Source organism: Blautia sp. 1033sp1_1033st1_G9_1033SCRN_220408 (assembly GCF_040929965.1).
Taxonomy (GTDB): domain Bacteria; phylum Bacillota; class Clostridia; order Lachnospirales; family Lachnospiraceae; genus Blautia_A; species Blautia_A ammoniilytica.
On sequence record NZ_JBFKZO010000010.1, the window covers coordinates 56,754 to 114,383 of the forward strand.

The 57,630-nt window shown below is 41.8% G+C and carries 63 protein-coding genes and 7 pseudogenes (1 of these 70 cut by a window edge); 62 read left to right on the forward strand and 8 right to left on the reverse strand.

The features are described from left to right. The 29 genes from gltX to xerD all read left to right on the forward strand — a co-directional run. Positions 1-996, forward strand: the 3' portion of a protein-coding gene (gene gltX, locus AB5916_RS09250) for a glutamate--tRNA ligase (protein WP_368190480.1). 471 nt of this gene lie to the left of the window's left edge; only the last 996 of its 1,467 coding nucleotides appear in the window; the start codon falls outside the window, past its left edge; its stop codon occupies positions 994-996. A gap of 15 nt (positions 997-1,011) precedes the next feature. Then, entirely contained in the window at positions 1,012-2,859 is a 1,848-nt protein-coding gene (locus AB5916_RS09255; protein WP_173726407.1) for an ATP-dependent helicase, read from the forward strand. A gap of 47 nt (positions 2,860-2,906) precedes the next feature. Beyond that, a complete protein-coding gene (spoIIIAA, locus tag AB5916_RS09260; protein ID WP_368190533.1) occupies positions 2,907-3,827 on the forward strand; it encodes a stage III sporulation protein AA in 921 nt (306 codons plus the stop codon). Continuing rightward, complete coding sequence (locus tag AB5916_RS09265; RefSeq protein WP_368190481.1) at positions 3,821-4,339, forward strand: stage III sporulation protein AB; 519 nt, start codon at positions 3,821-3,823, stop codon at positions 4,337-4,339. Before spoIIIAA ends, AB5916_RS09265 begins: the two co-directional genes overlap by 7 nt. A gap of 21 nt (positions 4,340-4,360) precedes the next feature. Next, complete coding sequence (gene spoIIIAC, locus AB5916_RS09270; protein WP_158420583.1) at positions 4,361-4,555, forward strand: stage III sporulation protein AC; 195 nt, start codon at positions 4,361-4,363, stop codon at positions 4,553-4,555. Positions 4,556-4,630: 75 nt separating this feature from the next. Then, positions 4,631-5,017, forward strand: a complete 387-nt coding sequence (locus AB5916_RS09275) for a SpoIIIAC/SpoIIIAD family protein (protein ID WP_158420584.1) — start codon at positions 4,631-4,633, stop codon at positions 5,015-5,017. Next, entirely contained in the window at positions 5,014-6,168 is a 1,155-nt protein-coding gene (locus AB5916_RS09280) for a stage III sporulation protein AE (RefSeq protein ID WP_158420585.1), read from the forward strand. The genes AB5916_RS09275 and AB5916_RS09280 overlap by 4 nt, the downstream gene beginning before the upstream one ends. Further along, positions 6,165-6,725 carry a stage III sporulation protein AF gene (locus AB5916_RS09285; RefSeq protein WP_158420586.1) on the forward strand — a complete coding sequence of 187 codons (561 nt, stop codon included), beginning with the start codon at positions 6,165-6,167 and terminating at the stop codon, positions 6,723-6,725. The genes AB5916_RS09280 and AB5916_RS09285 overlap by 4 nt, the downstream gene beginning before the upstream one ends. A 25-nt stretch (positions 6,726-6,750) precedes the next feature. Further along, entirely contained in the window at positions 6,751-7,047 is a 297-nt protein-coding gene (locus tag AB5916_RS09290; protein WP_368190483.1) for a hypothetical protein, read from the forward strand. A gap of 11 nt (positions 7,048-7,058) precedes the next feature. Next, complete coding sequence (locus tag AB5916_RS09295) at positions 7,059-7,781, forward strand: SpoIIIAH-like family protein (protein ID WP_368190484.1); 723 nt, start codon at positions 7,059-7,061, stop codon at positions 7,779-7,781. A 141-nt stretch (positions 7,782-7,922) separates the two neighbouring features. Continuing rightward, positions 7,923-9,512: a peptide chain release factor 3 gene (locus tag AB5916_RS09300; RefSeq protein ID WP_158420589.1), complete on the forward strand. Its 1,590-nt coding sequence runs from the start codon at positions 7,923-7,925 to the stop codon at positions 9,510-9,512. Between the two features lie 71 nt (positions 9,513-9,583). Beyond that, positions 9,584-9,970: an Asp23/Gls24 family envelope stress response protein gene (locus tag AB5916_RS09305; RefSeq protein WP_158420590.1), complete on the forward strand. Its 387-nt coding sequence runs from the start codon at positions 9,584-9,586 to the stop codon at positions 9,968-9,970. A gap of 32 nt (positions 9,971-10,002) precedes the next feature. Then, positions 10,003-10,404 carry a transcription antitermination factor NusB gene (gene nusB, locus AB5916_RS09310; RefSeq protein ID WP_158420591.1) on the forward strand — a complete coding sequence of 134 codons (402 nt, stop codon included), beginning with the start codon at positions 10,003-10,005 and terminating at the stop codon, positions 10,402-10,404. Beyond that, the gene (gene xseA / locus AB5916_RS09315; protein ID WP_173726412.1) at positions 10,397-11,611 is read left to right on the forward strand and encodes an exodeoxyribonuclease VII large subunit; all 1,215 of its coding nucleotides are present in this window, start codon (positions 10,397-10,399) and stop codon (positions 11,609-11,611) included. Before nusB ends, xseA begins: the two co-directional genes overlap by 8 nt. Beyond that, positions 11,599-11,829: an exodeoxyribonuclease VII small subunit gene (gene xseB, locus AB5916_RS09320; RefSeq protein WP_158420593.1), complete on the forward strand. Its 231-nt coding sequence runs from the start codon at positions 11,599-11,601 to the stop codon at positions 11,827-11,829. The genes xseA and xseB overlap by 13 nt, the downstream gene beginning before the upstream one ends. Further along, on the forward strand, positions 11,813-12,700 hold the full coding sequence (locus tag AB5916_RS09325) for a polyprenyl synthetase family protein (protein WP_368190535.1): 888 nt from the start codon (positions 11,813-11,815) through the stop codon (positions 12,698-12,700). The genes xseB and AB5916_RS09325 overlap by 17 nt, the downstream gene beginning before the upstream one ends. 13 nt (positions 12,701-12,713) lie before the next feature. Beyond that, positions 12,714-14,573, forward strand: a complete 1,860-nt coding sequence (gene dxs / locus AB5916_RS09330; RefSeq protein WP_368190489.1) for a 1-deoxy-D-xylulose-5-phosphate synthase — start codon at positions 12,714-12,716, stop codon at positions 14,571-14,573. Between the two features lies 1 nt (position 14,574). Further along, the gene (locus AB5916_RS09335; RefSeq protein ID WP_173726415.1) at positions 14,575-15,390 is read left to right on the forward strand and encodes a TlyA family RNA methyltransferase; all 816 of its coding nucleotides are present in this window, start codon (positions 14,575-14,577) and stop codon (positions 15,388-15,390) included. Between the two features lie 9 nt (positions 15,391-15,399). Then, entirely contained in the window at positions 15,400-16,260 is an 861-nt protein-coding gene (locus AB5916_RS09340) for an NAD(+)/NADH kinase (protein WP_158420596.1), read from the forward strand. A gap of 97 nt (positions 16,261-16,357) precedes the next feature. Then, a complete protein-coding gene (gene argR / locus AB5916_RS09345; RefSeq protein WP_368190491.1) occupies positions 16,358-16,810 on the forward strand; it encodes an arginine repressor in 453 nt (150 codons plus the stop codon). A gap of 35 nt (positions 16,811-16,845) precedes the next feature. Next, entirely contained in the window at positions 16,846-18,534 is a 1,689-nt protein-coding gene (recN, locus tag AB5916_RS09350; protein ID WP_368190493.1) for a DNA repair protein RecN, read from the forward strand. Between the two features lie 71 nt (positions 18,535-18,605). Beyond that, entirely contained in the window at positions 18,606-19,847 is a 1,242-nt protein-coding gene (gene spoIVB / locus AB5916_RS09355) for a SpoIVB peptidase (RefSeq protein WP_368190495.1), read from the forward strand. A 155-nt stretch (positions 19,848-20,002) separates the two neighbouring features. Beyond that, complete coding sequence (gene spo0A, locus AB5916_RS09360) at positions 20,003-20,809, forward strand: sporulation transcription factor Spo0A (protein WP_368190497.1); 807 nt, start codon at positions 20,003-20,005, stop codon at positions 20,807-20,809. A 91-nt stretch (positions 20,810-20,900) separates the two neighbouring features. After that, positions 20,901-22,343, forward strand: coding sequence for a glycogen synthase GlgA (gene glgA, locus AB5916_RS09365; protein ID WP_158420600.1), 1,443 nt, complete (start codon positions 20,901-20,903; stop codon positions 22,341-22,343). 145 nt (positions 22,344-22,488) lie between these two features. Beyond that, entirely contained in the window at positions 22,489-23,559 is a 1,071-nt protein-coding gene (recA, locus tag AB5916_RS09370) for a recombinase RecA (protein WP_158420601.1), read from the forward strand. Between the two features lie 3 nt (positions 23,560-23,562). After that, a complete protein-coding gene (locus tag AB5916_RS09375; RefSeq protein ID WP_368190499.1) occupies positions 23,563-24,063 on the forward strand; it encodes a regulatory protein RecX in 501 nt (166 codons plus the stop codon). Positions 24,064-24,190: 127 nt separating this feature from the next. Continuing rightward, entirely contained in the window at positions 24,191-25,750 is a 1,560-nt protein-coding gene (gene rny / locus AB5916_RS09380) for a ribonuclease Y (protein ID WP_158420603.1), read from the forward strand. A 217-nt stretch (positions 25,751-25,967) separates the two neighbouring features. Further along, positions 25,968-26,570, forward strand: a complete 603-nt coding sequence (locus AB5916_RS09385) for a stage II sporulation protein M (protein ID WP_368190501.1) — start codon at positions 25,968-25,970, stop codon at positions 26,568-26,570. Between the two features lie 206 nt (positions 26,571-26,776). Then, on the forward strand, positions 26,777-27,661 hold the full coding sequence (gene xerD / locus AB5916_RS09390) for a site-specific tyrosine recombinase XerD (protein WP_368190503.1): 885 nt from the start codon (positions 26,777-26,779) through the stop codon (positions 27,659-27,661). Between the two features lie 25 nt (positions 27,662-27,686). Here xerD and AB5916_RS09395 read toward each other — a convergent pair whose 3' ends face one another. Continuing rightward, positions 27,687-28,721, reverse strand: coding sequence for a 3-deoxy-7-phosphoheptulonate synthase (locus AB5916_RS09395; RefSeq protein ID WP_368190504.1), 1,035 nt, complete (start codon positions 28,719-28,721; stop codon positions 27,687-27,689). 94 nt (positions 28,722-28,815) lie between these two features. Next, a complete protein-coding gene (locus AB5916_RS09400) occupies positions 28,816-30,162 on the reverse strand; it encodes an oligosaccharide flippase family protein (protein WP_368190506.1) in 1,347 nt (448 codons plus the stop codon). A gap of 127 nt (positions 30,163-30,289) precedes the next feature. Here AB5916_RS09400 and AB5916_RS09405 point away from each other — a divergent pair, with 127 nt between their 5' ends. From AB5916_RS09405 to AB5916_RS09420, 4 genes are all read left to right on the forward strand, one after another. Then, positions 30,290-30,781 carry an Rrf2 family transcriptional regulator gene (locus AB5916_RS09405; protein WP_368190508.1) on the forward strand — a complete coding sequence of 164 codons (492 nt, stop codon included), beginning with the start codon at positions 30,290-30,292 and terminating at the stop codon, positions 30,779-30,781. Positions 30,782-30,863: 82 nt separating this feature from the next. Beyond that, the gene (gene nifS / locus AB5916_RS09410; protein WP_173726423.1) at positions 30,864-32,051 is read left to right on the forward strand and encodes a cysteine desulfurase NifS; all 1,188 of its coding nucleotides are present in this window, start codon (positions 30,864-30,866) and stop codon (positions 32,049-32,051) included. Positions 32,052-32,102: 51 nt separating this feature from the next. Further along, a complete protein-coding gene (gene nifU / locus AB5916_RS09415) occupies positions 32,103-32,549 on the forward strand; it encodes a Fe-S cluster assembly scaffold protein NifU (protein ID WP_158420610.1) in 447 nt (148 codons plus the stop codon). A gap of 252 nt (positions 32,550-32,801) precedes the next feature. Next, on the forward strand, positions 32,802-35,351 hold the full coding sequence (locus AB5916_RS09420; RefSeq protein ID WP_368190510.1) for an HAD-IC family P-type ATPase: 2,550 nt from the start codon (positions 32,802-32,804) through the stop codon (positions 35,349-35,351). Positions 35,352-35,368: 17 nt separating this feature from the next. Here AB5916_RS09420 and AB5916_RS09425 read toward each other — a convergent pair whose 3' ends face one another. After that, positions 35,369-36,187: a histidinol-phosphatase HisJ family protein gene (locus AB5916_RS09425; RefSeq protein ID WP_368190511.1), complete on the reverse strand. Its 819-nt coding sequence runs from the start codon at positions 36,185-36,187 to the stop codon at positions 35,369-35,371. Positions 36,188-36,383: 196 nt separating this feature from the next. On the opposite strand from AB5916_RS09425, the gene gap reads away from it, so the two are divergent. The 10 genes and pseudogenes from gap (at position 36,384) to AB5916_RS09475 (ending at position 44,213) form a co-directional block, all read left to right on the forward strand. After that, positions 36,384-37,403, forward strand: a complete 1,020-nt coding sequence (gap, locus tag AB5916_RS09430; protein WP_173726426.1) for a type I glyceraldehyde-3-phosphate dehydrogenase — start codon at positions 36,384-36,386, stop codon at positions 37,401-37,403. A 117-nt stretch (positions 37,404-37,520) separates the two neighbouring features. Further along, positions 37,521-38,714, forward strand: a complete 1,194-nt coding sequence (pgk, locus tag AB5916_RS09435) for a phosphoglycerate kinase (RefSeq protein WP_158420613.1) — start codon at positions 37,521-37,523, stop codon at positions 38,712-38,714. Between the two features lie 164 nt (positions 38,715-38,878). After that, complete coding sequence (tpiA, locus tag AB5916_RS09440) at positions 38,879-39,631, forward strand: triose-phosphate isomerase (protein WP_368190514.1); 753 nt, start codon at positions 38,879-38,881, stop codon at positions 39,629-39,631. A 206-nt stretch (positions 39,632-39,837) separates the two neighbouring features. Next, positions 39,838-41,172, forward strand: a complete 1,335-nt coding sequence (locus AB5916_RS09445; RefSeq protein WP_368190515.1) for a tyrosine-type recombinase/integrase — start codon at positions 39,838-39,840, stop codon at positions 41,170-41,172. Between the two features lie 554 nt (positions 41,173-41,726). Beyond that, positions 41,727-41,951: a YdbC family protein gene (locus AB5916_RS09450; protein WP_215661095.1), complete on the forward strand. Its 225-nt coding sequence runs from the start codon at positions 41,727-41,729 to the stop codon at positions 41,949-41,951. A 206-nt stretch (positions 41,952-42,157) separates the two neighbouring features. After that, positions 42,158-42,280 (forward strand): annotated as a pseudogene (locus AB5916_RS09455) (type I restriction-modification system subunit M N-terminal domain-containing protein); the annotation flags it as partial. Between the two features lies 1 nt (position 42,281). Continuing rightward, positions 42,282-42,552, forward strand: a pseudogene (locus tag AB5916_RS09460) (response regulator); the annotation flags it as partial. A gap of 72 nt (positions 42,553-42,624) precedes the next feature. Then, the gene (locus AB5916_RS09465) at positions 42,625-43,683 is read left to right on the forward strand and encodes a GGDEF domain-containing protein (protein WP_342982300.1); all 1,059 of its coding nucleotides are present in this window, start codon (positions 42,625-42,627) and stop codon (positions 43,681-43,683) included. Positions 43,684-43,771: 88 nt separating this feature from the next. Beyond that, positions 43,772-43,957: pseudogene (locus AB5916_RS09470) on the forward strand (PleD family two-component system response regulator); the annotation flags it as partial. Further along, positions 43,956-44,213: a response regulator gene (locus AB5916_RS09475; RefSeq protein ID WP_368190516.1), complete on the forward strand. Its 258-nt coding sequence runs from the start codon at positions 43,956-43,958 to the stop codon at positions 44,211-44,213. The pseudogene AB5916_RS09470 and the gene AB5916_RS09475, both read left to right, overlap by 2 nt. A 71-nt stretch (positions 44,214-44,284) precedes the next feature. Here AB5916_RS09475 and AB5916_RS09480 read toward each other — a convergent pair whose 3' ends face one another. Together AB5916_RS09480 and AB5916_RS09485 are read right to left on the reverse strand one after the other, a co-directional pair. Further along, positions 44,285-45,646, reverse strand: coding sequence for a relaxase/mobilization nuclease domain-containing protein (locus AB5916_RS09480; protein ID WP_368190517.1), 1,362 nt, complete (start codon positions 45,644-45,646; stop codon positions 44,285-44,287). Next, positions 45,613-45,936 (reverse strand): MobC family plasmid mobilization relaxosome protein, encoded by a 324-nt coding sequence (locus AB5916_RS09485; protein ID WP_342982304.1) that lies wholly within the window; start codon positions 45,934-45,936, stop codon positions 45,613-45,615. The genes AB5916_RS09480 and AB5916_RS09485 overlap by 34 nt, the downstream gene beginning before the upstream one ends. 248 nt (positions 45,937-46,184) lie before the next feature. On the opposite strand from AB5916_RS09485, the gene AB5916_RS09490 reads away from it, so the two are divergent. Next, positions 46,185-46,559 carry an MmcQ/YjbR family DNA-binding protein gene (locus AB5916_RS09490; protein ID WP_195255570.1) on the forward strand — a complete coding sequence of 125 codons (375 nt, stop codon included), beginning with the start codon at positions 46,185-46,187 and terminating at the stop codon, positions 46,557-46,559. Then, positions 46,556-46,990: a flavodoxin family protein gene (locus tag AB5916_RS09495; RefSeq protein WP_342982305.1), complete on the forward strand. Its 435-nt coding sequence runs from the start codon at positions 46,556-46,558 to the stop codon at positions 46,988-46,990. The genes AB5916_RS09490 and AB5916_RS09495 overlap by 4 nt, the downstream gene beginning before the upstream one ends. Before the next feature lie 58 nt (positions 46,991-47,048). Here the strand turns inward: AB5916_RS09495 and AB5916_RS09500 are convergent, their stop codons facing one another. Together AB5916_RS09500 and AB5916_RS09505 are read right to left on the reverse strand one after the other, a co-directional pair. Then, the gene (locus tag AB5916_RS09500) at positions 47,049-47,249 is read right to left on the reverse strand and encodes a helix-turn-helix transcriptional regulator (protein WP_005344265.1); all 201 of its coding nucleotides are present in this window, start codon (positions 47,247-47,249) and stop codon (positions 47,049-47,051) included. Positions 47,250-47,305: 56 nt separating this feature from the next. Next, complete coding sequence (locus AB5916_RS09505; protein ID WP_342982306.1) at positions 47,306-48,037, reverse strand: XRE family transcriptional regulator; 732 nt, start codon at positions 48,035-48,037, stop codon at positions 47,306-47,308. A gap of 194 nt (positions 48,038-48,231) precedes the next feature. Here AB5916_RS09505 and dinB point away from each other — a divergent pair, with 194 nt between their 5' ends. The 12 genes and pseudogenes from dinB to AB5916_RS09565 all read left to right on the forward strand — a co-directional run. Beyond that, positions 48,232-49,479, forward strand: a complete 1,248-nt coding sequence (dinB, locus tag AB5916_RS09510; RefSeq protein WP_342982307.1) for a DNA polymerase IV — start codon at positions 48,232-48,234, stop codon at positions 49,477-49,479. Positions 49,480-49,493: 14 nt separating this feature from the next. Beyond that, complete coding sequence (locus AB5916_RS09515; protein WP_117594103.1) at positions 49,494-49,706, forward strand: DNA-binding protein; 213 nt, start codon at positions 49,494-49,496, stop codon at positions 49,704-49,706. 12 nt (positions 49,707-49,718) lie between these two features. Then, positions 49,719-49,958, forward strand: coding sequence for a hypothetical protein (locus AB5916_RS09520; protein ID WP_005344271.1), 240 nt, complete (start codon positions 49,719-49,721; stop codon positions 49,956-49,958). Between the two features lie 259 nt (positions 49,959-50,217). Next, entirely contained in the window at positions 50,218-50,589 is a 372-nt protein-coding gene (locus tag AB5916_RS09525) for a hypothetical protein (protein ID WP_368190521.1), read from the forward strand. Between the two features lie 278 nt (positions 50,590-50,867). Continuing rightward, the gene (gene rd / locus AB5916_RS09530; protein ID WP_020993356.1) at positions 50,868-51,032 is read left to right on the forward strand and encodes a rubredoxin; all 165 of its coding nucleotides are present in this window, start codon (positions 50,868-50,870) and stop codon (positions 51,030-51,032) included. 76 nt (positions 51,033-51,108) lie between these two features. Continuing rightward, positions 51,109-51,543: a bacteriohemerythrin gene (locus AB5916_RS09535; RefSeq protein ID WP_368190523.1), complete on the forward strand. Its 435-nt coding sequence runs from the start codon at positions 51,109-51,111 to the stop codon at positions 51,541-51,543. 287 nt (positions 51,544-51,830) lie between these two features. After that, entirely contained in the window at positions 51,831-52,043 is a 213-nt protein-coding gene (locus AB5916_RS09540; protein ID WP_026648209.1) for a sporulation initiation factor Spo0A C-terminal domain-containing protein, read from the forward strand. A gap of 4 nt (positions 52,044-52,047) precedes the next feature. Continuing rightward, positions 52,048-52,476, forward strand: a complete 429-nt coding sequence (locus AB5916_RS09545) for a hypothetical protein (protein WP_368190525.1) — start codon at positions 52,048-52,050, stop codon at positions 52,474-52,476. A 179-nt stretch (positions 52,477-52,655) separates the two neighbouring features. Continuing rightward, positions 52,656-52,865: a DUF6219 family protein gene (locus AB5916_RS09550; RefSeq protein ID WP_008708189.1), complete on the forward strand. Its 210-nt coding sequence runs from the start codon at positions 52,656-52,658 to the stop codon at positions 52,863-52,865. Between the two features lie 3 nt (positions 52,866-52,868). After that, on the forward strand, positions 52,869-53,324 hold the full coding sequence (gene bcp, locus AB5916_RS09555) for a thioredoxin-dependent thiol peroxidase (protein WP_368190527.1): 456 nt from the start codon (positions 52,869-52,871) through the stop codon (positions 53,322-53,324). Beyond that, complete coding sequence (yaaA, locus tag AB5916_RS09560; RefSeq protein WP_024854728.1) at positions 53,324-54,073, forward strand: peroxide stress protein YaaA; 750 nt, start codon at positions 53,324-53,326, stop codon at positions 54,071-54,073. Before bcp ends, yaaA begins: the two co-directional genes overlap by 1 nt. A gap of 90 nt (positions 54,074-54,163) precedes the next feature. Next, a pseudogene (locus tag AB5916_RS09565) lies at positions 54,164-54,388 on the forward strand (transcriptional repressor); the annotation flags it as partial. Between the two features lie 161 nt (positions 54,389-54,549). Here AB5916_RS09565 and AB5916_RS09570 read toward each other — a convergent pair. Beyond that, positions 54,550-54,840 (reverse strand): annotated as a pseudogene (locus tag AB5916_RS09570) (tyrosine-type recombinase/integrase); the annotation flags it as partial. A gap of 230 nt (positions 54,841-55,070) precedes the next feature. On the opposite strand from AB5916_RS09570, the gene AB5916_RS09575 reads away from it, so the two are divergent. The 5 genes and pseudogenes from AB5916_RS09575 to AB5916_RS09595 form a co-directional block, all read left to right on the forward strand. Next, positions 55,071-56,171 carry a glycerol dehydrogenase gene (locus AB5916_RS09575; protein ID WP_368190537.1) on the forward strand — a complete coding sequence of 367 codons (1,101 nt, stop codon included), beginning with the start codon at positions 55,071-55,073 and terminating at the stop codon, positions 56,169-56,171. 293 nt (positions 56,172-56,464) lie between these two features. Further along, positions 56,465-56,650, forward strand: a pseudogene (locus AB5916_RS09580) (transcriptional repressor); the annotation flags it as partial. Positions 56,651-56,719: 69 nt separating this feature from the next. Continuing rightward, positions 56,720-57,076 (forward strand): annotated as a pseudogene (locus AB5916_RS09585) (L-lactate dehydrogenase); the annotation flags it as partial. A 27-nt stretch (positions 57,077-57,103) separates the two neighbouring features. After that, positions 57,104-57,478 (forward strand): desulfoferrodoxin family protein, encoded by a 375-nt coding sequence (locus AB5916_RS09590; protein ID WP_368190529.1) that lies wholly within the window; start codon positions 57,104-57,106, stop codon positions 57,476-57,478. Between the two features lie 91 nt (positions 57,479-57,569). Further along, positions 57,570-57,630 (forward strand): rubredoxin (locus AB5916_RS09595; protein WP_243280095.1); only part of this gene is annotated, 61 nt, incomplete at its 3' end.

The following is a 57,630-nucleotide window of genomic DNA, read 5'->3' on the forward strand; positions in this document are numbered from 1 at the left end:
AATATGCCTACAGAAGGCACCACCACGTTTCACGATGTAATCTATGGAGATATTACTGTAAATAATGAAGAACTGGAGGATTTGATCCTGATCAAGTCTGACGGATATCCTACCTACAATTTTGCAAATGTAGTAGATGATCATCTAATGGGGATCACCCATGTGGTAAGAGGAAATGAATACCTTTCTTCAGCACCAAAGTATAACAGGATTTATGAAGCCTTTGGCTGGGAGATTCCGGTTTATGTACACTGTCCGCTGATCACAGACGAAACACATGCGAAGCTTTCCAAGCGTTCAGGGCATTCCTCTTATGAGGATCTTCTGGATGCAGGCTTTGTATCAGAGGCAATTGTGAATTATGTGGCACTTCTTGGATGGAGTCCTCAGGATAACGAAGAGATCTTCTCCTTACAGGAGCTGATCGAGAAGTTTGATTATCATCATATTAACAAATCTCCGGCAGTATTTGATATGGGCAAGCTTCGCTGGATGAACGGAGAGTATATCAAGAAAATGGATCCGGAAGTATTCTATGAGAAAGCACTTCCTTATATGGAACAGGTGCTGACCAAAGCTTTTGATTTCCACAGGATCGCAGGAATGGTACAGACAAGGATTGAAGTATTCCCGGATATTCCGGAACTGATCGATTTCTTTGAGAGTGTGCCGGAGTATGATGCTTCCATGTACCGTCACAAAAAAATGAAAACAACAGAAGAATCTTCACTTTTGGTATTACAGGAGGTTCTGCCAGTACTGGAGGCACAGGAGGAATATACCAATGATCCTCTGTATGAAGCTTTAAGTGCATTCGTAAAAGAAAAAGGCTATAAGAATGGTTATGTGATGTGGCCGCTGCGTACTGCTGTTTCTGGAAAGCAGATGACACCAGCCGGAGCTACCGAGATCATGGAGATCATCGGCAAGGAAGAAACCTTGAAAAGAGTAAAGGCTGCCATTGAAAAGCTTAGCAGCGTTACAGCACAGGTATGATCTTCTGAAAAAAGAATGAAAAGAAATCTATCTCAACAACGGGCGATCGCCCACCTGTCAGGACCTATGATGGTTCTGGCAGGCCCCGGTTCGGGGAAAACCTCAGTGATTGTAGAACGAACAGCGTATATGGTCAGGGAGAAGGGGATATCTCCATCTTCCATACTTGTTGTGACCTTTTCCAGGGCTGCTGCAAAAGAAATGCAGGAACGCTTTCTGGAATTTATGGGCATTACAAAAAGCCAGGTTACTTTTGGTACTTTTCACGGGGTGTTTTACGGCATTTTAAAGCAGGCATATGGGCTTGGCCCGGGAAATATACTTACAGAAGAAGAAAAATACGGAATCTTAAAAGAACTGGTTCTGGAATACGGAGAAGATATGTCTGGAGAGGGGGACTTTCTGGAGGATATTGCAAAGGAGATCAGTGTGATCAAGGGAAACCGGATTTCTCCGGAGCATTACTATTCTTCCAGCTGTCCAGATGAAGTATTCCGACAGATCTATCAGGGGTATAAGAAAAAACTTCAGGCAAAACGAAAACTGGATTTTGATGATATGCTTCTGTACTGCTATGAATTGTTTATACAAAGGCAGGATATCCTTAAGGCATGGCAGAAGAAATTTCGTTACATTATGGTTGATGAGTTTCAGGATATTAACCATCTTCAATACGATATTGTACGGATGCTGGCAAGGCCAGAAGACAATCTTTTTATTGTAGGAGATGATGACCAGTCAATTTATCACTTCCGTGGTGCTAGGCCTGAGATCATGCTAAATTTTAAGAAGGATTATCCAAAGGCTGACCAGGTGCTTCTTGATGTAAATTACCGGTGCAGCGGCAATATTCTTTCTGCTGCAATGCAGTTGATCGGAAATAACCGGAAACGGTTTGCAAAAAAGCTGACAACACCAAATGAATCCGGCAGACCAGTAGGAATCAGGGAATTTCAAAATCCAAGAGAAGCTTATCTTACTTTAGCTGCAGAACTTAAGAAACGGTTGGAAAAAGGAGAAAATCTGGAAGACACAGCAATACTTTTCAGGACAAATCAGGAAGCAGAGATGCTTGTAGGGATTCTGATGGAATATCAGATCCCATTTACCATGAAAGAACAGCTTCCTAACCTGTTCAGACACTGGATCTGCCGTGATTTTCTTACTTATCAGGAAATGGCAAAAGGAGATCTTAGCCGTAAAAACTTTCTGCAGGTTATGAACAGGCCTAACCGGTATATTGCAAGGGATGCGCTGGAAGCTCCTGATATAGATTTTCAAAAGCTGAAGGCATATTATAAAGATAAAGACTGGATGTGTGACAGGATCACAACTCTGGAAACCCATCTTCGCATACTGAAAACCTTGCCTCCTTATGCAGCTGTGAATTTTATCAGAAAAGGGATGAAGTATGATGAATATCTGCAGGATTTTGCGGCATTTCGAAAGCTCCGGCCGGAAGAATTCATGGAAGCGGCAGACCGGATCCAGGAAACTGCCATGCAGATGAAAAACCTGGACGAGTGGAAAGAGTATATGGAAGCATACACGGAAAAGCTGAGGGAGCAGGCAAGAAAACAGGATCGGAAAAAAGAAGGTGTTACATTATCCACCCTTCACAGGGTAAAGGGACTTGAGTATGACCGTGTATTAATTATGAACGTGAATGAGGACAGTATGCCTTATAAAAAAGCAGTGTTGGAAGAAGCTGTAGAAGAGGAAAGGCGGCTTTTTTATGTAGGGCTTACCAGAGCGAGAAAGGAACTGACTTTGTGTTATGTACGAAGGCAGTTTGAAAAAGAAAGACAGCCATCCAGATTCCTGGCCGAGGCAGGATTTTTGGAGGAGAAAAGCAGGTACTAAAAGCAAAAGACCTGCATATATTGTTATTGTTAAAGAGGTGATAGAAAATAGACGCAAATCAGATACAGAACCTGTTTCCTGGAAATATCCGAAGGCTGCTTGTAGATGCCAGACTGGATTATGAAAAATTGTATGAGATCCGGCTGCGCGTGGGAAGACCCTTATTTGTTTCCTATGACGGTGGAGAATGTTTCCTGCGAAAACAGGGAGAAGAACAGTACCTGGTTACCCGTGAGGATCTTAAAGAAACTATGGAGCACGTCAGCGGATATTCGCTGTATGCTTATGAGGATGAGATCCGGCAGGGATTTTTAAGTGTACAGGGTGGACACAGGGTAGGAGTAACAGGAAAAGTGATCCTGGACGGAAATCAGATCCGTGGGATGAAATATATTTCCTGTATTAATGTACGGCTGGCACACCAGGTACTTGGGTGTGCTGATCCGGTCATGCCTTATATCCAGAAGAATACCTGGGTGGCACATACATTGATCGTTTCGCCGCCAAGATGCGGAAAAACAACTTTGTTAAGAGATATTATACGACAGTTAAGTAATGGCAGAGAAGGTATACCTGGACTGACCGTTGGTGTGGTGGATGAACGAAGTGAACTGGCAGGATGTTATCAGGGGGTCCCTCAGAATGATCTGGGACCAAGAACTGATATCCTGGACGGATGTCCCAAAGTAGAGGGAATGCAGATGCTGATCCGCTCTATGTCACCTTCTGTTGTGGCAGTGGACGAGCTGGGAAAAGAAGACGACTATAAGGCAGTTGAGTCTGTGATCCATTGTGGCTGTAAACTGATCGCCACTGCTCACGGCGATTCCATGGAGGATGTGCTGGAGCAGCCTTTATTCCGGAAATTGTGGAAAGACCGGGTTTTTCAGAGATATATACTTCTTGGCACAGGGGAACATGCAGGCATGATCCAGGGAATATATGACAGGAATGGAAATTTATGCTGAAAGATGCAGGATTGATTCTGATGGTTCTGGCAGGTGTAGGATTGGGCTTTTCCGGTTCCTGCCGTCTTACTCAAAGACTGGAAGCACTGAATATGTGTATGCAGATGGCGGTTTATCTAAAGGGTGAGATACGCTACGGAAGATTGTCTCTAAAAGAAGCTTTTGCAGATGGAGCGAATAAGCTTTCCGGGGAATACAGGGGCTTTTTTCTGGCAGTAAGCAGGGAACTGGCGCAAAATACTGAAAAGACATTTGCACAGATTTTTGCAGAATGTGGGGAACAGTATCTGGGAAGACTGGAACTGACCCGGGAAGAGCAGGAAGAATTTCTGATTCTTGGCAGCAGGCTGGGATATCTGGATGTGGAAATGCAATGCAGGCAGCTTGAATTGTATGAAAGCAATCTGATACAGCACATTCAGGAAGTGCGGGCACAGATTCCTGCAAAAAAGAAAGTGTATCAGAGTCTTGGACTGCTTGGAGGGCTTCTGGCAGCAGTGCTGGTCTGGTAGAGGGAATGAAAGGAGGAGACCTTGGAGGTCAGTATTATTTTTAAAATTGCTGCAGTTGGGATCCTGGTCTCCGTGCTGTCCCAGGTGCTGAAGCACAGCGGCAGGGATGAACAGGCATTTCTGGTTAGCCTGGCAGGACTTCTGGTTGTTTTATTCTGGATCGTACCTTATATATATGAACTGTTTGACAGTATCCGGCAATTGTTTGAACTTTAGTAACTGTCCAGCAGTTTGTTTCTGGAAAAATACTGAACAGTTACAGACTATAAAGTCAGCAGGAGGCAGATATCCATGGATATTATCAAGATTTCTCTTCTTGGAGTATGTGGTGTAATACTGGGATTTCTTATGAAGGGCACAAGGCCGGAATATACCTGCTTTATCACCCTTGGTATTGGGCTTACGATCCTTGGCCTGGCTGTAGGAAAAATTGCCTATCTGTTTCAGGCACTGGATCAGATCAGTGAAAGTCTGCCTGTGGATGGAAGCTATTTTCTGACCCTGATAAAAATGATGGGGATCACCTACATTGGACAGTTTTCGTCCGGGATCTGTAAGGATGCAGGATATCAGGCAACCGGTGTGCAGATTGAATTATTTTGCAGACTGTCTGTGCTGGTTTTGTGTATTCCTGTACTTATGGCTTTGCTGGAAACAGTTGAGAGTTTTCTGATATGAAAAAAAAGATGATAAAATGGCTGGCTATATGCTTTGTCTTTTTGGCCTGGACAGACTGTGCCCAGGGAGAGACAATGGCTTCAGGTGATGATTTTGTACAGGAGCAGCTTATTGGTCAGATGGACTTTGAAGGGATTCAGAAGATGCTGGATCAGGCACTGGGCAAAGGGGAATTTTCTTTTGCAGATGCAGTAAAAAAAATACTAAGCGGGAACCAGGAAGTTTCAAAAGAGGTGTTGCAGGGATTTCTGCAGGGCCTTTTTTTTAACCTTGTAAAAGGAGAAAAAGACACTTTGCTCAGGATCCTGCTTCTGATCCTTGGAACAGCGTTTCTTACAAATCTGTCAGCAGTATTTGAAGACGGACAGGCTGTAGAAATCACATTTTATATGCTATATCTTCTGCTGTTTATTATGATCATGAATTCCTTTGCACAGTTGTCCTGTAATCTTTCCGGAAGCCTTGGGTGGATCTGTGATTTTATGAAGGTTCTTACACCAGCTTATTTTATGACAGTAGCGGCCTCCACCGGAGCTGCCACGGCAGCTGTTTTTTATCAGGGAATCCTTATGCTGACCTGGATGATCCAGTGGATCCTGACTGCGTTTTTACTGCCAGGTGTGAATCTGTACATTCTGTTATGTCTGGTAAATCATCTGACAAAAGAAAGCATGCTCAGCAAGCTGGCAGATCTTCTGGAAAGTCTGATCCGATGGGGAATGAAAAGCCTGCTTGGAATCGTAACTGGACTGCAGATTGTAAAAGGAATGGTGGCACCGGTGATGGATTCACTGAAACGGACCGCTCTTGGAAAAACTGCTAGTGCGATACCTGGTATAGGAAATGCGGTAAATACAGTTACAGAACTGGTGGTTACAACGGGTGTACTGGTAAGAAACTGTGTAGGTGTGGCAGCTCTTCTGGCTCTTTTAGTCACAGCTGCTGCACCTGTATTGCATTATGGCTTTTTAAGTCTTGCATATCGTTTCCTGGCAGCCCTTGCCCAGCCTGTAGCTGATAAAAGGATCGTAGGTGCGTTGACTACTATGGGAGAAGGCTGCGGATTGCTTCTTAGGATCCTCCTTACAGCTGAAGTGTTGTGTATGCTTATGTTTATTATCCTTACATTAAGCTTTGGAGGAGGCGGATGAAAGAAAATCTGTATGCCTGGATCAAAAACCTGGCTGTTTTTTATCTTCTTTTTACAATGGTGCTTCATCTGGTGCCAGCAGGAAAATATGAAAAATATGTACGTTTTTTTATGGGACTGCTGCTGATCCTGATACTTCTGATTCCTGTATTCACTTTGTTTGGAAAGGCAGAAGAATTAGGAGAAAGCTTTCAGATTTTGTATGACAAGAAAGAAGAGGAGCGAAAAGTACAGGAAGGGGAAAATCTGCAGAAAATGTTTATATGGAAAAGCCTTGAACAACAGCTGGAAGAAGAGATAGCAGAAGATTTAATGAAAAAGAACATGAAAGTTGAAAAGGTGGAAGTACTAATAGAGGGAGAAAACATAAAAGCCGTGTTGTATCTGCAATCAGAACCGGATCAGGAACTGGAGAGGAGGCTGAAGGATGAGCTTTTGGGACAATGGGGGATCCTTGCTGGAAACTGCCAGATCCAGGTTAAAAAAAATAAACCGGACACAGTGGATCACACTTTTTCTGGTGGGACTTCTTCTGGGGGTGATAGCAGTTCCTACTGAAAAAAAGACTGGATCGGATAATCGTGTGGGAAATGCTGCCAGGGAAGAGATACAGGAGCAGGGGAATGCCTCTGCTCTGGAACAAAGGCTTCAGCAGGTGCTTTCCGGCGTGGAAGGCGTGGGAAAGGTACAAGTCATGCTTATGACAGGAAATGAAAAAAGCACCTTTGGCTTTGGCAATGATAACAGCGAATTGATCACAGGAGTGCTGATCGCTGCCCAGGGAGCTGATGATCCGGTGACAGTACGAGAGATTCAGCAGGCTGTGATGGCATTATTTCAGGTGGAAGCCCATAGAATTAAAGTAATAAAAATGATATAAGGAGAGGCAAAGTGAAAAAAGGTTTAAAAAAGAATCAGGTGATCATCACCTCCCTGGCAATTCTGATCGCAGCAGCAGGCTATCTTAATTTTGCGGATGTGGATCTGGGCTTTAAGGATCAGGAGGCCAGCAGCAGTATCCTTGAAGATGTGGATTATGACCTGACAGATGAAACAGCCCTTCTGGATGAGAACGGGGCAGATGGCACCGGGGATACGGAGGATGTGACTGCTCCGGGAGAAGCCGTACTTACAGGGGCATCCGGTTTTGCTGCCCAGGCAAAGCTTTCCAGAGAGCAGATCCGTTCCCAGAATAAAGCAGATCTTCAGGATATTATCAACAACCAGGACATTGGAGAGGAGCAGAAGCAGGAAGCTATTAATACCATGGTATCTGTCACTGAACTGACGGAAAAAGAGGCGGCAGCAGAACTGCTTCTTTCAGCCAAAGGCTTTGAGAATGTGATTGTAAATCTTACAGGAGAAACTGCGGATATCGTAGTGCCGGATACAGATCTGGATGATGCCAGAAGAGCGCAGATCGAGGATATTGTAAAAAGAAAGACAGGGATCGCACCGGAAAATATTGTGATCACTCCTTTAAGCCAGAGCGCTGAGGAAAGCGGCAATAAGGATGCAGGGATCAGCCAGGTACCAGACCAGGAGGCAGAAGAAACTTCAGCAGGGACTGCAAAAAGTGATGATCTGGTTGAAACAGATGGAATCTATGACTGACACAGCCCATTACTGAGGAAACACAGCTGTTTACTGAGGAAATTCCCTTGACAGGAAAGCTTTCTGTATACTAGAATAGGAATGTTTATGAGTTATTATGGGAAACCTATTTATGACAGAACATTTTGCAGGAGGCATGCTGTGTCAAAATATACGAAAGAAATAGAAAAAAGAAGGACCTTTGCTATTATTTCACATCCGGATGCTGGTAAGACCACGCTGACGGAGAAGTTTTTGCTGTATGGCGGAGCCATTAATCTGGCCGGAAGTGTTAAAGGCAAGGCAACGGCCCGTCATGCAGTTTCAGACTGGATGGAGATCGAAAAGGAACGAGGTATTTCTGTTACATCTTCTGTACTTCAGTTTCATTATGATGGATATTGTATTAACATTCTGGATACGCCGGGACATCAGGATTTCTCTGAGGATACTTACAGAACATTAATGGCCGCAGATTCTGCAGTTATGGTCATTGATGGTTCCAAAGGTGTGGAGGCACAGACCAGAAAGCTGTTTAAGGTATGTGTTATGAGACACATTCCTATTTTTACTTTTATCAATAAGATGGACAGGGATGCCAATGATACATTTGATCTTCTGGATGAAATCGAGAAGGAACTGGGGATTGCAACCTGTCCCATCAACTGGCCCATTGGTTCCGGTAAAAAATTCCGTGGTGTTTATGACCGGAATACAGAGAAGATCCTTACGTTTTCTGATACTCAGAAAGGAACAAAGGAAGGCCATATTGAGGAGATACCGCTTCAGGATCCAAGAGCAGATCAGGTAATGGATCCGGAACAGAAAGAGCAGCTTCTTGAAGAAATTGAACTTCTTGATGGTGCAAGTGCTGATTTTGACCAGGAGCTTGTAAGCAAGGGAGAATTAACCCCTGTATTTTTCGGATCTGCACTTACCAACTTTGGTGTGGAAACATTTCTGGAGCATTTCCTGGCGATGACCACTTCTCCTCTTCCAAGAATGTCAGATGCAGGACTGGTGGATCCTATGTCAGATGATTTTTCTGCCTTTGTATTTAAGATCCAGGCAAATATGAATAAAGCGCACAGAGACAGAATCGCTTTTATGAGGATCTGTTCCGGTAAGTTTGATGCTTCCCAGGAGGTATATCATGTACAGGGAGAAAAGAAGATGCGTCTTCTTCAGCCACAGCAAATGATGGCAGAGTCAAGACATGTGGTGGATGAAGCTTATGCAGGAGATATTATCGGTGTGTTTGATCCTGGTATTTTTTCTATCGGAGATACTATTTGTGTGCCTGGCAAGAAATTTGCTTTTGAAGGGATTCCTACCTTTGCACCGGAGCATTTTGCAAGAGTGCGCCTTTTGGACACCATGAAGAGAAAGCAGTTTGTCAAGGGGATCACACAGATCGCCCATGAAGGAGCGATCCAGATTTTTCAGGAGTTGTTTGGAAACATGGAAGAGATTATTGTGGGAGTTGTTGGTGTGCTTCAGTTTGATGTGCTGAAATTCCGCCTGGAGAATGAGTATAATGTGGAGATTCGTCTGGAGAATCTTCCTTATGAGCATATCCGGTGGATCGCCAATAAAGACAAAGTAGATGTGGACAGTATTACCGGTACTTCAGATATGAAGAAAGTAACAGATCTTAAGGGAAATCCGCTTCTTCTCTTTGTAAATCCGTGGAGTGTGGGAATGACACAGGACAGAAATCCGGATTTAATATTGACGGAATTCAGCAAATAACCCTTTTCATTTATTGGGTGATTTGATATAATTACAGGTAACTGAATATAACACCTTAGGAGGGTTATCATATGGCTGAAAAGAGAACAACATATAAAATACAGGATCTTGGCGGCATTGGTGAAGTGAATATTGCAGACGAAGTAGTTGCGATCATTGCTGGTCTGGCAGCTACAGAGGTTGACGGAGTTGCTTCCATGGCTGGGAATATTACAAATGAGCTGGTAAGCAAGCTTGGGATGAAGAGTCTTTCCAAAGGCGTAAAGGTGGAAGTACTGGATGGGATTGTACGTGTAGATCTTACCCTGAATATCCAGTATGGCAAGAATATCCTGGAAACAAGCAAGACAGTCCAGGAAAAGGTTAAGTCTTCCATCGAGAATATGACCGGGCTTGAAGTGGCAGATGTGAATATCCACATTGCCAGCGTAGATATGGAGAATGAAAAAGGAAAGTAAGGCTTTCCTTTTTTAGATTGCGGGAGGATATTATGCGAAGAAGGGAACTAAGAGAACATATTTTTAAACTTCTGTTTATGACCCAGTTTAATTCCCAGGACGAGATGGGAGAGCAGGTGCAGCTTTATTTTGAAGGCCTTGCTGAAGGAGAAGAGAAGGATCTGGAGTATATCCGGGAGAAATATAATCATGTACTGGAGCATTTGGAGGATATTGACAGACAGCTGAATGAGACGAGCCATGGATGGAAGACAAAGCGAATGAACCGTGTGGATCTTACAGCTTTAAGACTGGCTGTTTATGAGATCAAGTATGACCCGGATGTTCCTACAGGGGTTGCCATTAATGAGGCAGTGGAGCTGGCCAAGCGCTTTGGCGGGGAAGCCTCAGGTTCTTTTGTGAACGGTATCCTTGGTAAGCTGGCAAATGAATAATATATATTCTGTAGGACAGGTAAACAGCTATGTGCGTAATATGTTTACCCAGGATTACTTCCTTCAGAAGCTTCAGGTTAAGGGAGAAGTATCCAACTGTAAGTACCATACCAGCGGACATATCTATTTTTCCCTGAAGGATGAGACAGGCACCCTTTCCTGTGTGATGTTTGCAGGTCAGAGAAAAGGCCTGGCATTCCGTATGAAGGATGGAGATCAGGTTGTGGTAGCCGGTACTATTGATGTTTATCAGCGTGATGGCAGGTATCAGATGTATGCCAGGGAGATCACTTTGGAAGGAGCAGGTGATCTGTATCGCAGATTTCTGCTTCTGAAGCAGGAACTGGAAGAGATGGGTATGTTTGCTCAGGAATACAAGCAGGAGATTCCCAGATTTGTAAAGCGCCTGGGAGTTGTGACTGCACCAACAGGGGCTGCAGTGCAGGATATCCGTAACATTTCCCTGCGGCGCAATCCATATCTGCAGATCGTTTTGTACCCGGCTCTTGTGCAGGGGGAAGGAGCTCCGGAAAGTATTATGAAAGGGATCCGGATCCTGGACGGGCTGGATCTGGATGTGATCATTGTAGGCAGGGGTGGCGGATCCATAGAGGATCTGTGGGCCTTTAATGATGAAAGGGTTGCCAGAGCTATTTTTGAGTGTCAAACTCCCGTGATCTCAGCGGTAGGTCATGAGACAGATTTTACCATTGCTGATTTTGTGGCAGACCTGCGGGCACCTACTCCGTCTGCTGCTGCAGAACTGGCAGTGTTTGATTATAAGAGTATTGTGGACGCAGTCGATTCCGGCAGGGAACGGCTGCATCGTGCCATGTGGGGCAAACTGCAGCTGCTTAAGAGCAGGCTTGATCAGTATCAGGTACGGATGCAGTATCTGAATCCACAGGGAAGGCTGCGGGACAGACAGCAGTATGCAGCGGATATGGAAGAGCGGCTTTATAAAGGAATGGAGGCAAAGCTCCGTGAGAAACGGAATCTTCTTGCGTTATATCTGGAGAAGTATGCAGGCCTGTCGCCCCTTCGGAAACTGAATCAGGGATATTCCTATGTAACGGATATCCAGGGACATGCAGTTACCAGCATTGAAGGTATCAGAGAAAAGGACAGGCTGTTTATCGCTGTCACAGATGGAAGGGTTGAGACAGAGGTAATAGGTACAAATAAGGAGGGGCCATGGCTGAAGTAACAGAACAACAGGATGAATTGTCTGTGGAGACTGCTTTTCAGGAACTCGACAGACTGGCAGACAGGCTGGAGGATCAGGAAACATCCCTGGAGGAATCCTTTGCCCTGTATAAAAAAGGAATGGAATTGTTAAAGTATTGCAGCGAGAAACTGGACACAGTAGAGAAAAAAATGCTGCAGATCAATGAGGATGGGACATTCAGTGAATTTTCAAAGTGAATTACAGGAAAAAACAAAAGAAGCAGAAGAGATAATCTGCAGATATCTGCCGAAGGAGGAAGGTTTTGCCGCTCATCTGGCAGAGGCTATGAATTACAGCGTATGCTCAGGGGGAAAAAGGCTTCGCCCCATACTTCTTGGTGAAACATTTCGACTGTTTAGCGGAAGCGGGCATGTGGCAGAGCCTTTTATGGCTGCGATTGAGATGATCCACACCCATTCCCTGGTACATGATGATCTTCCTGCGCTGGATAATGATGATTACCGCAGAGGTCGACTTACTACCCATAAAGTGTATGGGGAAGCTATGGGAGTTTTAAGCGGAGCCGCTCTTCTGAATTATGCATATGAGACTATGCTGAAGGCATTTGCCCTTACCGAAAGACCACAGGCTGTGATCCGCGCTATGGAGATCATGACCCATAATACCGGCTTGTACGGGATGCTTGGGGGACAGAGTGTAGACGTGGAGAATGATGGCAAGCCTGTTTCAAGGGAAATACTTGATTATATATATGAGAACAAAACTTCTGCGCTGATTCAGGCTTCTATGCTGACAGGAGCAGTTTTGGCAGGAGCAGATGAAAGAGAACTGGCAGTGATCGACCAGGCTGCAAAGAACATAGGCCTGGCTTTTCAGATCAGGGATGACATTCTGGATGTTACCAGTTCCCAGGAAGAACTGGGCAAACCGGTACATAGTGATGAGAAAAACAACAAGACTACATATGTAACACTTATGGGGATCAGCAAAGCCTCAGAGTGTGTAGCAGACTTATCCGGGGAGGCAGTAGCTCTTTTGGATAGCCTGGGTCGAAAAAATGAATTCCTGGATACACTGGTAAGGGAACTGGTGGGACGCAGGAAGTGAAAGAAGGATACGGATGTTTCTGGAAAAGATAAATAAGCCAAATGACATTCATAAGATTGCGCTTGCTGATTTTCCGCAGCTGGCGGATGAAATCCGTCAGTTTCTTATTGAATCTGTAAGCAGAACCGGTGGCCATCTGGCATCAAACCTGGGAGCAGTAGAACTTACCCTTGCAATTCATAATGTGTTGGATTTCCCAGAGGACAAGCTGATTTGGGATGTGGGACATCAGGCTTATACCCACAAGATCCTTACAGGAAGAAAGGATGCATTTGCCACTCTTCGTAAAGAAGGCGGTTTAAGCGGGTTTCCTAAGAGAGCGGAAAGTGACTGTGATGCTTTTGATGCAGGACACAGTTCCAATTCCATATCTGCAGGGCTTGGCTATGTTCGGGCCAGGGATCTTTTGGGCAGGAAGAACCATGTGGTGTCTGTGATCGGAGATGGGGCACTTACCGGCGGTATGGCTTACGAGGCATTGAATAATGCAGCGGAACTGGATACGAATTTTATTATTGTGATCAATGACAATAATATGTCCATTTCAAAGAATGTTGGTGGAATGTCTACGTATTTAAGTGCTTTGCGTACAGCAGAGGCTTATACAGGAATGAAGATAGGAGTTACAAAAGCGGTCAAAAAGATTCCTAAAGTGGGAACAGCTATGGTAGATGCTGTCCGCCGTACCAAAAGCAGTATCAAACAGCTTTTTATTCCTGGAATGTTGTTTGAAAATATGGGACTTACCTATTTGGGGCCTGTGGATGGCCACAATATGCGGCAGATGATGAAGCTGTTTAATGAAGCTAAAAGGGTGGAAGGGGCAGTTGTAGTACATGTGATCACGGAAAAGGGCAGAGGATACAAGCCTGCAAGTACCTATCCGGACAGGTTCCACGGTACGGGACCTTTTGATATACAGACAGGAAAAGCCCTGACTGTGAAAGAAGCACCTACCTATACAGATGTATTTGCCAAAGGAATGGTCCGGCTTGGAGAAGAAAATACAAAGCTTGCAGCTATTACGGCAGCTATGCCGGAGGGAACCGGACTGAAAGCATTTCAGCAGGCATTTCCTGACCGCTTTTTTGATGTGGGGATCGCAGAAGAGCATGCAGTCACTTTTGCAGCAGGATTGGCCCTAGGAGGGATCATTCCTGTGGTGGCGGTGTATTCTTCCTTCCTTCAAAGGGCAGTGGATCAGATCCTTCATGATGTGTGTATGCAGAAGCTTCATGTAATATTTGCCATTGACCGGGCAGGATTGGTCGGCGCAGATGGAGAGACCCATCAGGGGAATTTTGACCTTTCTTATCTGAGCATGATGCCAGGGATGACAGTAATGGCACCAAAAAATGACTGGGAGCTGGAAGCCATGCTGGAAGCAGCAGTAAATGGAGACGGACCGTATGCCATCCGTTATCCCAAAGGAACAGCATGTACAGAGTTTCAGCAGTTTCAGGCACCGATCCTCCGTGGAAAGGCAGAGATCCTTTCCAAAGGGAAAAAGGCAGCCATACTGGCAGTTGGCAGCATGGTGTCTGTTTGTCAGGATGCAGTAAAGCTTCTGAAAGAACAGGGAATAGATCCCACATTTGTAAATGCCAGGTTTATAAAGCCTTTGGATACAGCCTTATTGGATGAACTGGCAGAAGACCATCAGCTGTTTGTTACCGTAGAAGAAAATGTAAAAAGCGGAGGTTTTGGAGAGCATGTATGTGCCTATATGGAAGCATGCCATCCGGGATGCAGGGTGATACCCATTGCTATCTGGGACAGATTTGTGCCTCAGGGCAGTATTGACAGCCTTCGGTGCAAGGTCGGACTTTCTGCAGCAGAGATCGCGCAGACAGTAGAAACGGGGATTTCATAATATGAAAAAAAGACTGGATATTTTATTGGTAGAGCATGGACTTGCCTCTTCCAGAGAGAAAGCAAAAGCATATATTATGTCCGGAGATGTGTATGTAGACGGACAAAAAGAAGATAAAGCCGGATCCATGTTCGGAGAAGGCGTAAAGATCGAGATGCGCGGAAATACATTACCCTATGTAAGCAGAGGCGGTTTGAAACTGGAAAAGGCCATGAAGAATTTTGACATTCATCTGGACGGAAAGGTATGTATGGATGTTGGAGCATCCACAGGAGGTTTTACAGACTGTATGCTTCAAAACGGGGCTGTCCGTGTATTTTCCATTGATGTAGGATATGGTCAGCTGGATTGGAAGCTTCGCAATGATCCAAGAGTGGTCTGCATGGAAAAAACCAATATTCGTTATGTGGTTCCAGAGGATCTGGGAGAGGCTGCTGATTTTTCTTCGATTGATGTGTCCTTTATTTCATTGACAAAGGTACTGCCGCCGGTACGGCAGCTTCTGAAAGAAGATGGAGAGATCGTATGCCTGATCAAGCCTCAGTTTGAGGCGGGCAGAGAAAAGGTAGGCAAAAAAGGAGTTGTCCGTGATCCGCAGGTTCACAGAGAAGTGATCGAAAAGGTTCGTGATTTTGCCATGGGGATTGGTTTGGAGCCATGCCATCTGTCCTTTTCACCGATCAAGGGACCGGAGGGAAATATAGAATATCTGCTTCATCTGCAAAAGCGTCCGGAAGGAGTCCTGGTCACAGATCAGCTGCAGACCACGGTAGAGTCTATAGTAGAAGAAGCCCATGGTATGCTGGACAGGAAATAGGTGGATCAAATGGATAAGTTTTATGTGATCACAAACAGTGAAAAAGATCAGGATCAGTCTTTTACAGACATGATCGTGTCCTATCTGAAAAGTCATGGAAAGGCCTGTCAGGTGCAGATGGCAAAACGGAAGCAGGATGGGCCCTATCATTATACTGATCCGGAGAAGATCCCTGAGGATACCCAGTGTGTGATCGTGCTGGGAGGAGACGGTACTTTGCTTCAGGCCGCCAGGGATGTGGTTCATTGCAGGATTCCCCTTCTGGGCATCAATCTGGGTACACTTGGATTTCTGGCAGAGGTAGACAGACAGTCTGTGTATCAGGCTCTTGACAAGCTGATGCGTGGAGACTATGAGGTAGAAGAACGGATGATGCTGTCCGGCACTGTATATAGAGGCAATCAGGTGATCGGCAGTGATCTGGCACTGAATGATATTGTGATCGGCAGGGAAGGGCCTTTAAGGGTTGTACGTTTCAAGAATTTCGTAAATAATGAATATCTGAATTCCTACAATGCGGATGGTATCATATTGTCCACACCTACCGGGTCTACAGGATACAGCCTGTCTGTAGGCGGCCCTATTGTATCTCCAAGCGGCACCATGATCATCATGACACCCATTGCTCCTCACACACTTAATTCAAGAAGCATTGTATTTCCAGCAGAAGATGTGATTACTGTGGAAGTTGGGAAGGGAAGGCATGAGGATCAGGAAAAGGCAGTTGCCGCTTTTGATGGTGATGCGGTGATCCATTTAGTTACTGGTGACCGGATCGTGATTCGCAGGGCAGAGGAAAAGACAAAGATCCTGAAACTAAACCATTTGAGTTTTGTGGAAGTGATCCGTCAGAAGATGCGAGACAGTTAAGAATTAAAGATGATTTTTGTTTCGTAACTGTAAGGGTATTGAACAGTTACGAAAATAGTTGGAAAGGATACAGCATCTGGATCAGGGAGGATGAAAATTGAAATTAGCAAGACATGAAAAAATTATCGAATTGATCCGGCAATATGATATAGATACTCAGGAAGAACTGGCTGCCAGGCTGAATCAGGCAGGCTTTAAAGTGACGCAGGCTACAGTATCCAGAGATATACGGGCATTGAAGCTTACAAAGGTAACGGTAAAGGATGGTAAATCCCGTTATGCGATCCTGGATCACGGTTCTTCAGAGCTTGGAGATAAGTATTCCAGAGTGCTGAAAGATGCAGTGAGCTCCATGGATACTGGACAAAATCTGGTAGTGGTAAAGACAGTTACAGGTATGGCCATGGCTGTGGCTACAGCGCTGGATGCATTGAAATGGCCGGAGATCCTTGGGTGTATAGCCGGAGATGATACTATTATATGTGCCTGCAAGACATCTGAGCAGGCAGTAAGTGTGGTAAAGAAGCTGAATGAGATTGTAGGAAGTTAAGACAGCGTTTTGCATAAAATAAGGAGGTGGCTTTTGTGCTGGTTCATCTGCACGTAAAAAACCTTGCACTGATCGAAGAAATAGAAGTGGAATTTGGCCCTGGACTGAATATCCTTACTGGTGAGACGGGCGCCGGAAAATCCATTCTTTTAGGCTCCATACAGCTGATCCTGGGAGGCAAGACTTCCAGGGGGATGATTCGTGAGAATGCATCCTACGGCCTGGTGGAGCTTTTATTCCAAGTTGAAAATACAAAAGCAAAACAGGCGTTGGAATCTATGGATATTTATCCACAGGATGGTCAGGTACTTCTGTCAAGGAAGATTATGGAAGGCCGGAGCATCAGCAAGATTAATGGGGAAGTTTGCACAGTATCCCAGATGAAGGCAGCAGCAGCCTGCCTGATCGACATTCATGGCCAGCATGAGCACCAGTCTCTTCTGTATCCGGATAAACAGCTGGAGATCCTGGACATCTATGGGAAAGAAAAAATACAGCCAGTAAAAGAAAAAGTAGAAAAGGCTTATAAAGAATATCGTAAATGCGAGAAAGAGCTTCAGGCCTTTAACATGGATGAGGAACAGAGAAATAGGGAGTCTGCTTTTCTTGAATTTGAAGTCCGGGAAATCGAAAAGGCCGTCCTTAAGGAAGGAGAAGACGAGGAACTGGAAAAGACATACCGCAAATTGTCCAATGGACGAAAGATCGTGGATGCTCTGCAGGCTGTGAGAGGCTTTACCGGATATGAAGGAAGCAGTGCAGGAGATCTGGTAGGAGAAGCACTCAGGGAATTGTCCAGAGTCTCAGAATATGATGAAGAACTGGCTGGACTGGAAAGTTCGCTGGGAGAAGTAGACAGTCTGCTGAACGATTTTAACCGGGAGCTGTCTTCTTATATGGAGGATATGGTTTTTGACCAGGAAACCTTTGAACAGACAGAACGCAGACTGGATCAGATCAATGGGCTGAAAGCAAAATATGGTCAAAGCATAGGAAAGATCCTGGAATATCAGAAGCAGCAAATGGAAAAACTGGAAAAAATACAACAATATGACCAGCTTTATCAGGAAGCAAAAGAAAAACTTTGTCAGTGTGAAAAAGTTCTCCAAAAAAATGGGGATGAATTATCAAAAATCAGGAAAGAATATAGCAGACAGCTGGAAGCAAAAGTGATCCAGGGATTGCAGGATCTTAATTTTGCCAATGTGGATTTTGCCATTTCCTTCAAACAAGCCAGAAGCTGTACAGCTACAGGATATGATGTTATTGAATATGAAATATCTACCAATCCGGGAGAAAGCAGGAAACCACTTGGCAAGATCGTATCCGGTGGTGAATTGTCAAGGATCATGCTTGCACTGAAAGCGATCCTGGCAGATAAAGATCAGATTGAGACTCTTATTTTTGACGAGATCGATACTGGTATCAGCGGAAGGACTGCTCAGAAAGTATCCGAAAAAATGGCAGTGATCGGCAGACATCATCAGGTGATCTGCATTACTCATCTTCCTCAGATCGCTGCAATGGCAGATACCCATTTTGAAATCGAAAAACATGTGGAAAATAATGAAATGATCACCCAGATCCATACGCTAGAAGGTGAAGATTCTATCCGGGAGCTTGCAAGGCTTCTGGGCGGTGCAAGGATCACAGATGCAGTGCTGGAAAATGCAAGGGAAATGAAAGAATTGGCACTGGTACATAAAAATACAAGACTGAAATAAAAGATTCATCACATACTAAGAGAGGAATGACCGGAGCAGGTATCCGGCTTTTCTCTCTTTTTTGATAGAAGATGATAAATACAAAGGAAAAGGATGTGACAAAAATGAACCCAAAGAAAAGATACAGACGTTTCCTTTTATGGTGTCTTGGGCTGGATCTGCTGGTGATAGGAATCCTGGGTATAAGATACCTGAACCTGAAAATACCGGATGAGATCCATGTGGAAAAAGGAAAGGATCAGGACGTGTCTGCAATGCTGGCCCGTCCCTTTGTTACATTTGAAGACACAGTGCCTGTTTCCGGGGATGGGGTTTATTTTTTGCCCTGTCGTTTATTTGGCCTGATCCCTTTTAAGGATGTGAAGGTAATACCAGCAGAAAGCACCAGTCTTTTGGTAAGCGGAAGTACAGTAGGTATGTATATGAAAACAGAAGGGGTACTGATCATTGATACAGGGGAAATCCTTTCCAGGGACGGAAAACAGATAACACCTGCTGAGGATCTTGTAAAGCCGGGAGATTATATTGTTGCTTTTAATCAACAAAAAGTATCCTGCAAAAAGGAACTGATAAAGGATCTGAAAAAAACTGACGGGAAGGAAGTGAGCCTTACCCTGAACAGACAGGGGAAAAAGATAAAGGTATCTTTGATGCCTGTGGAAGATCAGACAGGAGATTACAAGCTTGGAATCTGGGTAAGAGATGACACCCAGGGTATTGGTACTCTGACCTATGTGGACGCAGCAGGAAATTACGGAGCACTGGGACATGGAATCAGTGATGTGGATACTGGAGAACTATTGTCTATTACAGGCGGCTCTTTATACAAAACCCAGATACTGGGCATTCAGAAGGGAAGTAAAGGCAATCCTGGTGAATTGTCTGGATTAATTCGCTATAATGTGGGAAATGTGCTGGGCTCCATTACAAAAAATACGGCAAATGGGATTTACGGAAAATATCAAAGCTTAGGTGGGGACGGAATTGCTTTAAAAGAAATGAAAATTGGCTACAAACAGGAAATGGAAACAGGTCCGGCATCTGTTTTATGCAGTGTAAACGGACAGGTAAAAGAATATGCAGCAGAAATTACAAAAATAGACATGAATCATCAGGACAGTAATAAGAGTTTTGTGATCCATGTGACAGATCCAAAGCTTCTTGCGGCAACCGGAGGGATCGTGCAGGGGATGAGTGGCAGTCCGGTGATCCAGAACAAAAAGATCGTGGGGGCTGTAACTCATGTGTTTGTACAGGATGCGGCCAGCGGATACGGCATTTTTATTGAAAATATGCTGGCGGAAAAAGGGTAAAAAATGGTTGGATATGGCGGATAAAAGTCGAAAGTTATCGAACGAAAATCCAGTGAAACCGACACTTTCGGCTTGATTTCCCCATTTGGATTCCACTATAATAGCAACTGTTAATCTAGTAAAAAGAGGTAACAGGTTAGGAGGAGAGATGCCTCATGGAAAAGTTAAATGTGGCTATTGCGGATGATAACGAGAAAATGACAGAAGTACTGGGACGTATGATCGAGGAAGACAAAGAACTTTCACTGGTAGGAAAAGCACACAATGGAGAAGAAATCTGTAACATTATCAGGGAGAAGCAGCCGGATGTGGTGATCCTGGACATTATTATGCCTAAGATGGACGGACTTTCCGTAATGGAAAGATGTGTACATAGCAGTGTGCTGAAAAAGATTCCTGCGTTTATCGTAGTTTCGGCAGTAGGGCAGGAACGGATCACAGAGGATGCTTTTAATCTTGGGGCTGAATATTATATGTTAAAGCCTTTTGACAATCAGATGCTGCTGAATAGGATCAAGCATGCAAGGCATCTGGGTGACAGAAGAAGAAAAGAAATTTCAAGACAGGGAAAAAGTGAAGAGAGTGGCTGCTTTTCACAGGGTGACCTGGAACGGGATGTAACAAATGTGATCCATGAGATCGGTGTACCGGCACACATCAAAGGATATCAGTATCTAAGAGATGCCATCATCCTGTCTGTGAATGATATGGAAATGCTGAATTCCATTACAAAGATCCTGTATCCTACTATAGCAAAAAGACACCAGACCACTCCAAGCAGAGTAGAAAGAGCAATCCGTCACGCTATTGAAGTAGCATGGAGTAGAGGAAAAATGGATACCATAGATGCACTGTTTGGATATACGGTAAGTACAGGAAAAGGAAAGCCTACCAATTCAGAATTTATTGCCCTGATCGCAGACAAAATAAGACTTGAATATAAAAATCGCTCTTTCCATTAGAAAGGATATAGGGTATAATAAAAGCAGTAATACGGTTCTCCGGACATAGAAGGAGAATGCAGTGAATCCATACCAAGGAGGGAATTTACGGATGAAGAATATACTTTTTGCAGCGTCTGAGGCAGTGCCTTTTATTAAAACAGGAGGACTGGCAGATGTAGTCGGATCTCTGCCGAAGTGCTTTGATAAGAGATATTTTGACATTCGGGTAATATTGCCGAAATATGCCTGCATGCGGCAGGAATGGAAAGATAAAATGGAATATGTTACCCATTTTTATATGGATCTGGGATATAAGAACTGTTATGTTGGAATTCTCAGGATGGAATATGACGGGATTCAGTTCTATTTCATTGACAATGAATATTACTTCAGTGGTCCGAAGCCTTATGATACTGTACCATGGGATTTGGAGAAGTTCGCATTCTTTTCAAAGGCAGTACTTTCTGTTCTTCCTGTGATTGGATTCAGACCGGATGTGATCCACTGTCATGACTGGCAGACAGGCCTGGTGCCGGTTTATCTGCATGACAGCTTCCAGCAGAATGAATTTTTCTGGGGAATCAAGACAGTTATGACTATACACAATCTGAAATTCCAGGGTGTGTATGATGTAAAGACCATCAAAGAAATTACCGGGCTGTCTGATTACTATTTTGTTCCGGACAAGCTGGAAGCATATAAAGATGCTAATTTCCTGAAGGGTGGTATTGTATTTGCAGATGCAGTGACTACTGTTAGCCGTACTTATGCGGAGGAGATCAAGACTCCGTTTTACGGGGAGGGTCTGGATGGACTGCTGCGTGCACGTTCCGAAAGCCTTCGGGGCATTGTAAATGGTATCGACTACAATGATTTCAATCCGGATACAGATATTTTCCTTTCTTCCAAGTACAATGCAACTACATTCCGTAAAGAGAAGATCAAGAATAAGATCCAGCTGCAGAAGGATCTGGGACTGGATCAGGATCCGAAAACTATGATGATCGGTATTGTTTCAAGACTGACAGACCAGAAGGGCTTCGACCTGATCGCGTATATTATGGATGAACTTTGCCAGGATGCAGTACAGATCGTTGCGCTTGGTACAGGTGAGGAACGTTATGAGAATATGTTCCGTCATTTTGACTGGAAATATCATGGCAAGGTATCTGCACAGATTTATTATGATGAGGGTATGTCCCACCGCATTTACGGAGCAGCTGATGCATTTTTGATGCCGTCCCTGTTTGAACCATGCGGATTGAGTCAGCTGATGAGCCTTCGTTATGGTACTCTTCCTATCGTCAGGGAGACAGGAGGACTGAAGGATACGGTAGAGCCTTATAATGAGTTTGAAGGCACTGGTACAGGATTTTCGTTCTGTAATTACAATGCACACGAGATGCTTAGTACCATTCGTTATGCAGAGCGTATCTACTATGATAAGAAGCGTGAATGGAATAAGATGATCGACAGAGCTATGGCACAGGATTTCTCCTGGGGTAATTCTGCACGGCAATATGAAGAGATGTATAATTGGCTGATTGGCTGATCCTGTCATATTTTGTCGAAAGATAATCCATTCTTATTTGCAGGAAAGACTTGACAGAAACACAGATTTATTATACTATGGTAGCAGAAAACACGAACATAGGTTTGCATTATGAAAAATACAAGAATAAGGAGACTGCCATAGAATGATAAATGAAGAAAAGCAAAAAGCCCTGGAGGCTGCTCTGGGGCAGATAGAGAAGCAATATGGAAAAGGATCTGTGATGAAGCTTGGCGAGTCAGGTGCCAGTATGCAGGTGGAGGCGGTTCCTACAGGATCCCTTAGTCTGGATATCGCACTGGGAGTAGGCGGCGTACCCAAGGGACGTATCATAGAGATTTATGGACCTGAGTCCAGTGGTAAGACTACCGTAGCATTACATATGGTAGCAGAGGTTCAGAAGCGTGGCGGGATTGCCGGCTTTATTGATGCAGAGCATGCACTGGATCCTGTTTATGCGAAGAATATAGGTGTTGATATTGACAATCTTTATATTTCACAGCCAGATAATGGTGAGCAGGCATTGGAGATCACTGAGACGATGGTACGCTCCGGAGCTGTGGACATTGTGATCGTAGACTCTGTTGCTGCACTGGTACCTAAGGCTGAGATTGATGGAGATATGGGTGACAGTCATGTGGGGCTTCAGGCGAGACTGATGTCCCAGGCTTTGAGGAAGCTTACAGCTATTATTAGTAAGTCCAACTGCGTAGTGATCTTTATCAACCAGCTTCGTGAGAAGGTAGGCGTTATGTTCGGTAATCCGGAGACTACCACCGGTGGCCGTGCACTGAAGTTTTATTCTTCTGTACGTCTGGATGTACGTCGTGTAGAGACTCTGAAGCAGGGCGGAGAGATGGTTGGCAATCACACCAAGATCAAGGTGGTGAAGAACAAGGTTGCACCGCCATTTAAGCAGGCAGAGTTTGATATCATGTTTGGTACAGGTATTTCCAGAGAGGCAGACATCCTGGATCTGGCAGCAGACTGTTCCATTGTTAATAAGAGTGGTGCTTGGTATGCTTATAATGGCAATAAGATCGGACAGGGCCGGGAGAATGCCAAAGCCTATCTGAAAGAGCATACAGATATTCGTGATGAGATTGAGAAGAAGGTAAGGATCCATTACCATCTGCTCCCTGAGGAAGAAGAGACAGTATCTGCCCAGGACAATGCGCAGGCAGATGCAGCAGCTTCCCCAGAGGATGAGGCCTGATTCATGGGACTTACAAGAGAAGAACAACAGGCGGCCCGCAGGAAGGCTTTGCTCCTTCTTGAGCATATGGACCGTACAGAGAAAGGCCTGTCTGACCGTTTGCGTCAGGCAGGCTTTTGTGTAGAGGCAGTGGAGGATGCAGTGGCTTACGTAAGCTCTTTTGGATATGTGGATGATAGCAGGTATGCGGAGAATTATATTGCATACAGAATCCAGTCTAAGAGTAGGCGCAAGATCCTTCAGGAACTGCTTCAAAAGGGTGTGGACAAGGAGACTGCCCAGACTGCCTGGGAGCAGGTATCAGAGTATACCCAGCCGGATGAACAGAAGATCCTTAAGGAGGCTGTCCTTAAGAAATGCCAGCCAGGCACAGTCCTGGACGAAAAGGGGATGCGCCGCCTTCAGGGATTCCTGCTGCGAAGAGGCTTTGGCTATAGTGATATTTCCCATGTGCTGGAGGAACTGCAGATCCAGATGGAATCTAATACATCGTTCTGCAAATAACTGTGGGATTCTTCCTACCAAAATATAAATTTCATTTTTCTGTAGAAAAACTTGACATAATTATCAAAAACATATAAACTTATATTGTTGTAATTGTACAATGAAAACCGAATAAGGAGGTGCTCCTGTGACAAGCACAATTATTGTTGCATTTGTCGCTGTGGTAGTCGCGCTACTTATTGCAGTTCCTATTACTACTAAAGTTGCTGTGGCAAATAAAGTAAAAAAAGACGCAGAAACTGTTGGATCGGCAGAAGACAAAGCCAGAGGCATCATAGATGAAGCTTTGAAGACAGCAGAAACGAAAAAACGGGAAACTTTGTTGGAAGTGAAGGAAGAATCTCTCCGTACAAAAAATGAACTGGAGAAAGAAACCAAGGAACGAAGAAATGAACTGCAGAAGTATGAGAAACGTGTCTTATCAAAGGAAGAGGCCGTAGATAAGAAAGCGGATGCAGTTGAGAAGCGTGAGGCAGAGTGCACAGCGAGATATGCTGAATTACAGAAGAAAGAAAAACGGGTGGACGAACTTGAGCAGAAGGGAGTACAGGAACTGGAACGAGTTTCAGGACTGACTTCAGAACAAGCCAAGGAAGAGCTGCTCAGATCTGTGGAAGATGATGTGAAGGTTGATGTTGCAAGGCTTTACAAAGAACTGGAGAACAGGGCAAAAGAAGAAGCCGGCAAGAAAGCCAAGGAGTATGTGGTAAATGCCATTCAGAAATGTGCAGTTGACCATGTAGCAGAAGCAACGATTTCTGTTGTGCAGCTTCCAAGCGATGAGATGAAAGGGCGTATTATCGGCCGTGAAGGACGTAATATCCGTACATTGGAGACCCTTACAGGTGTAGATCTGATTATTGATGATACACCGGAAGCAGTTGTTCTTTCTGCTTTTGACCCGATTCGTCGTGAGATCGCCAGAGTTGCACTTGAGAAACTGATCGTTGATGGCAGGATCCATCCGGCCAGGATCGAGGAAATGGTTGAGAAGGCACAGAAAGAAGTGGAAGCCCAGATCCGTGAGGATGGGGAGACTGCTGCTATGGATGTGGGTGTGCATGGTATTCATCCAGAGCTTCTGAAACTTCTGGGAAGGATGAAATTCCGTTCCAGCTATGGACAGAATGCATTGAAGCATTCCATTGAAGTGGCACAGTTATCCGGACTTCTGGCTGGTGAAGTAGGTGCTGATGTGCGTATTGCCAAACGTGCCGGACTTCTGCATGATATTGGTAAGTCCATTGACCATGAAGTAGAAGGCTCACATATTCAGATTGGTGTAGATCTTTGCAAGAAATATAAAGAATCTGCAATCGTTATTAATGCAGTGGCTGCTCATCACGGAGATGTAGAACCAGAGTCATTGATCGCCTGCATTGTACAGGCAGCAGATGCTATTTCTGCAGCCCGTCCTGGTGCTCGTAGAGAGACACTGGAAACATATACCAACCGTCTGAAACAGCTGGAGGATATTACCAACCAGTTTAAAGGGGTGGAGAAATCCTTTGCAATTCAGGCAGGTCGTGAGATCCGTGTTATGGTCGTTCCAGATCATGTTACAGATGCAGATATGGTTCTTCTGGCAAGAGATATTGCCAAGCAGATTGAGGCAGAGCTTGAATATCCAGGCCAGATCAAAGTTAATGTGATCAGAGAGAGCCGTGCTGTGGATTATGCTAAATAATCCAAGCTGTCATTCAGGAAGATAAGATACAGGAATCGTTATTCCCAAGGGAAACCAAAGGAAAACGGTTCCTGTTTTTGTGTGAAAAAATATATAAATGATTACAGTGTTTCGGTAATGAGAACTGCATAAATTCTATATGGGAAGCGTAAGATGGAAAAGAGAAAAAGATGCTGCTGTGTCAGACAGTTACATCATAAAAAGACAGGAGAAGGATATGGGGAAAAAGGAAGGCAGAATAAAAGGAAAGGAATTTTTTCCCTGGTCAGCTTTATTTTTTTGTGGCTTTTTTACAGGTACCATTCTTCCAAATATTATGTGGAAAATGAAATGGCAGCAGAAAACAGTAGCTGCTATGTACCTGCTTAGCTCTTTTTCAGGACAGGAGCTGGCTGGAACCGGACTTCTTGGAGAAATATTGAAAAGCAGGGGAAGTTTTTTTATATTATGTGCAGTGTGCGGATTTACTGTTTTCGGTGTGCCATTAGCAGTTGGAACTGTGATTGCAGCAGGCTTTGGGATTGGTGCAGTGCTGACCGTATGTATCCTTCAGTTTGGTCTGGCAGGTGCGGCAGCAGGAATTGCTCTCCTTTTTCCACAGTATCTGATCTATCTGCCTGCCCTGTTTATGCTTCTGGACATGGTTTTTAAACAATCCATAAGCATGTGGAAAAATCAGGGGATTTTTCCGGACAAAGTAGCTGGATATTCCTGGCAGACAGTTTGGACAGGGGGCATTTACTTCCTCGGAATGCTGTTGGAAGCCTATGTAAATCCATGGATAACAGAAAAAATTTTGATGACTTTAAAAATATTTTGAATGTATTTACACCATATGTGGTGTAAGTTACCATAAAAAAGTCGACATTTTGTGTAAAAATGCGGAAAGCCCCAACTTATCAGCATTTCAGAGAAAAAAAGGGTTTGATTTTATGTTAATTTCAAAGTATAATACAGTTACATTTTTTGTTATTCAGAATGGGGAGTATGAATGACAAGTATTGAACGTGACAGGAAGAAGAGAAAATGGAAAGAGAGATACATGATTTCATTAGTTATCTGCATGAAACAAAGAAGTCATCCAGCAATACGGAGATTTCCTATGAGCGGGATTTAAGAAAAATGGCCAGGTTTCTGGAAGACCGGGGGATCCGTGAAGCAAAGGCTGTGCGGGAACTTGATCTGGAGGGATATTTGGATTATATGGAACGTGGAGAATTTGCGTCTTCTACCATATCCAGAAGTGTAGCGTCCATCCGTGCTTTTTTTCAGTATCAGATGAAAGTCAACGGTATGGAAAAGGATCCGTCAGATAATCTGAGGCCACCTAAAGTAGAGAAGAAAATGCCGGAGATATTATCCATTCAGGAAGTTGATCTTCTGCTTCTGCAGCCAGATCTGAATACACCTAAAGGGATCCGGGATAAAGCTATGCTGGAGTTATTGTATGCTACTGGTATGAGAGTCAGCGAACTGATTCATTTGCAGGTAGATGAGGTGAATCTCCAATTAGGATATGTGACCTGCAAGGAACATGAGAAAGAAAGGATCATTCCCATTGGCAATGTGAGTCGGGATGCCTTGATCCTGTATATGGACAAGGCAAGAGATACTTTTGTTAAGGACAGTAAAGAGAAGACTTTGTTCACCAACTGCTCCGGGAAAGCAATGAGCAGACAGGGGTTCTGGAAGGTACTGAAAGGATATGCAGACGATGCCGGAATCAAGCGGGATATTACACCGCATACCTTGCGCCATTCTTTTGCAGTACATATGCTGCAAAATGGAGCAGATATTAAAAGCGTACAGGAAATGCTTGGACATTCGGATATTTCCACAACCCAGATATACTTAAGTATGAATATGAACCGCATGCGGGATGTATATATGAAAGCCCACCCCAGACACTGATCTGAGGCGGGCTTTTATTGTAACATCAGCACAATTCAGCAATGGTGTATAACAGTTTTTCAGATTCTTCCCATCCAAGGCATGCATCTGTAATGGATTTGCCGTAGATATGAGGTGCACAGCCAATCTTCTGGTTGCCAGGCTCAATGTAGCTTTCAATCATAAGACCTTTTACAAGCTTGTGGATATCAGAATCCACAGCGCGGCTATGAAGCACTTCTCTTGCAATACGAACCTGCTGTTCGTATTGTTTGTTGGAATTGGAGTGGTTGGCATCTACAATAGTCGCCATATTTTTCAGATCTTTTGCTGAATATTTTTCGTAGAGAAGGCGCAGATCCTCATAATGATAATTGGGAATGGCTTCTCCATGTTTATTTACAGCACCGCGAAGAATCGTATGTGCATATTCGTTCCCCGATGTTTCTACTTCCCAGCCGCGGTAGATAAAACGGTGGCTTCCCTGGGCTGCAACAACAGAATTAAGCATAACGCTGAAATCACCGCTAGTAGGATTCTTCATACCGGCAGGGATATCCATGCCGCTTACAGTAAGGCGGTGCTGCTGGTCTTCTACAGAGCGGGCACCTACGGCTACGTAAGAAAGAATATCGGAAAGATAACGCCAGTTTTCAGGATAAAGCATTTCGTCAGCACAGGTAAATCCACTTTCCTGAATGGCATGTATATGCATTTTACGGATGGCGATCAGTCCGGCAAGCATGTTTGGCTTCTTCTCAGGATCTGGCTGATGAACCATTCCTTTGTAGCCTTCGCCTGTTGTACGTGGTTTATTAGTATAAACTCTTGGAATAATTAAAACTTTATCTTCAATTTTCTCCTGAACCTTACGAAGTCTTAACAGGTAATCACATACAGCATCTTCATTGTCAGCAGAGCAGGGACCGATGATGGCAAGAAACTTATCGGATTTTCCAGTTAATATATCACGGATCTCACTGTCACGTTTCTCTTTAAGAGCTTTGATCTTTGCATCAATCGGGTATTGATTGCGGATTTCGTCTGGTGTAGGTAATTTTTTGATGAATTCAAAACCCATTTTCTTTCTCCTTTGCATTTGCTATCAGTTTTTTATTATAGAACAAGTTTTTGAGAATGTCGATAGAAAAATTATCACAGTATATAAGAAAAAGTTATTGTAGTCTTGAAGCAGATGCTTGTTGCAGATGAGTAAAATACCGGATCAGGGCAATAAGATGCAGCAGAGAAAGAAGCAGTTCACCAGACAACATACCATAAAAATAGCCTCGGATTCCCATAGCGGGAATGGCAAAGATTACAAACAGGATCCGAAGAAGAGCTCCGGACATGTTGTGGAACAGACAGCGGGAAGCTTTTCCAAGGCCATTTAGTATACTGACCATGGCGGTATTCATATACAGAAATGGGCAGATAAAAGCCAGGGAGGTAATATAGTTTCCGGCAGTAATGCTGTTAAAAAGAAAAACACCTGCAAAGTGACCGAAAAAAAGAAAAAACAGGGCACAGATACATCCAAGAAAAAGACAGCCCATGCAGGAACTGCGGACCACATAGGAAATCCTTTTTCTGTTTCCAAGTGCCTGAAGCTGAGCAATAGAAGGCATAAGCATAACTGCTGCGGAGGTGGTAAGGGCGGAAGGAAAAAGAAGAAGCGGCAGGGTCATGCCTGTAAAGACTCCATAGACCCCAAGAGCGTCTGTACGGGACAGACCATATGCCTGTAGCCGTCCGGGGATCAGCACCACTTCAATACTGCCAAGTAAGGTGAGCAATACTTTATTCAGGGTATGAGGAACCGATTCCCCAAAAAGCCGGCAGATGGATGCAAAGGGTTTATGGATGAATCTGATTTTATAGGAAGTTTTTTGAAAATGAATGCCAAGGGTAAGAAGGGATGAAAGGCAGGCAGCAATCTCTCCGCAAAGGGCACCAATGCCGGCAAGAAGCGGTGTAACCGGCTTTTTTTCTGACAGAAGGATCAGATAGACCAGGTAAGAGCTGCCAATACGCACTGCCTGTTCAAATAACTGTATGCAGGAAGGCGTTAGGGCCTGCTTCATGGAATAATAGTAACTGCTGACACAGGTATGTAGCGCACTGAGAGGAAAACAAAAAGACATAAGACAAATCAAGGGAAGGGTGGCCGGCTCTTTCAGAATCCGGACCGCAATAAAAACTGCATTTTTATATAAAATAAATGAAATACCAACAGACAAAAACATACAGATGCCTGTTCCAAGGAGAAAGGTATCTTTTGCCTGCTGATCCTTTCCAAGAGCTTGCAGTGATGCGCAGTCCCGGGAGATCACTGCCTGCATACCAAAAGCGGTCATTGCAAGCAGCAAAGCAGAAAGAGGGAGAGAAAGCTGATAAATCCCCACACCCTGTGCACCAATGGTGTGTGAAAGGAATATTCTATAAAAGAAGCCAGCCAGCCGGCAAAGAAGCCCTGTACAGGTAAGAATCAATGTTCCTTTCAGAAATTGTTCCTTTGACATAACCGTACCGCCTGAATATATAATTTTTATCAGTATATTCTAAAAAGCACCTTGACAGAACGAAATGTATCTGGTAAAGTTAGGTGAAATCCAAGGAAAACACTAGGAATTAAAAAGAGGCGATAAAATGAAATTTTCCACACGGGCAAGATATGGCCTCAGGGCGTTGATTGATTTAGGCATGTACAGTGAGACAGAGAGCGTATCTCTCCAGAGCATTGCCGACAGACAGGGGATTTCCATGGGATATCTGGAACAGCTGATGGCACTTCTTAAGAAAGCCGGTTATGTGAAGAGCAGCCGGGGAGCCTGCGGAGGATATCGTCTGGCAATGCCGGCCGGTGAGATTTCTGTGGGAGACGTTTTAAGAGTGCTGGAAGGCAGTCTGGAGGCTGTGGAGTGTGCCGGCAACGAAGACAGCGGAGGATGTACAGGCGCTGATCTTTGCGTTGCCAAATACGTATGGAAACGTATAAACGACAGTATTACACAGGCTGTGGATACAATGACCCTGGGAGAACTGATCTGCGAAAGTATTAAAGTGCAGGAAAAGAATCAGGGACAGCAAAGAGGCAATGGAGTGATCTGCCCTAACAGCCGTACAAAAAACGAAGAGTGATAGTAACTATTCAGTAGGTAGTATCTTCATTCTGTAAAGCAGTAGCAAGGAGTCTGCTTTACTATGACAGGAGGACATAGAAATGGGAAAAATGATATATCTGGACAATGCAGCAACAACAAAGACGGCACCGGAGGTTGTGGAAGCAATGCTTCCTTATTTTACAGAAATGTATGGAAATCCCTCCAGTGTATATGATTTTGCCGGAAAAAGCAAAGATGCTGTAACAAAGGGCAGAGAGCAGATCGCAAATGTTCTTGGCGCCAAAAAAGAGGAAATTTATTTCACAGCAGGCGGTTCTGAGGCTGACAACTGGGCATTAAAAGCAACTTTTGAGGCTTACAAGTCAAAAGGCAATCATATTATTACTACTAAGATCGAGCATCATGCGATTCTTCATACCTGCGAATACCTGGAAAAAGAAAGAGGGGCAAAGATCACTTATCTTGATGTGGATGAGAATGGAGTTGTAAAGCTTGATGAGCTGGAAAAGGCCATTACACCGGAGACCATCCTGATTTCTGTTATGTTTGCAAATAATGAGATCGGTACACTGCAGCCGATCAAGGAGATCGGTATGATCGCCAAAGAGCATGGCATTCTTTTCCATACAGATGCAGTACAGGCATTTGGTCAGGTTCCCATCAATGTGGATGAGCTTGGCATTGATATGCTTAGTTCCAGCGGCCATAAGCTGAATGGACCAAAGGGCATCGGTTTCCTGTACATCCGTAAAGGCGTTAAGATCCGCAGCTTTGTACATGGCGGAGCTCAGGAGAGAAAGCGCCGTGCAGGTACTGAGAATGTGCCGGGTATTGTTGGGTTTGGTGTGGCAGCAGAGCGTGCAATGCATTCCATGGCTGACCGTACTGCAAAAGAGGTCCTGGTGAGAGATCATCTGATTAGCCGGATCACCAGTGAAATCCCATATGTAAAATTAAACGGACATCCAAAGAAGAGACTTCCAAACAATGTAAACGTAAGCTTCCAGTTTGTGGAAGGAGAGTCTATGCTTCTGATGCTGGACAGCTTTGGTATCTGTGCATCCAGCGGTTCTGCCTGTACATCCGGATCCCTGGATCCTTCCCATGTACTTCTGGCAATCGGACTGCCTCATGAGATCGCACACGGTTCCCTCCGTCTCACCTTAAGCGAAGAGACTACCATGGAAGATGCAGATTTTGTTGTGGATAAGTTAAAGGATATTGTGGCGAACTTAAGAAGCATGTCTCCATTATATGAAGATTTCATAAAAAAACAGAACAAATAAAGAAGCTAAATCTAAAAAAAGTGTAAAAGCACTTGTCAGGAGGAAAAAAACATGTATAGTGATAAAGTAATGGATCATTTTCAGCATCCCAGAAATGTGGGAGAGATTGAGAACGCAAGCGGTGTTGGTACAGTTGGCAATGCTAAATGTGGCGACATTATGAGAATCTTTCTGGACATTGATGAGAATACACATATTATAAAGGACTGCAAATTCAAGACCTTTGGCTGTGGTGCTGCAGTAGCGACCAGCAGTATGGCAACTGAGATGGTAAAAGGCAAGACCATCGAAGAAGCCATGGAAGTTACCAATAAGGCGGTTATGGAAGCACTTGACGGACTTCCGCCAGTAAAGGTACACTGTTCCCTTTTGGCTGAGGAAGCCATCCATGCTGCATTATGGGATTATTCACAGAAGCATGGCATCAAGATTGAAGGATTAAAGAAGCCAAAGAGTGATATCCATGAGGGAGAAGAGGCTGAGGAAGAGGAGTATTAATCTCTTCCCAGGCCCAAGATACAGGTGAGACTGCAGTCGTTATAGTCTATCTCAGTCGAGAAGACTCCCACCTCTTTCAGGTGTTGAGTAACTGCTCGACTTGAAGTGAGAAGATTCATCTTAAATTCGAGGCAAAAGAGATAAAAAGAAAAAGGGTAACTGTTTTACAGGCAGTATTCATTCAGGTGATCTGGAAAGTTTTTGCATTGCAGATGCCAGTGTGTGAAACAGTTACGAAAAAGGAAAATAACGATGACAGGACTTACAAATCAACAGGTTCAGGAACGAATCGATGCAGGCAAAGTAAATGCAAATGAGAACCCTAATACCAGGACATATAAGCAGATTATCCGGGAGAATACGCTGACATTTTTCAACTTTCTCAATCTGGTGCTTCTTGTCCTGGTTCTTTTAGTGGGATCATATAAGAATTCCATGTTCGTCGGGATCATCATTGTCAATACAGTGATAGGTATCGCTCAGGAGATCCGCGCAAAGAAGACCCTGGACAAGCTGGCAATCCTTACTGAGAGTAAAGCAGTGGTGTTGCGGGAAGGACAGAAGTGGAGTGTTCCTACAGATCAGCTTGTTCTGGATGACATTCTGTTTCTGAAGACCGGGGATCAGATCCCAGCGGATGCCAGAGTGCTTGAGGGAAGTATTGAGGTAAATGAATCTCTCCTTACAGGTGAGGCAGACAATCTGGCCAAGAATCCTGGGGACGATCTTTTTTCCGGAAGCTTTGTCACAGCAGGAGAGGCTTGCTGTCAGGTTGTTCATGTAGGGAAAGATAATTATGCGTCACAGATCACCAGTGAAGCAAAGGAGTTTAAAAGACATAATTCTGAACTGCGTAATTCCCTGAATGCGATCCTGAAGGTGATCAGTATTATTATTGTACCTATGGGAATGCTGCTGTTTTACAAGCAGTATTATATAGCAGGTGATAATATCCGGGATGCAGTGGTAAATATGGCTTCTGCAGTTCTTGGGATGATCCCGGAAGGGCTTGTTCTGCTTACCAGTGTGGCATTGACTTTGGGAGCATTGAACCTTACCAGGAAGAATACATTGGTGCAGGAATTGTATTGTATTGAGACGCTTGCCAGGGTAGATACCTTGTGCTTGGATAAGACAGGCACCATCACCTCCGGTTCTATGAAGGTACAGGAAGTGGTTTCTTATAAGATGGCTTTAAAACGGACTGAAGATACCGGGAAGACAGAAGAAGTTTTGCCTGCCCTGCCTGTTGCTGTGGCAGATACAGCCAATACAATTCCAGTTGAAATAGATACAGCTGAAACCAATATAGTTGAAGTAGATGCAGAGCAGCCTGTGGTTCAGCTGTCAAATCCAGAAACAGCTGAAGACTCAGAAGAAAGCCAGGAAGAGATCCGCCATATCATGGGTAATCTGCTTTATGTGCTGAAAGATAAAAATGCTACAGCTGAGGCCTTAAATCATTACTTTACAAAGAAGAATGATTTGAAGGTTTCCCATGTGATTCCTTTTTCCTCAGACAGGAAATATAGTGGTGCTGTATTTGAAGGAGAAGGCACATATTTGATGGGAGCAGCACAGTTTTTGTTTCCAGAAGGAAATCAGCCGCTTCTGGATGTTTGTGCAGTTTATGGTGCACAGGGTCTTAGAGTGCTGGTGCTTGCAGCAAGCAAAGAGGAAAGCACAGGTACAGAGCTTCCAAAAGATCTGAAGCCTTTGGCACTTTTTCTTCTTACAGATGTGATCCGTGAGGATGCACCAGAAACGCTGGCATTTTTTGACAGCCAGGGTGTGGATCTTAAGGTGATTTCAGGAGATGATCCGGTTACGGTTGCTGCCATTGCAAGAAAGGCAGGACTTAAGGATGCGGATCATTATATAGATGCTACTACGATCACCACACCGGAGCAGATGGAAAAGGCAGTGGCAGAGTGTTCTGTATTTGGAAGGGTAACACCCCAGCAGAAAAAAGAAATGGTGCTGGCCTTGAAGAAACAGGCGCATACAGTAGCTATGACCGGGGATGGTGTGAATGATGTACTTGCCCTGAAAGAGGCTGACTGTAGTGTAGCAATGGCAGAGGGTAGTGATGCTGCTAAGAATATTGCAAATATAGTGCTTCTGGATTCTAATTTTTCTGCTATGCCGGATATTGTGAACCAGGGAAGGCGTGTGGTAAATAATATTCGTACAGCAGCATCCATGTTTCTGATCAAGACGATTTTTTCGGTGCTGCTTTGCCTGATCACAATTTTCTGGGGGGATGCTTATCCTTTTGAACCAATTCAGATGTCTCTGATCAGCACCTGCGCCGTGGGGATCCCTACGTTCCTGCTTGCACAGGAAAATAATTTTAACAGGATCCAGCAGGGCTTTCTACGGTATGTATTTATGAATGCCTTTCCGGCAGCAGTTACGATTACAGGCTGTGTATTTACTATTATGCTTGTATGCCAGAATGTATATCATTCTAATGAGATGCTGAACACAGCCTGTGTGCTTGTTACAGGATGGAATTATATGGCAGCGTTGAAGACGGTTTATGCACCGTTGAACCGGTATCGTAAAGTGATCATTTACGGTATGCAGTTTATCTTTTTTGCAGCTGCGGTGATCCTGCAGAAGCTTCTTGCCCTGGGTGCATTGGAGTTTGGTATGATTATCCTTGTGTTTATCCTGATGACATTTTCACCGGTATTGATCGACGTGATCACAGCATGGATCCACACACTTTACGTAAAACTCGAAGAAAGAGAAGAAAGAGGTTTCCTCTCCCTTCTCTTTGAGAAAATACAGAAATAATGGGATTGATCAATCAATCAAAGCTTCAGGAACTGAGGCTTTCGTCCGCAAAAAACAGTGTAATATGTGAAGCCGCAGTCTGCTAAAAGGTCTGCGGCTTTTTCAAAGCCGTAAGCCACTTTGGACGGATCATGTGCATCAGCTCCGATGGTAACAATCTCTCCGCCAAGCTCACGGTAGCGCCGGATCACCTGGCTGCATGGATTAGGCTCTCCAAGACCATAATGATAGCCACCAGTATTAAGTTCAAGTCCTACCTGCCTGCGGATCAGCTGCTTCAGGATCTCATCCAGGATATCCTGAAAACGTCCATATGAGTAGGAGGCATTTTGCCCTGGGCCGTATCGGACAATATAGTCCAGATGGCCGTAAACATCCATTTGGTCAAATACAGAAAGATTCTCCAAGATAGATTCAAAGTATTCCATATAGCAGCGGGTAACTTTACGTCCCTTATAAAATTCCGGATAGTATGGGTCTTGACCATGTACCACATGGGAGGATCCGATCACAAAATCAAAGGGATAATCTTCTAAAAGCTGTCGGAACTGCCGGGCCAGATGAGGCTGAAGTCCGATCTCAATCCCAAAATGGATCTGCAGATCCTGGCTGTATTTCTCTTTCAGATGATGCAGCCTGGCATGATAAGCCGGGATATCAAGGTCAAAAGTCAGGCCGTCCGGATCAGCAGGATAGTCCGGATCAAAGTGTTCTGTAAAGCAGATGCCGGAAAGATTTCTGGAAATGGCTGCCTGGATCATGTCCTCCATTGGTGTTTCTGAATCTGCAGAAAATGAAGAGTGCATATGGCAGTCCCACAGGATCTGGTTCTTCATGGCTGAAAACTCCTTTCATTTGAACATACTTCTTTATTGTAGCATAAGTTTAGGAAGTTTTTACAGATGATTGTAAGGTTTTTTCTAAAATGCTCTTGAATTTTTGTTTGGAATTAGGTACAATATGCCGTAGGTTGATGTTTCTTTAACAAAGGTACATCATAATTTACCATTTAATTCATAGGAGGAATTTATCATGGCAGTAAAAGTTGCAATTAACGGTTTTGGACGTATTGGTCGTCTTGCATTCCGTCAGATGTTCGGAGCAGAGGGATTTGAAATCGTTGCTATCAACGATTTAACATCTCCTAAGATGCTGGCTCACTTATTAAAATATGATTCCACACAGGGAAGATACGCTCTTGCAGATACAGTTAAAGCTGGCGAGGATTCCATCACTGTTGACGGAAAAGAGATTAAAATCTATGCAAAAGCTAACGCTGCTGAGCTTCCATGGGGAGAGATCGGTGTAGATGTTGTTCTTGAGTGCACAGGTTTCTATACATCCAAAGACAAAGCACAGGCTCATATCGATGCTGGTGCTAAGCATGTTATCATTTCCGCTCCGGCTGGAAACGATCTGAAGACTATCGTTTACAATGTAAACCATGAGACTCTTACAAAAGAGGATCACATCATTTCTGCAGCTTCCTGTACAACAAACTGCTTAGCTCCAATGGCTAAAGCATTAAATGACCTTGCTCCGATCAAATCAGGTATCATGTGCACAATCCACGCTTACACAGGCGATCAGATGACACTTGACGGACCGCAGAGAAAAGGCGATCTGAGAAGATCCCGTGCAGCTGCAGTTAATATCGTTCCGAACAGCACAGGTGCTGCAAAAGCTATCGGTCTGGTTATCCCAGAGCTGAACGGCAAACTGATCGGTTCCGCACAGCGTGTACCGACCCCAACAGGTTCCACTACTATCCTTACAGCAGTTGTTGAAGGAAATGTAACAAAGGATCAGATCAACGCAGCTATGAAAGCAGCTTCCAATGAGTCCTTCGGTTACAACGAGGACGAGATCGTATCCAGCGATATCGTTGGTATGAGATTTGGTTCTCTGTTTGATGCTACTCAGACAATGGTTCTTCCACTTGAGAATGGCACAACAGAGGTTCAGGTTGTTTCCTGGTATGACAATGAGAACTCCTACACAAGCCAGATGGTTCGTACAATCAAACATTTTGGTAAACTGCTGAACGCTTAATTTCCGGCAGAGTAGGGTTTCAGTGCTGTAAAGCATACAAATAGACTCAGAGAAGGGTCCGGTCTGTATAGGACCGGGCCTTTTTGTCTGTATAAAGTTAAAAGGAGGCATAACAAGATGCTGAATAAGAAATCTGTTGATGATATCAACGTAAAAGGCAAGAAAGTCCTTGTAAGATGCGACTTTAATGTACCTCTTCAGGATGGTAAGATCACAGACGAGAACCGTCTGGTGGCAGCTCTTCCTACAATCAAGAAGCTGATCGCTGACGGTGGAAAGGTTATCCTTTGCTCCCACCTGGGTAAGCCGAAGGGAGAGCCGAAGCCAGAATTATCACTTGCACCGGTTGCAGTACGTCTTTCTGAGCTTCTTGGACAGGAAGTTAAATTTGCAGCAGATCCTGAAGTAGTAGGACCAAATGCAAAAGCAGCAGTAGAAGCTATGAAGGACGGAGATGTGATCCTTCTTGAGAATACACGTTATCGTGCAGAAGAGACAAAGAATGGTGACGAGTTCAGCAAGGAACTTGCATCTCTTTGCGATGTGTTTGTTAACGATGCATTTGGTACAGCTCACAGAGCACACTGCTCTAACGTAGGTGTTACCAAATATGTTGATACAGCTGTTGTTGGATATTTAATGCAGAAAGAGATTGATTTCCTTGGCAATGCAGTAAATAACCCGAACAGACCGTTTGTTGCAATCCTTGGCGGTGCTAAGGTATCCAGCAAGATTTCCGTTATCAACAATCTTCTTGACAAGGTCGATACCCTGATCATCGGTGGTGGTATGTCTTACACATTCTCTAAAGCAATGGGCGGACACATCGGAACTTCCCTTTGCGAGGATGATTATCTTCAGTATGCACTGGATATGATGAAAAAAGCAGAAGAAAAAGGCGTTAAGCTTCTTCTTCCTGTAGACAATAGAATTGGAGATGCTTTCTCTAATGACTGCAATATCAAGGTTGTGAAACGTGGCGAGATCCCGGATGGATGGGAAGGTATGGATATCGGACCGGAGACAGAGAAGCTGTTTGCAGATGCTGTAAAAGATGCTAAGACAGTTGTTTGGAACGGACCGATGGGATGCTTTGAGATGCCGAACTTTGCACATGGTACTGAGGCTGTTGCAAAGGCTCTGGCTGATACAGATGCAACAACCATTATCGGTGGCGGTGATTCCGCAGCAGCAGTTAATATCCTTGGATATGGCGATAAGATGACACACATCTCCACAGGTGGCGGTGCATCTCTTGAGTTTTTGGAAGGCAAAGAGCTTCCTGGAGTAGCTGCAGCTAACGATAAATAGGCATTGAATACTTAATGAGGGCAAGCCGTAGGTGCAGGCCGAATTTAGTATGAAAGCCCACCTGGACACTTAATGAAAGCGAACCGAAGGTGAAGCTTGAATTTAGTGGACATGGTGATTCCAATAATACAAGCACTTAATGAGTGCAAAAGGAGATATATAAAATGTCTAGAAAGAAAATCATTGCCGGCAACTGGAAGATGAACATGACTCCAAGTGAGGCAGTTAAATTAGTAGAGACTTTAAAGCCATTAGTAGTAAATGATGAGGTAGACGTAGTATTCTGCGTACCTGCAATCGATATCCTTCCTGTAGTTGAGGCTGCAAAAGGATCTAATATCCAGGTTGGTGCTGAGAATATGTACTTTGAGGAGAAGGGTGCTTTCACAGGTGAGATTTCTCCGAACATGCTTACAGATGCTGGTGTTAAATATGTTGTTCTCGGACATTCTGAGAGAAGAGAGTATTTCGCAGAGACAAGCGAAACTGTAAACAAGAAAATGCTGAAAGCATTCGAGCATGGTATCACACCAATCATGTGCTGTGGTGAGACACTTGCTCAGAGAGAGCAGGGCGTAACAATGGACTTTATCCGTCAGCAGGTAAAGGTTGGATTCCAGGGTGTGACTGCAGAGCAGGCTAAGACTGCTGTGATCGCTTATGAGCCGATCTGGGCTATCGGGACAGGTAAGACAGCTACTACAGAGCAGGCACAGGAAGTATGCGCTGGCATCCGTGCATGCATCGCTGAGATTTATGATGAGGCTACTGCAGCTGAGATCCGTATCCAGTATGGCGGTTCTGTAAATGCAAAGACAGCTCCTGAACTGTTTGCACAGGCTGACATTGATGGTGGTCTTGTTGGCGGTGCTTCTCTGAAACCAGAGTTTGGCGATATCGTAAACTATAACAAATAATAAAATAATAGCTATTTTTTAGCTAATGTGTCCAAGCGAGAAGTAATTAAACGCCCCTAAACACAAGGATGATTGGTAAATATTACCAATTGAATTGTGGGTAGGGGCGTTTTATAATTTACCTACTATCACCTTTTGGTATCACTTTTGGAAGAAAAAATCACTGTCATTCAAAAAAGTGATAATTGCTACAGAGGAGGAAGTAAATGGCGAAGAACTATGAGGGCAGAAAAGAAAATGGTGAGGGCAATGTAAGAAAACTGCCAAGCGGAAAATATGAATGTGTAGTACAAAGCAAATACATTAATCCAAAGACCGGGAAACCAAAAAGAATTAAACGAGTGGGAGAAACAGAAAAGGCAGCCCGTGAAAAAGCAAAGCTGGATCTTGTCGCCTGGGAGAAGGAAATTGAGAGAGGCAGAGATACAAAGATTAATAAAGCCAAGACCTTTGGCGAATATATGTCTGAATATATTGAGACGGAGGTAAAGCCCAATATAACTGGAAGCGGCTATCATACATATATTAATAACATGAACCGGAATTTCTTTGATTTTCCAATATCAAAGTACCAGCTTCATATGCTGAATGCTGTGGAATTTGAACGGTATTTTGATACAATATTAGAATTAAAGAGTAAGAAAACCTGCTCTCTGCCGATGCAGCTATGTAAACGCTGTTGTAAATGGCTGGTTGATCGGAGCTTGCTTAAAGAGAATTATGTTGCCCAGGTGAGAATAAAAAAGGAAATTTCTGATGAATACGACAAGAAAAGAGAAGATGATATCAAAAATCGTAAAGAAGTATTCACGCCAGAAGACATTCAGAAATTTTATTATGCCTACAAAAATAATATGGGACAGTATCCGGTTGTTGTATTATTTCTATTGGAAACAGGGCTTAGAATCGGAGAATTTGCCGCTTTGAGAAATGACAATGTGGATCTAGAGAATAACAAGATTCATATTGTAGAGGCACGATCTGTTCGTTTTAAGGATAATGATAAGGAAAAAGGGATAGAATATTACACAAAAGTTCCCAAGAATGGAGAAGCCAGGTTCATAATGATGTCGGATCTATGCCGGGAATGTGTATTGTATATGATGGAGCAGACCCGACTTAAATGTAAAGACAATCCGGATGACTTGCTCTATCCAACATTTGCTAATGGTAAGAGACGTTCAAATGCTTCTATGGAAGTGTGCTTTAAGGAATTATGTGACAAGCTTAATATTGACAGAGATGTGCATCTCACTAAAGGCGGTCAGATGAAAGGGCTGTGTCTTCATTCACTCAGACACACTGCAGATACCATGGCGAATACTGCCAAAAATGCAAATGTAGTGAATACTGCATTAAAAATGGGGCATAAGGCAATCAGTGTAGAGAATGTGTACACACATGCTACAGAGGAAGCACTTAGTAGTGTTATGACACCATCCCAGGCCGTTCTTGAGGAATACAAAAAAGATTCCGATGCTCAGAGCAAGGAAGAAGAATTGTATAAAATGTATCTCAAATTAAAAGAAAAATTCGAATGAGGATAAAGCGCCTTATGGAAGTTACATGGAAATTAGGCAATACATATTTAAAAATCCAGGATTGTGAGTCGGGTTGGGATTTCACAATTCTGGATCTTTTTATTTTCATAAATTGGTGTAGGATATGCAGAAGCAATGAAATTAGGTATCGTAATCTACGAGCCAATTTCACGTATTTTCCCTTAAAATATCGAAGGTGGTTAAATACCGATAGCTAGGGCATTTAGCACATTTTCACCTAAGATGTAAGGTTGTATAGATTCATATAGTTTCTAAAAAAATGGCCCACCAGATGGCCCACTAAATGAACAAAGAGCTTCGATACAAAATAAGGCAGGGAACACTCATGAGTTTGGAGTGTTCCTGTTTTTTGATTTAGATCAAAAGAGTTGTATTGTGAGATTTTGAATTGTTTTTTTGTATATATTTTGCAAATCAAAAGAGCTTATGCTATACTACGTAACAGAAAAAGCAAGATCTGTGGTGATAATATGGTTTACGATGTTATGGTTAGTTATCAGCATAGATCGAGAAATTTGTGAGGTGAAGGAAAAATGGCAGACATTAAATATGATATTGTAGAAGAAATCGGAGTTCTTTCTGAGAATGCTAAAGGGTGGAGAAAAGAAATTAATAGGATTTCCTGGAATGGAGCAACTCCAAAATATGATATCAGGGATTGGGCTCCAGAACATGAAAAGATGAGTAAGGGAATTACTTTATCACAGGAAGAAGTGGAAGAATTATATGCAGTTTTGGGAAAAGCTCTTGGAAAATAATAATTGAAATTTTTGAAAATTCTATAAATTAAAATGCTGTACTATCTAAAAATCACTATGCTTCTCGAAATTAATGAGTATAGTGATTTTTTGTTGTCTGACATTATTCTTTATAAGGCATTAATATACAATAATAAATGACAGTTTCCCTACTTCGTGTTATACTACATATTAAGTTGTTGGCGAAAGTGGAGGAAAAAAGAAGCATGATAATAGGTGAGTTGAAAAATAAAATTGATGGTTTATGGGAAATATTTTGGACAGGCGGACTTACCAATCCACTGGATGTCATTGAACAGATGACGTATATGATGTTTATTCGTGATTTAGGCAGTGGAATTGTTTAAAGAGAAACCAGCAGGAACATTTGATGCAATTCTGATGGATCTGATGATGCCTGTGATGGATGGATATACAGCTACGAGAAAACTCAGATCATTAGAACGTTCAGATGCAAAAAACAATACCGATCATAGCTATAACAGCAAATGCATTCCAGGAAGATGCTGAAAAGTGCATTGACGTGGGTATGAACGCTCATTTGGCGAAACCTTTGGATATTGAAAAGATGAAAAAGATTATTAAAAGTATTTGTTCCTAATATAGGGAGAAAGTAAATGAATAGCATAGTTATTGAAATGAATATTATTTGAGATTCGGGGTAAATTGTGAAATGCAGACAAACAGGAAAAATAAAGATATAATAGGTATTATACAGAGTTTCCTTATATTGATATTAGTGGTTCTTGTTATTTTTATGATGATTCAGATTAGCAGGCTGCAGGGGACGGCACGCGTAATAAATTATGCAGGTCTGGTACGTGGAGCTACACAGCGCGAAGTAAAATTAGAAATTACAGGAAACCAAAATGATGAATTAATTAAATATTTGGATGATATTCTTCTTGGATTGAGATATCAGGATGGACATTATAATCTGGTAAAACTCAATGACGAAGAATATCAGGGGAAATTGAAAATCCAGAGTGATTACTGGGATAAATTGAAAACAGAAATTGAAGCAGTAAGAAACAAGGGATACGAAAATACAGACATTGTTAATATGAGTGAAATATATTTTACGATGGCAGATGAAACTGTCTCTGCCGCAGAAAGCTATTCAGAAAAGATCGCTATAAAGATTCGTACTATAGAGCTTTTGTCGGCACTTGATATGTTGATTCTGGTGATATTGGTTATTATGCAGACTCTAAAAGCAATGCAGATGGCAATGCAAAACAGATTGCTGGAACAGAAAGCATTCGTAGATGCCCATACTGGGCTGCCAAATAAAAATGCCTGTAATGACCTTCTTAATAAAAAAGATATAATTACAGGTTCTACAGCATGCATAATGTTTGATTTAAATAATCTAAAAACTGTAAATGATACAATGGGACATTCCGCAGGAGATCGGTTAATAAAGAATTTCTCAAAGCTTTTGCGAAGTGTTATTCCAGAAAAGGATTTTGTTGGAAGATATGGCGGAGATGAGTTTATAGCAGTCATTTATCATACAAATGAGGCGGAAATTAAGGAAATATTAAAAGTTTTGTACAGAGAAAAAGATAGATTAAATAGTTATGAAAATCAAATACCAATCGACTATGCATGCGGATGGGCATTATCCTCCGATAATATGTCTTGTACAATGCAGATGTTATTGGATGATGCAGATGCTAATATGTATAAAAATAAACAGTTATGTAAGAAATATAATCAGCATTCTTAAGGAAAGTGATTAAAAAACTATCGATAGGGAGTGTCTTTTTTAATTTATAGGATTTCTAAAGACCACAAGAATAAAGGAAATAGAAAATATGAATAAAAGACAAAAAATACTGATTGTCGATGATGTAAAGTTTAACAGGGATATATTGAAAGAATTTCTTGGAGAAACCTATGATTATCTGGAAGCTGAAAATGGAAATCAGGCAGCGCAGATTATGGAAGAGAATCTGGGAATCGATTTGATGCTTTTAGACATCAACATGCCACAGATGGATGTTTAACAAAGCAAAGCTAAATTACTACAGTCTGATTCTGCTGGATATTCAGATGTCGATTATGAACGGATATAAAGCATCCAGGAGAATTCGAGAACTGAAAGATGGTAACAAATCGCAGATTCCAATTGTTGCAATGACAGCAAATGCGTTTGAAGAAGATAAGAAGATGGCTTTGGCAAGTGGCATGAATGATCATGTTGCAAAACCAATAGATATGAATGTATTATTGCCGACTATTATGAAATATATGTAAAGGAAGAAAGAAGGACACTGATTTTGCAGTCAGTGTTCTTCTTACATATCAGTCGACTAAAGAAAAACATTTTATAGTTGTACATTATCTCGTTGAGAAGGGTAAATCTGTGAACTTTGTTCACTAAGCAGAGCAGTGAAATTTTGACGAATGATATTTAAAGTCTTTTGCTTTTTCAGTAATTCTTGTTTTTCCCGGACAGTAGCAGTCTGTTCGGATTCAAGATTTTCAATCCGCTTCTGGATTTTATTAGAGCTTGGGATTTTGGTAACGCCGAGATCCTGAAGCTCTTTTTTTAGTGAATCGTGGAGCTGGTATTCTGCCTGATGCTTGGTACGGTAAGCTTTTGGATTTTTAGCAGATTTGCAATCTTCAATCACTTTTCGGCAGAGCCGGTAAGAATCACAGTGTTTCTGAATGACTTTCTGTGTACTCAGCTCACTGGTGATTTGTGCTATTCTCTGATCAGCCGCTTTAACAGAAGCATCAATATCGGAAACGTGTTGTTTGAAATCTTCATAATTCAGCAGGTTATTTTCGGAAAGATAGTTGAAGGTGCGAGCCGCCTCTTTCAGATTATTGAGCTTTGCCCAACGTTCAAATCCTTCTCGATTGCCGGTTGTAACATACGTGGAGATATTGATATACAGGCGAGCTTCTCTGGATAGATGCTTTGGAGTTTTCACTTTGCTACGATTTTTAGCCAGGCGAATGCGAACATTTTCTTCTGAATAATAGCTTCCGAGAGATTTCATATAAGTGAAATTCTTCTGCTCCGGTGCACGGAAGGACAGGTGTTTTCCTTGGCGGACTTCATATCCAGCTAACTGCATTTTTTGTAGAAATTCCTCATAGTTAATGGAAGTCCAGATTGCCTTATCAACTGCAACACGTAGCTTGGCTTTCCAACTGGTGCCACGATGATATTCCATGTTCTCTTTATAGCTTTTACTTTTTTCTCCGGTTGGCATACTGGTGGCAAGTCCATTTTCATGGCAAATGCGATTACTGATCCGGTAGATTTTATGGTAGCTCCGCTTATTGGAAACATACTTGTGATGATCAACAAAACTTGCTGCATTAAAGATGATGTGGTTATGGATATGATTTTTATCAACATGGGTGCTGATCACATATTCATATTTTCCTTTCAGTACTTCATCTGCAAATTGTTGTCCTAAGCGATGAGCGGTTTCTGCATCTGTTTCATCAGGCTTAAAAGATTGGATCAGATGAAATGCTAGGTTATCACCTTTATCCATTCCGTTCTTTTTTGTCTGTTCTCTCGTCATGGCAAATTCCAGATCAGCTGTTTCAGGGGAACAGCCAAAACTGGAAACTAGCAGTTTTTCATCAGTCTTGTCTGGATTCGTGATATAGTCCAGAGCTTTCTTGTCTGTTACTTTAATTGGGAAGATCTTAATATATGCCATAGTTCTTTCACCATCTCTTTCAATTCTTTCATTTCTTCTGGATACAGATCTCCAGTAGTATTCACCTTCTTTGCAATCTGATTGATGTTTATGCCAATCTTGTGCATTTCCTCATACTGTTTCTTCAGTGGAGTTGTATCAGTGTTGACGATGTAACCGTCGATTGCCATTTTCCGCAGATAAGCTCCCATGTTTTTTGTCTTTGATTCTATCATCTTCCTGCGAATCAGCTTCCGCTCTTCATCTGTGACATAAAAATGGATTTCTTTGTTTCGCTTTCTTTCAGCCATTGGTAATTTCTCCTTTCTGAGAGGGTAGTAGTATAGTTGCTTTCAGCTTTTTCAATTTAGGGCAGGGTACCCTAAATTGGGATTTTCCGGAAGTGTATCCTCACTTCCTGTCCTTGCTGTTTTACCCCTCTATTAGTTAAAGTCAGGAGAACCGGGAAAATGCAAAAGAATTTTGCAGGTAGTACGGGATACGAAAATGTGGTATGATTATGGGCAGGATATCAGAAGAATCAGGAGTTGAATAGATTGTGAAGAAAGAAGAAATTTTTGAATATGTGCAGAAACAGTATGGCACGATTCCGGAATATTTATGGAGTAAACTACCGGACAGTGCAGTACTCCGACATGAAAATGGAAAATGGTATGCAGTGATCATGACGGTTGAAAAATCGAAATTGGGATTAGAGGGAAATGATCTGGTTGACATCATGGACGTAAAGTGCGATCCAGAAATGATCAGCATGATTATTCAGACTTATGGATTTTTACCAGGATACCATATGAATAAGCAGCACTGGATCACGATTTTACTGGAAGGTTCGGTCAGTGAAGCAAAGATACTGGACTTTTTGGATATGAGTTATGACCTGATTGATGGAGCAGGCAGAAAGGAAAACAAATGAGAAAAGCGATCGTATATGCATCTGTCCATCATGGAAATACAGAAAAATTAGTAAAAAGCATAGCAGAAGAGTGCCAGGTCGATTTGATTGATGCTGTAAAACAGCCAAATGCAGATCTGAACAGTTATGATATGATTGGATTTGCATCAGGAATCTATTTTTCAAAATTTCATCAGTCGATATTGGGATTTGCAGAGAAGAACCTACCGGATGACAAAAAGATATTTCTGATTTGTACTTATGGTGGAAGTGCGAATTATAAATCCTTAGAGCAGATTTTGGACAAGAAGCATTCTAAAGTGATAGGAAAATTTGGGTGCAAAGGGTATGACACATTCGGACCATTTAAACTGGTTGGAGGTATTGCTAAAGACCATCCTAATGGAGAAGATATGAAAAACGCAGTGGACTTCGTAAAAGGATTACACTAATTTTTGAGCAAAAAGGAAAACCGGGGATTTTACTCCTCGGTTTTCTGGCTGTTGTGCTTCAATCTTCAACTTGAAAAATATCTTCTACAGGCACTTTCAGGTAATGTGCCAGCCGGATTGCAATCTCAAGAGAGGGATTACGTTCTCCACGTTCGATGCGGCCTATAGTCTGGCTGCAGGAACCTATGGCTTCAGCCAAATCTGCTTGAATGAGATTCCGTTCTTCACGAATATCTTTTAGTGTATTATTGATTGCCATTCAATCACTTCCTTTGTTTATTGTTATCAGCAGGATCATGAACCTGATGTTGAAATTTAATGGAATCCCGGAATTTCTGCACCTTTGCATTTCCCGATTACTTTTCCAAAAATCTTAAAAGAGTCAGATTCCAAAACCTGGATAGGACGATATTTTTGATTTAAAGAAATCAGATAAACACCATCTGGCTCATCGTGTAATTCCTTGATGTAAGTATTACCGTTGAGATAGAAGATTCCAATTTCACCATTAGCAAGAGAATCTTTTTTCTGAATCCATGCGACATCGCCTGTGTGATAAAGTGGCTCCATACTGTCACCGGAGATCCGTACACCAAAGTCAGTCTGCTCAGGAGCAAGATGTCCTACGTCATAGGTTTCTTTTACAGAATCTTCCAGATAATTTCCAGTACCAGCAGAAACAGGTTCCCAGGCAATGTCTACAGGATGATGGAATGGGATAATCTTTGCAGACAGTGGAGAAAACTTTTTAGAAGCTTTCAAAATATCAGCAAATTCAATCAATTTATTTCTGCCTTCTTCATTCAATCCACTCATAATGTTATATGGATTTTCTCCAAAGAAGGATTCATATATATCTTCGATATCAAGTAACTGGCAAAGTGTCAGGAAAACATGTAAAGCTGGTTCTCGTGCATTGGTCTCCCATTTGGAGATTGCTTTTGTAGTGACCTGAATACCTTCCTGAGAAAGCAGGTCTACCAGATCTGATTGAGAGTATCCTTTCTTTTTTCTATTTTCTGCTAATATTTCCCCGAAATCACGCATTTGTTCGCCTCATTTCTATTTGAATTTTCTATATGCATTATACCGTATGTTGGAAATAAAATCAACAATAATCTCCAAAATGGAGAGAATACAACCAAGATGTTACTTGACTATCTCCGGAATGTCGATATATACTAAACATACAAAAATTGATAAGACATCATGTTGAAGGAAACAGCTGGGAGGTGAAAAGTTTGAGTGAGCGTGTGATCCTGCATAGTGATATGAACTGTTTTTATGCCAGTGTAGAAATGCTGCATCATCCGGAATTTGCCGGAATGCCGCTGGCAGTCGGTGGCGATCCGGAAGCCAGACATGGGATTGTACTGACAGCAAATTATATTGCAAAGCAAAAAGGTGTAAAGACCGGAATGGCATTATGGCAGGCAAAACAGATTTGTCCGGAAATCATATTTGTACCACCACGGATGGATTTGTATTTGAGATTTTCACAGATGGCAAGAGAAATCTATTCAGAGTATACGGACAAGATCGAGCCATATGGAATTGATGAAGCCTGGCTGGATGTATCGGACAGCAGAAATCTGAAAGGAAGCGGAATGACGATTGCAAGAGAAATCAGCCATCGGATTAAATACGAACTGGGTGTAACGGTAAGTATTGGAATTTCCTGGAATAAGATTTATGCGAAACTTGGTTCAGATTATAAAAAGCCGGATGCAATCACAGAGTTTAATCGAGAAAATTATAAAGACAGGATATGGCAGCTTCCAGCGTCAGATTTGCTTTATGTTGGAAGACAGACAAATAAGAAATTGCAAAAACTTGGAATCCGGACAATCGGGCAACTTGCGGAATCAGACGAAAAGTTGTTAGAGAGTCATTTTGGAAAAATAGGAAATGTATTATGGGCTTTCGCAAATGGCTGGGATGAAGATCCGGTTTGCAAGGAAGGATATGAAGCACCAGTAAAGTCGATAGGTAATAGCACTACAACACCGAGAGATCTGGAAAATGATCTGGATGTCTGGATCATTCAAATAGCATTGGCAGAAAGTGTAGCTGCACGATTGCGGAAACATGGATTTAAATGCAAAACAGTAGAAATTACAGTTCGAGATAATGGATTGTATAGTTTTTCCAGACAGATACATTTACGACAGCCAACGAATATTACAAACGAGATTGTAACTGCAGCATTTCAGCTATTTAAAGATAATTATAAATGGGAACATCCCATTAGAAGCCTGGGAATCCGAGCTGCGGATCTTGTGTTAGATGATATTCCCGTGCAGTTGGATTTATTTGGAAATCAGGAGAAAAAGGAAAAGTTAGAGAAGCTGGATCGTACTGTAGATGAGATCAGACGACGGTTTGGTTATTTCAGTATACAGCGAGCGGCAATGTATCAGGATAAAGTCTTATCCAACTTAGACGCTGGTACGCACACGATCCATCCACACAGTTATTTTCATGGGTAATTGGAGGGATAGATTTGAAAAAAGCATTAACCAGAAAACAGAAAGAAAGTTATCAGTGTATTTTGGATTATACGAAGGAGCATGGATATCCGCCGACAGTACGGGAATTTGGAAAAATGATTGGAGTAAGATCAACATCATCTGCTTTTTCCAGAATCAAACAGTTGGAGTTAAATGGATATATCCGCAGAATCCCGGCATCGCCAAGAGCAATTGAGATTTTATAGTGAGGTGTCGGCATGAATAAAGTATATGTAGATGTAGTAGCAGAGTTCCGGAAAGACGGACAGTTGGTTCCCATATTTTTTACATGGGAGGATGGAAGAAAGTATAGCATTGACAGAATTTTGAAAATCGAGCGATGCGCCAGCAGAAAGGCAGGCGGTGTAGGAATGATGTACACCTGTATGATACAGGGGCAGGAAAGCCACTTGTTTTACGAAGTGGATAAATGGTTTATGGAGAGAAAAACAGCATAAGGAGAGATTGGTATAGACGATATTATTTGGATTATTAATCGGCAGGGATAGTCACTTTCCCTTTATATTCCTGCAGGTTTTACATAAGAAGATGGATTTCGGTCAGCAAAGGCAGCTCCCACAATGCCTTTTGGATATCCGCTTCTGCAAGTTGTAGTAAGTAATTGCTTCCCATCAAAATCATGAGATCGTGGTACCGCAGGCAAAGGATAAAAGATTTAGACCGTCACTGGGCGTTGAGGAAGAGTAGGTGAGTAATATGAGATACGAAGATTCGATGAAAGATGTAGCTGATCAGATAATCAAAGAACAGCAGCGAGCCAGTAAAATTAAAAACAATCCAGAAGAGTTACATTGGCATGACGAATATGCAACGTTGAATTTCTTTCGGTTTATCTGCAAAAATATCGGTAACTTGAGAAATGGAGAAATTGAAAAAATGGTCACACGTTTAAAGTACATAGATCAGAAAGCAGTGGAAAACCATGTGAATGGTGCTGTTTGGGCATTTGATTATGATAAGATGTTCTGTGTATTGATGGAAAATGAAATTTGTCGAAAGGTGTGTGAAAAGAATAAATATAACAGTTGGATGAATCTGATTGGACAGTATTGTGTTTCAAGGACTTAAAGACGAAGAAAGTTGTTGGAGAGAAATAATTTCCAGCAACTCTGTCTTTAATGAATAGAGTTCATTTTTTTATTCAAATATTCCCATAATATATACAATATGTAAATTTGCAATTCAAATATAGTTTATGCTAAGTGCAATAATAATAATAATAATTACTATTATTGATAAGAGAATAATTATCATGTATAATACAGATATACAAGAAACAAAGTGTTAGAAAAATTGCTAGGAACTTGGTAACAAAAATAAATCGACATTGAAAAGGGAAAATGACTATGATAAAATATGAATGTGAACCATGTGGATATATTTATGATCCGGCAGTAGGAGATCCAGACGCTGGTATCGATCCAGAAACTGCATTTGAGGATATTCCAGATGACTGGACATGCCCAATCTGCGGATTAGGAAAAGATGTTTTCGTTCCTGTAGAAGACTAAGCAGAAAATGCAGGTACGAAACTGCCAGACATTAAAAGATCCTAAGAGAACATATAAAAGAAATGGAGGTCAAATTATGACTTACGATTTAAACATTACCTTTGATGACAATTTAGTAACAGGAAATGAAACAATTGATACCCAGCATAAAGAATTGATCGACCGTATCCAGAACTTTGTAACTGCCTGTCAAAATGGCGAAAGCAAAGTAAAAGCAATCAAAATGCTGGATTATCTGGATGAATATACTGACTTTCATTTCAAAGAAGAGGAAAAGCTTCAGGAAAAAGCCGGTTATCCAGAGCGTGAAAAACATTATGAAAAACATGAAGAGTTTAAAAAGACAATTCAGGAACTGTATGAATACCTTCAGGAGTATGAAGGACCAACAGATCGGTTCAGTGAACTTGTACAGAAAAATGTAATCGACTGGCTGTTTGGACACATTAAAACATACGACCGCTCTGTGGCAGAATTTATCCTTATGAAACAAAATCCAGATCGATGCTAAAATAAACCAGGGAACGAGTTCATTCAGAATGTAGACAACGTGATGAAGTAAACTAGGGGCTGTCACAATGCAGCCCCTTTCCTGTTATAGCGATATTCTAGGTAATATATTGCGCTGGCATGACATATTATTTTACTACTACTATATGGGAAGAGCAAGCAGCTCTTCTTTTTTTGTCCTTTTTATCCAATTTTAAGTTGTAAAGTCTCTTTTCATGCCAACAGAAATATGCTAAATTGATCTTATAGAACAAGATATAATTCCACTTATATATCTGAGGAAAATGAATGAGAGAGAAAACTATATATGAGAAGATTGCAGAAAAGTATAACACAACACCAGAAGAAGTACGCAGAGAAATGCAGATAGCCATAGATGCAGGATTTGATAATCCTGACCCGGCTGTGCAGGAAGAATGGAAGAAAATGACACTTAAAGGAGACAGGCCCACACCGGAAGAAGTAATCAATTACGCAGTAAAAAAATTAAAAGGAAATTAAAAATATGAAGAAAAAGATAATTGCATTGATTTCAGGAACAGCAATCTTGATAATTGCTGCAGGAAGTATTTATGGGAAATCTGAATCCAGTCATAAAGAAGGCGAATCAGATGTAGTTGGAACTTTTTCTGTAAATCGGGATGAAAATATAACCGTGGTCGCAAATAGGGAAGATATTGAGGATAGAGAAGCGTTTGCAAGAAAACTTTTGCAGATGTACAAGGATGATTCTTTTCATTCGACAAAATTCTCCACAGACAGAGGATATGCGACGAGCATTGATATGAACATCTATTTATGGAAAGAGGATATTGAAGACGGGGAATCGGTAATGACAGCCGAATATAGACCTGTAGAATACGGAAAGGACTATGATGTTGTCAATAATCCTGATAAATTTCAACTATATATAGATGGAAAAGAGATTAAATAGTAATCTCCTGAAAGCAAGCTCTTTGTCAATTATTTCAAAGAAAAATTAAAGGATAACAATACATAGTTTTGACAATGATATTTTGAAAAATTTTATAGGAATGCTCTATTATCAAATTGACATAGGAATATGGTAGCGTATAATTAGAATTGAATACACTGAAAAAATGGAGGAATTACATGAAAGCACATAAATATTGGTCAGTAGGAGCTTTAATCACAATGATTGGAACTTTTTATACAGGATATAAAGGGTTAAAAGCAGCACACAAATACTTTGCATTTGGCTCTCTGATATGCATGATTATGGCAGTCTATTCTGGTCATAAAATGATTTCGGGTAATAAAAGAACAAGAAAACAGGTGAAAAATACAAAAGCTGAGGAATAGTAAATGTTAGAGTTAGGAATAAAAGCACCGGATTTTGAATTGCCGGATCAGAACGGAGAAGTGCATAAATTAAGCGATTATGCAGGAAAAAAAGTGATCTTATATTTTTATCCAAAGGATAATACACCAGGATGTACGAAGCAGGCATGTGGCTTTTCTGAGCGTTATCCACAGTTTACTGAGAAGGGAGCTGTTATTCTCGGAGTAAGCAAGGACTCTGTAGCGTCTCACAAGAGATTTGAAGAAAAATACGGACTGACATTTACGCTATTAGCAGATCCGGAGCGTAAAGTTATTGAAGCATATGATGTCTGGAAAGAAAAGAAAAATTATGGAAAAGTATCTATGGGTGTAGTAAGAACTACATATCTTATTGATGAGCAGGGAATCATTATAAAGGCAAATGATAAAGTCAAGGCGGCAGATGATCCTGAAAATATGCTTAAGGAATTGGCATAATGAAGATTATTTTATCACCTGCAAAAAAGATGATTGTAGATACCGATAACTTAGCACCGGTTGAACTGCCTGTCTATATTGATAAGACAGCAGAAGTATTAAACTGGATGAAAAGCAAATCAAAAGAAGAACTGAAAGCTATCTGGAAATGTAATGACAAGATTGCAGAGCAGAACTTTAACAGATTGGAAAATATGGATCTTTATAACAGGCTTACTCCGGCTGTTTTAGCATATGAAGGTATTGCATTTCAATATATGGCACCATCTGTGTTTGAAATCCAGCAGTTTGAGTATTTGCAAAATCATTTAAGAATCTTGTCTGCGTTTTATGGCATTTTAAAACCAATGGATGGTGTGACTCCTTATCGTCTTGAAATGCAGGCAAAGGTTGGAATTGGAGATGCAAAAAATCTGTATGAGTACTGGGGAGAATTGTTATACCGCTCAGTAATCGATGACAGTAGGATTATCATTAATCTTGCATCAAAAGAATACTCAAAATGTATAGAAAAGTATCTGACACCACAGGACAGATATATTACGATTGTATTTTGTGAGTTATCCGGAGATAAATTGGTAACAAAAGGTACCTATGCCAAGATGGCTCGTGGTGAAATGGTCAGATTCATAGCGGAAAATAATATTGAAAATCCGGTGGAGATTCAGAAATTTGATAGACTCGGATATTCGTTTAGGTCTGATTTATCTTCAGATTCAGAATATGTATTTGAACGCAAAATAAAATAATAATAATGAGAATTATTACTATTTTTATTAGCAACAGGATAATAGTGGTATATAATCCTTATTAAGAACTAATCCTAATAAGGAGGACGAATGACAAGTAGGAGAAATACCATTCAAAAAGATCTTGTAAGAAATGCCGTATACGAAATGAGAAGACACGTTACGGCAAATGAAGTGTATGAATTTATAAAAGAAGCATACCCAACAATTGGAAAAGGAACTGTATATAGAAATCTTGATATATTGGTAGAGGAAGGTGCATTAAAAAAGGTTGAAGTTCCGGATGGACCGAACCGATTTGATTTTATATTGAAAATATAATAGCCTTTTCCTTTTTTGGCTTAAATCCTCTTATATCGTCACGAATCCTTATTTTTCAAGGCTTCCGAGGTGTTCCGAAAAAGGAAAGGCTTTATAAATCGGCTTAAATCTTCTTAAAAAATACTCTTTCAAAGTAGTAAATTGAGTAGTAAAACTCACGCGACTATACTCAACATTTCTGTCATTGCAGATTCACAAGAAGCATGTGTGTAATATCCTAACGTCATAGTGATATTCTTATGCCCCATGATGTACTGTAAATTATTTGGAGTCATTCTTGCATTTGCCATATTCGTACAGAATGTATGTCGTAATACATGAGGGGTAATATGTGGTAATTCATAATCCCTGTACATCTTGTTATGCTTTTTAACCAATCCATTTAAAGCATTATTATAAAGAACTGCATACATCGGATAGTTTCTAGCATTCAAGAATATACTGTTTTCTATCATATCATGTATCGCGAAAAATTTCCAGTCTTCCTGTAGATAAATTATCGACAGAATGTTGATAATAGTTACTGTTCACACGATGTGCGACCAGCAACGCTTGTACAAAAGTCTTTTATATATTATCAGCAAAAACTTGCCCACAAATATTGATAATCCTTTAAAAAAGTGCTATATTTTGTATATAATTTCACAATCTAAATCATGGAGGCACTTTTATTATGATGGGAAGACTTAGAGCAATGCGTGAACCACTGAAATATGTACAGGGAAGAGATGCACTTTTGAAATTTCAGGAAGAAATGGGCTATATGGGAAAGAGATGGCTGTTTGTCTGTTCAAGAAGTGGTTATAAAGCATGCTATGATAAAATAGAGAAAAGTTTTGGTGATAAGAACGATTATAGACGTTATGAGATTTTTGCTGGAATCTCAAGTAAAGGCGAGATTGCCAAGATGGAAAAAATTGTAAAAGAAGATGAAATTGATACGGTAGTCGCAGTAGGTGGTGGTAGTGCTGTCGATACAGCAAAAGCAACTGCATATTATACAGGAAAACATATTGTTATTATTCCAACAGTAGCAGCAACGGATGCGCCATGTACAGGACTTTCTGTTATTTATAACGATGATCACAGCTTTGATAAATATTTATTTTATCCAACAAACCCAGATGCAGTTATGGTAGATTCAACAGTTATCGCTAATGCACCGGTAAAATTTCTGATTGCCGGAATGGGTGATGCGCTTGGTACTTATTTTGAGGGACGTGCTTCAATTCGAACAGAATCCGCAAGTCTGGAGGGAACAGGAATCACAAGAGCAGGTCAGGCACTTGCAAGATTATGTTATGATACACTGGTTACTTATGGAAAACAAGCTGTGGAAGCATGTAAAGTACATGCAGTAACTCCAGCTCTGGAGGCTATTATTGAAGCTAATGTCTATCTTTCAGGTGTAGGAGCAGATAATGTAAACTGCGCTGCAGCACATTCTTTCTATAATGGCGTTACTTCTCTTGGAATTGCACATGCGGATCATGGTTGCTGTGTAGCTCTTGGTACTTTAGTGCAGTTGGTTTTAGAGGGTGCTTCAAAAGAAGAGTTTAAAGAAGTTCAGGACTTCTGTCTTGAAGTAGGACTTCCTGTAACATTGGAAGAAATAGGCGTTACAACACAGGAGCAGGTTAAGACAATTGCTGAAAATGCATGTGTTCCTGGTGAAACGATTCATAATCTTGCCGGAGATGTGCAGCCGATAGAGCTTTATGATGCAATTTTACAGACAGATGCAATGGGAAAGATTGCACTTGGTAAAACAGAATAAAAATAAATCACATATTATACAAACGTGGCCCGGTGCTATGCACCGGGCTATAATCTATATAAACTATTCGTTATTTTTGGTCGAAGTCCGGCAATCATAAAAGATCTATCACTAATACAATCACCGTCTTCTTTTATTTATGATACGGGAATGCGCAATGTACAAATCTTATGTGCCAGGCAGCATCCATGTTTGCTTTTGCAATTCATCTGTATCAACTTGATGATGTTATTATACGGAAAAATTGTGAACTCCTCGTGTCACAAAAGCTAAACAAAAGTAAAATTTATGGTAAAAATCATTACCATGTAAGATGTATAAAGTGCGGTGAAATTTTTGATGTGGATATGGATCAAATACCGGATTTGCTGGAAAGAATTCATAACACTCATGGAATTGAATTTGTGGATTATGATATTTCATTTAAAGGCATTTGCCCGAAATGCAGGGAGAAGGTAAAGGAGGAACAGCATGGATAGGAAAGCAATGTATAAGTTGAGTTATGGACTGTTTATATTGAACGCTAAAGAAGCAGAAAAAGATAACGGATGTGTGAAATGCGTGGACATTACAAGTACAAGGAAAACACGGCAGAAATAGCTACAGCAGTCAAGAACAGTGCTTATGAGATTATAAACAAAAAGTACGCTACATATTATGGAATTGCAATGTCTGTAAAAAGAATCTGCGAAGTGATTATGAGAGATGAAAAATCAATACTTCCTATATCACATATGATTCATGGAGTATATGATATTGACGGAGTATAGTTAAGTATGCCAGCTATTGTAGGTGCAGATGGTATTGAGTCTGATATACCTATTAATTTAAGTGGCGAGGAAGCGTTAAAGCTTAAGGAATCTGCAGATTCATTGAAAAAGATTATGGAGACAATTGAATTATAAATTTTACACATGGAAGGAGAAAAAGGCATGGAAGTAAGGTATTATATTTGTGAGCATTGTGGAAACATCGTTGAAAAGGTAAAGGATAAGGGTGTACCTGTAATTTGTTGCGGAGAACCTATGCAGGAATTAAAAGCCGGAGTGACAGATGCTGCTGTCGAGAAGCATGTACCTGTATATACGATAGAAGGCAGTCATGTTCATGTCGTGGTCGGAGAGACAAAACATCCAATGCTTGAAGAGCATTTCATTGAGTGGATTACATTAAATACAAACCAGGGAATATACAGAAAACAGTTAAATCCAGGGCAGGAGCCGGTAGCAGATTTTTGTCTTTGCGATGGTGAACAGGTAGAAGAAGTATATGCATATTGTAACCTGCATGGATTATGGAAATGCTAAAAGCATTTATACATATTAAGGTTACAGAACAACACAAATACAACAGTAATATATGCTGTGTATTAATATATTTATAAGGAGGAACAAACTAATGAAATATGTATGTGACGTTTGCGGATGGGAATATGATGAAGAGGAAGGTTATCCTGAAG

Coding starts and splice junctions, on each gene's coding strand:
- xseB (WP_158420593.1), top strand. CDS start 11,599: ATGGCTGAAGTAACAGAACAACAGGATGAATTGTCTGTGGAGACTGCT.
- AB5916_RS09535 (WP_368190523.1), top strand. CDS start 51,109: ATGACTTACGATTTAAACATTACCTTTGATGACAATTTAGTAACAGGA.
- rd (WP_020993356.1), top strand. CDS start 50,868: ATGATAAAATATGAATGTGAACCATGTGGATATATTTATGATCCGGCA.
- AB5916_RS09475 (WP_368190516.1), top strand. CDS start 43,956: ATGTTTAACAAAGCAAAGCTAAATTACTACAGTCTGATTCTGCTGGAT.
- AB5916_RS09495 (WP_342982305.1), top strand. CDS start 46,556: ATGAGAAAAGCGATCGTATATGCATCTGTCCATCATGGAAATACAGAA.
- xerD (WP_368190503.1), top strand. CDS start 26,777: ATGGAAAGAGAGATACATGATTTCATTAGTTATCTGCATGAAACAAAG.
- recA (WP_158420601.1), top strand. CDS start 22,489: ATGATAAATGAAGAAAAGCAAAAAGCCCTGGAGGCTGCTCTGGGGCAG.
- AB5916_RS09540 (WP_026648209.1), top strand. CDS start 51,831: ATGAGAGAGAAAACTATATATGAGAAGATTGCAGAAAAGTATAACACA.
- AB5916_RS09545 (WP_368190525.1), top strand. CDS start 52,048: ATGAAGAAAAAGATAATTGCATTGATTTCAGGAACAGCAATCTTGATA.
- spo0A (WP_368190497.1), top strand. CDS start 20,003: ATGGAAAAGTTAAATGTGGCTATTGCGGATGATAACGAGAAAATGACA.
- AB5916_RS09520 (WP_005344271.1), top strand. CDS start 49,719: ATGAATAAAGTATATGTAGATGTAGTAGCAGAGTTCCGGAAAGACGGA.
- AB5916_RS09420 (WP_368190510.1), top strand. CDS start 32,802: ATGACAGGACTTACAAATCAACAGGTTCAGGAACGAATCGATGCAGGC.
- AB5916_RS09500 (WP_005344265.1), bottom strand. CDS start 47,249: ATGGCAATCAATAATACACTAAAAGATATTCGTGAAGAACGGAATCTC.
- glgA (WP_158420600.1), top strand. CDS start 20,901: ATGAAGAATATACTTTTTGCAGCGTCTGAGGCAGTGCCTTTTATTAAA.
- AB5916_RS09255 (WP_173726407.1), top strand. CDS start 1,012: ATGAAAAGAAATCTATCTCAACAACGGGCGATCGCCCACCTGTCAGGA.
- AB5916_RS09450 (WP_215661095.1), top strand. CDS start 41,727: ATGGCAGACATTAAATATGATATTGTAGAAGAAATCGGAGTTCTTTCT.
- AB5916_RS09400 (WP_368190506.1), bottom strand. CDS start 30,162: ATGTCAAAGGAACAATTTCTGAAAGGAACATTGATTCTTACCTGTACA.
- AB5916_RS09340 (WP_158420596.1), top strand. CDS start 15,400: ATGGATAAGTTTTATGTGATCACAAACAGTGAAAAAGATCAGGATCAG.
- AB5916_RS09285 (WP_158420586.1), top strand. CDS start 6,165: ATGAAAGAAAATCTGTATGCCTGGATCAAAAACCTGGCTGTTTTTTAT.
- AB5916_RS09280 (WP_158420585.1), top strand. CDS start 5,014: ATGAAAAAAAAGATGATAAAATGGCTGGCTATATGCTTTGTCTTTTTG.
- AB5916_RS09395 (WP_368190504.1), bottom strand. CDS start 28,721: ATGGGTTTTGAATTCATCAAAAAATTACCTACACCAGACGAAATCCGC.
- AB5916_RS09375 (WP_368190499.1), top strand. CDS start 23,563: ATGGGACTTACAAGAGAAGAACAACAGGCGGCCCGCAGGAAGGCTTTG.
- AB5916_RS09405 (WP_368190508.1), top strand. CDS start 30,290: ATGAAATTTTCCACACGGGCAAGATATGGCCTCAGGGCGTTGATTGAT.
- bcp (WP_368190527.1), top strand. CDS start 52,869: ATGTTAGAGTTAGGAATAAAAGCACCGGATTTTGAATTGCCGGATCAG.
- AB5916_RS09465 (WP_342982300.1), top strand. CDS start 42,625: ATGCAGACAAACAGGAAAAATAAAGATATAATAGGTATTATACAGAGT.
- tpiA (WP_368190514.1), top strand. CDS start 38,879: ATGTCTAGAAAGAAAATCATTGCCGGCAACTGGAAGATGAACATGACT.
- AB5916_RS09305 (WP_158420590.1), top strand. CDS start 9,584: ATGGCTGAAAAGAGAACAACATATAAAATACAGGATCTTGGCGGCATT.
- gap (WP_173726426.1), top strand. CDS start 36,384: ATGGCAGTAAAAGTTGCAATTAACGGTTTTGGACGTATTGGTCGTCTT.
- AB5916_RS09550 (WP_008708189.1), top strand. CDS start 52,656: ATGAAAGCACATAAATATTGGTCAGTAGGAGCTTTAATCACAATGATT.
- AB5916_RS09425 (WP_368190511.1), bottom strand. CDS start 36,187: ATGAAGAACCAGATCCTGTGGGACTGCCATATGCACTCTTCATTTTCT.
- AB5916_RS09275 (WP_158420584.1), top strand. CDS start 4,631: ATGGATATTATCAAGATTTCTCTTCTTGGAGTATGTGGTGTAATACTG.
- AB5916_RS09505 (WP_342982306.1), bottom strand. CDS start 48,037: ATGCGTGATTTCGGGGAAATATTAGCAGAAAATAGAAAAAAGAAAGGA.
- AB5916_RS09525 (WP_368190521.1), top strand. CDS start 50,218: ATGAGATACGAAGATTCGATGAAAGATGTAGCTGATCAGATAATCAAA.
- AB5916_RS09385 (WP_368190501.1), top strand. CDS start 25,968: ATGGGGAAAAAGGAAGGCAGAATAAAAGGAAAGGAATTTTTTCCCTGG.
- spoIVB (WP_368190495.1), top strand. CDS start 18,606: ATGATAAATACAAAGGAAAAGGATGTGACAAAAATGAACCCAAAGAAA.
- nifU (WP_158420610.1), top strand. CDS start 32,103: ATGTATAGTGATAAAGTAATGGATCATTTTCAGCATCCCAGAAATGTG.
- AB5916_RS09480 (WP_368190517.1), bottom strand. CDS start 45,646: ATGGCATATATTAAGATCTTCCCAATTAAAGTAACAGACAAGAAAGCT.
- dxs (WP_368190489.1), top strand. CDS start 12,714: ATGTTTCTGGAAAAGATAAATAAGCCAAATGACATTCATAAGATTGCG.
- AB5916_RS09485 (WP_342982304.1), bottom strand. CDS start 45,936: ATGGCTGAAAGAAAGCGAAACAAAGAAATCCATTTTTATGTCACAGAT.
- yaaA (WP_024854728.1), top strand. CDS start 53,324: ATGAAGATTATTTTATCACCTGCAAAAAAGATGATTGTAGATACCGAT.
- nusB (WP_158420591.1), top strand. CDS start 10,003: ATGCGAAGAAGGGAACTAAGAGAACATATTTTTAAACTTCTGTTTATG.
- xseA (WP_173726412.1), top strand. CDS start 10,397: ATGAATAATATATATTCTGTAGGACAGGTAAACAGCTATGTGCGTAAT.
- nifS (WP_173726423.1), top strand. CDS start 30,864: ATGGGAAAAATGATATATCTGGACAATGCAGCAACAACAAAGACGGCA.
- pgk (WP_158420613.1), top strand. CDS start 37,521: ATGCTGAATAAGAAATCTGTTGATGATATCAACGTAAAAGGCAAGAAA.
- AB5916_RS09575 (WP_368190537.1), top strand. CDS start 55,071: ATGGGAAGACTTAGAGCAATGCGTGAACCACTGAAATATGTACAGGGA.
- AB5916_RS09335 (WP_173726415.1), top strand. CDS start 14,575: ATGAAAAAAAGACTGGATATTTTATTGGTAGAGCATGGACTTGCCTCT.
- AB5916_RS09590 (WP_368190529.1), top strand. CDS start 57,104: ATGGAAGTAAGGTATTATATTTGTGAGCATTGTGGAAACATCGTTGAA.
- AB5916_RS09265 (WP_368190481.1), top strand. CDS start 3,821: ATGCTGAAAGATGCAGGATTGATTCTGATGGTTCTGGCAGGTGTAGGA.
- AB5916_RS09445 (WP_368190515.1), top strand. CDS start 39,838: ATGGCGAAGAACTATGAGGGCAGAAAAGAAAATGGTGAGGGCAATGTA.